Origin of the sequence: Dictyobacter arantiisoli (genome assembly GCF_008326305.1) — a bacterium.
In the GTDB taxonomy this organism is placed as follows: Bacteria; Chloroflexota; Ktedonobacteria; order Ktedonobacterales; family Ktedonobacteraceae; genus Dictyobacter; species Dictyobacter arantiisoli.
The window spans coordinates 1-54,626 of record NZ_BIXY01000047.1; the positions used below are offsets into that span (position 1 = coordinate 1).

At 51.1% G+C, this 54,626-nt stretch carries 35 protein-coding genes and 2 pseudogenes; 24 read left to right on the top strand and 13 right to left on the bottom strand.

Annotation, left to right across the window (positions count from 1 at the left end):
• Nucleotides 1–149 precede the first annotated feature (149 nt).
• Nucleotides 150–815: a site-specific integrase gene (locus F1593_RS15790; RefSeq protein WP_149402529.1), complete on the top strand. Its 666-nt coding sequence runs from the start codon at nt 150–152 to the stop codon at nt 813–815.
• 426 nt (nt 816–1,241) lie between these two features.
• The gene (locus tag F1593_RS15795) at nt 1,242–2,288 is read left to right on the top strand and encodes a sigma-70 family RNA polymerase sigma factor (RefSeq protein WP_149402530.1); all 1,047 of its coding nucleotides are present in this window, start codon (nt 1,242–1,244) and stop codon (nt 2,286–2,288) included.
• A 377-nt stretch (nt 2,289–2,665) separates the two neighbouring features.
• Here the strand turns inward: F1593_RS15795 and F1593_RS15800 are convergent, their stop codons facing one another.
• On the bottom strand, nt 2,666–4,516 hold the full coding sequence (locus F1593_RS15800; RefSeq protein ID WP_149402531.1) for a glycoside hydrolase family 15 protein: 1,851 nt from the start codon (nt 4,514–4,516) through the stop codon (nt 2,666–2,668).
• Nucleotides 4,517–4,952: 436 nt separating this feature from the next.
• Here F1593_RS15800 and F1593_RS28375 point away from each other — a divergent pair, with 436 nt between their 5' ends.
• The 19 genes and pseudogenes from F1593_RS28375 (at nt 4,953) to F1593_RS15890 (ending at nt 39,997) form a co-directional block, all read left to right on the top strand.
• Nucleotides 4,953–5,126, top strand: a complete 174-nt coding sequence (locus F1593_RS28375) for a hypothetical protein (protein WP_172632153.1) — start codon at nt 4,953–4,955, stop codon at nt 5,124–5,126.
• Entirely contained in the window at nt 5,119–6,108 is a 990-nt protein-coding gene (locus F1593_RS15805; protein WP_149402532.1) for an AAA family ATPase, read from the top strand. The genes F1593_RS28375 and F1593_RS15805 overlap by 8 nt, the downstream gene beginning before the upstream one ends.
• Nucleotides 6,089–8,023: a hypothetical protein gene (locus F1593_RS15810; protein ID WP_172632154.1), complete on the top strand. Its 1,935-nt coding sequence runs from the start codon at nt 6,089–6,091 to the stop codon at nt 8,021–8,023. Before F1593_RS15805 ends, F1593_RS15810 begins: the two co-directional genes overlap by 20 nt.
• Nucleotides 8,024–8,025: 2 nt before the next feature.
• The gene (locus F1593_RS15815) at nt 8,026–9,669 is read left to right on the top strand and encodes a hypothetical protein (protein ID WP_149402534.1); all 1,644 of its coding nucleotides are present in this window, start codon (nt 8,026–8,028) and stop codon (nt 9,667–9,669) included.
• Complete coding sequence (locus F1593_RS15820; protein ID WP_149402535.1) at nt 9,654–12,665, top strand: N-6 DNA methylase; 3,012 nt, start codon at nt 9,654–9,656, stop codon at nt 12,663–12,665. Before F1593_RS15815 ends, F1593_RS15820 begins: the two co-directional genes overlap by 16 nt.
• A 404-nt stretch (nt 12,666–13,069) precedes the next feature.
• Nucleotides 13,070–16,555: a DEAD/DEAH box helicase family protein gene (locus F1593_RS15825; RefSeq protein WP_149402536.1), complete on the top strand. Its 3,486-nt coding sequence runs from the start codon at nt 13,070–13,072 to the stop codon at nt 16,553–16,555.
• A gap of 176 nt (nt 16,556–16,731) precedes the next feature.
• Nucleotides 16,732–18,348: a class I SAM-dependent DNA methyltransferase gene (locus F1593_RS15830; protein ID WP_149402537.1), complete on the top strand. Its 1,617-nt coding sequence runs from the start codon at nt 16,732–16,734 to the stop codon at nt 18,346–18,348.
• Nucleotides 18,345–18,695: a hypothetical protein gene (locus tag F1593_RS15835; protein ID WP_149402538.1), complete on the top strand. Its 351-nt coding sequence runs from the start codon at nt 18,345–18,347 to the stop codon at nt 18,693–18,695. Before F1593_RS15830 ends, F1593_RS15835 begins: the two co-directional genes overlap by 4 nt.
• Before the next feature lie 161 nt (nt 18,696–18,856).
• Nucleotides 18,857–18,991, top strand: a pseudogene (locus tag F1593_RS29855) (restriction endonuclease subunit S); the annotation flags it as partial.
• A 105-nt stretch (nt 18,992–19,096) separates the two neighbouring features.
• A complete protein-coding gene (locus tag F1593_RS15845) occupies nt 19,097–19,651 on the top strand; it encodes a restriction endonuclease subunit S (protein ID WP_172632155.1) in 555 nt (184 codons plus the stop codon).
• A 1-nt stretch (nt 19,652) separates the two neighbouring features.
• Nucleotides 19,653–19,913 carry a hypothetical protein gene (locus tag F1593_RS15850; RefSeq protein WP_149402540.1) on the top strand — a complete coding sequence of 87 codons (261 nt, stop codon included), beginning with the start codon at nt 19,653–19,655 and terminating at the stop codon, nt 19,911–19,913.
• Nucleotides 19,914–19,998: 85 nt separating this feature from the next.
• The gene (locus F1593_RS15855; protein WP_149402541.1) at nt 19,999–25,527 is read left to right on the top strand and encodes a RecQ family ATP-dependent DNA helicase; all 5,529 of its coding nucleotides are present in this window, start codon (nt 19,999–20,001) and stop codon (nt 25,525–25,527) included.
• Nucleotides 25,524–27,059, top strand: coding sequence for a hypothetical protein (locus F1593_RS15860; RefSeq protein ID WP_149402542.1), 1,536 nt, complete (start codon nt 25,524–25,526; stop codon nt 27,057–27,059). Before F1593_RS15855 ends, F1593_RS15860 begins: the two co-directional genes overlap by 4 nt.
• A 375-nt stretch (nt 27,060–27,434) precedes the next feature.
• A complete protein-coding gene (locus F1593_RS28985; RefSeq protein WP_216368880.1) occupies nt 27,435–27,980 on the top strand; it encodes a hypothetical protein in 546 nt (181 codons plus the stop codon).
• Between the two features lie 602 nt (nt 27,981–28,582).
• Nucleotides 28,583–30,592: an acyltransferase domain-containing protein gene (locus tag F1593_RS15870; RefSeq protein ID WP_149402544.1), complete on the top strand. Its 2,010-nt coding sequence runs from the start codon at nt 28,583–28,585 to the stop codon at nt 30,590–30,592.
• A gap of 47 nt (nt 30,593–30,639) precedes the next feature.
• The gene (locus F1593_RS15875; protein ID WP_172632156.1) at nt 30,640–33,042 is read left to right on the top strand and encodes an SDR family oxidoreductase; all 2,403 of its coding nucleotides are present in this window, start codon (nt 30,640–30,642) and stop codon (nt 33,040–33,042) included.
• Entirely contained in the window at nt 33,023–36,682 is a 3,660-nt protein-coding gene (locus F1593_RS15880; protein WP_149402546.1) for an SDR family NAD(P)-dependent oxidoreductase, read from the top strand. The genes F1593_RS15875 and F1593_RS15880 overlap by 20 nt, the downstream gene beginning before the upstream one ends.
• A complete protein-coding gene (locus F1593_RS15885; protein WP_149402547.1) occupies nt 36,679–39,123 on the top strand; it encodes an SDR family NAD(P)-dependent oxidoreductase in 2,445 nt (814 codons plus the stop codon). Before F1593_RS15880 ends, F1593_RS15885 begins: the two co-directional genes overlap by 4 nt.
• 475 nt (nt 39,124–39,598) lie before the next feature.
• Complete coding sequence (locus F1593_RS15890; protein ID WP_149402548.1) at nt 39,599–39,997, top strand: hypothetical protein; 399 nt, start codon at nt 39,599–39,601, stop codon at nt 39,995–39,997.
• Nucleotides 39,998–40,050: 53 nt separating this feature from the next.
• On the opposite strand, the gene F1593_RS15895 is transcribed toward F1593_RS15890, so the two are convergent.
• The 3 genes from F1593_RS15895 to F1593_RS30200 form a co-directional block, all read right to left on the bottom strand.
• Nucleotides 40,051–41,421, bottom strand: a complete 1,371-nt coding sequence (locus tag F1593_RS15895; protein ID WP_149402549.1) for a PP2C family protein-serine/threonine phosphatase — start codon at nt 41,419–41,421, stop codon at nt 40,051–40,053.
• Nucleotides 41,422–41,605: 184 nt separating this feature from the next.
• Entirely contained in the window at nt 41,606–41,839 is a 234-nt protein-coding gene (locus F1593_RS15900) for a hypothetical protein (RefSeq protein ID WP_149402550.1), read from the bottom strand.
• A gap of 613 nt (nt 41,840–42,452) precedes the next feature.
• A complete protein-coding gene (locus tag F1593_RS30200) occupies nt 42,453–42,578 on the bottom strand; it encodes a DcsG N-terminal domain-containing protein (RefSeq protein WP_503826827.1) in 126 nt (41 codons plus the stop codon).
• A 171-nt stretch (nt 42,579–42,749) separates the two neighbouring features.
• Between F1593_RS30200 and F1593_RS15905 the strand changes: the two genes are divergently transcribed.
• Entirely contained in the window at nt 42,750–43,754 is a 1,005-nt protein-coding gene (locus F1593_RS15905) for an RNA polymerase subunit sigma-70 (protein ID WP_172632157.1), read from the top strand.
• Between the two features lie 26 nt (nt 43,755–43,780).
• On the opposite strand, the gene F1593_RS15910 is transcribed toward F1593_RS15905, so the two are convergent.
• Nucleotides 43,781–44,791 carry a LysR family transcriptional regulator gene (locus F1593_RS15910; RefSeq protein ID WP_235932598.1) on the bottom strand — a complete coding sequence of 337 codons (1,011 nt, stop codon included), beginning with the start codon at nt 44,789–44,791 and terminating at the stop codon, nt 43,781–43,783.
• 27 nt (nt 44,792–44,818) lie between these two features.
• On the opposite strand from F1593_RS15910, the gene F1593_RS15915 reads away from it, so the two are divergent.
• Nucleotides 44,819–45,625 carry a cyclase family protein gene (locus tag F1593_RS15915; RefSeq protein WP_149402552.1) on the top strand — a complete coding sequence of 269 codons (807 nt, stop codon included), beginning with the start codon at nt 44,819–44,821 and terminating at the stop codon, nt 45,623–45,625.
• Between the two features lie 171 nt (nt 45,626–45,796).
• A pseudogene (locus F1593_RS15920) lies at nt 45,797–46,009 on the top strand (transposase); the annotation flags it as partial.
• Between the two features lie 13 nt (nt 46,010–46,022).
• On the opposite strand, the gene F1593_RS15925 reads toward F1593_RS15920, so the two are convergent.
• From F1593_RS15925 to F1593_RS15960, 8 genes are all read right to left on the bottom strand, one after another.
• On the bottom strand, nt 46,023–46,799 hold the full coding sequence (locus F1593_RS15925) for an SDR family NAD(P)-dependent oxidoreductase (protein WP_149402553.1): 777 nt from the start codon (nt 46,797–46,799) through the stop codon (nt 46,023–46,025).
• 127 nt (nt 46,800–46,926) lie between these two features.
• The gene (locus tag F1593_RS15930) at nt 46,927–47,292 is read right to left on the bottom strand and encodes an alpha/beta fold hydrolase (RefSeq protein ID WP_172632158.1); all 366 of its coding nucleotides are present in this window, start codon (nt 47,290–47,292) and stop codon (nt 46,927–46,929) included.
• A gap of 691 nt (nt 47,293–47,983) precedes the next feature.
• Entirely contained in the window at nt 47,984–48,355 is a 372-nt protein-coding gene (locus tag F1593_RS15935) for a VOC family protein (protein WP_235932599.1), read from the bottom strand.
• 289 nt (nt 48,356–48,644) lie between these two features.
• Nucleotides 48,645–49,091 (bottom strand): DoxX family protein, encoded by a 447-nt coding sequence (locus F1593_RS15940; RefSeq protein WP_235932600.1) that lies wholly within the window; start codon nt 49,089–49,091, stop codon nt 48,645–48,647.
• Between the two features lie 279 nt (nt 49,092–49,370).
• Nucleotides 49,371–49,664 (bottom strand): hypothetical protein, encoded by a 294-nt coding sequence (locus tag F1593_RS15945; protein ID WP_149402555.1) that lies wholly within the window; start codon nt 49,662–49,664, stop codon nt 49,371–49,373.
• A 111-nt stretch (nt 49,665–49,775) separates the two neighbouring features.
• Nucleotides 49,776–50,231: a carboxymuconolactone decarboxylase family protein gene (locus F1593_RS15950; protein WP_149402556.1), complete on the bottom strand. Its 456-nt coding sequence runs from the start codon at nt 50,229–50,231 to the stop codon at nt 49,776–49,778.
• Nucleotides 50,216–50,530: a DUF8691 family protein gene (locus tag F1593_RS29730; protein ID WP_308483054.1), complete on the bottom strand. Its 315-nt coding sequence runs from the start codon at nt 50,528–50,530 to the stop codon at nt 50,216–50,218. Before F1593_RS29730 ends, F1593_RS15950 begins: the two co-directional genes overlap by 16 nt.
• Nucleotides 50,531–50,752: 222 nt before the next feature.
• Nucleotides 50,753–53,995, bottom strand: coding sequence for a winged helix-turn-helix domain-containing protein (locus F1593_RS15960; RefSeq protein WP_149402557.1), 3,243 nt, complete (start codon nt 53,993–53,995; stop codon nt 50,753–50,755).
• Between the last annotated feature and the right edge of the window lie 631 nt (nt 53,996–54,626).

Here is a 54,626-nt window from a genome sequence, read left to right on the forward strand (position 1 = left end):
AAAATCTCCTTTACTACTTTTGCCTTAAATTCTGCCGTGTGTTGTTTTCTTTTTTGCTTTTCCATGAATCAATTTTATCTTACGAGCCAACTTTTTTCTGTCTGAATTTCTAGGGGCATTATACTGCTCCTCGAGCTCAAAGGACTGAGATGAAATACATCACACACGAACAAGCGATGCAGTTGTTGGAAGCAGCCAAAGGATATCGAATTGAAAACATCATTTTACTTGCAGTTTCTTTAGGATTAAGAAGGGGAGAAATCCTCGGTTTACATTGGGATGATATTGATTTTGCCCAGGGTAAACTCTCTATCAGAAGAACAGTTTCGTACATTCCACCTCAAGATGGAGCGCAACATGTGTATCTTGAAACTGATCCAAAGACGGCTACCAGCAAACGCATAATTATTCTCCCAACCTTTATTCAAGAGGCACTGAAAACACATCGGTCATTACAATTACAGGAGCGCTTAAAAGCAGGCAAAGCCTGGGAACAAAATCATCTGGTATTCTGTAGTACTCTGGGAAAACATGTGAAACCATCTTCTCTAAGAAATCAATTTAAATGTGCGCTGGAGAAGGCAAATTTACCAGATATGCGCTTCCATGATTTACGCCATTCGGCAGCCACCATTTTGTTATCAATGGGAGTGAACATCAAGGTGATTCAAGAGCTTCTGGGTCATGCGAATATCAGTATTACGTTGGATATCTATTCACATGTGACACCCGATATGCAACGTGACGCGATGAAAGATCTCGACCGGCAGTATCAAATGGCTCAGAAAGGAGACACACTTCTCACATCTGTCTAGCCGTAAAGCTAGCTACAGCACTGGTTTGTTCAAAAAATTTTGACATCCAATTTGACATCCAATTTACTCGAACAGGGCGGTTTAAGCCGCATCATGACGGGTCGGTATGAAGGCACTTTTGAGCTCAAATGTCCAGAAAAGACATCCTCTCCGCTCCCCTCGTTGAAGCGAAAATGGTAAGACTGGTATAAGACAGGTACATACACGGTCTTTTCTCAGCTGGAAAATACCATAACCTCTCATGGCGTTCCCTGAAAATGGTCCTTTTCCTCCTCTTTCCGTCGGTAGCTCCTTTGATTATGTACTACGGGTACACACAATTTCCTCTTTTGTGACGGAAGGTAGGTAGGAGATGGCAGAAAGATCGAGCACGTATACTCAGTTTCATCAGAGGCCAATAACACCCATATTTTGGAGGATGTCTAGATGAAACAGATGATGGTTATCGACGCAGCAAATACAAAAAATACAGCAGATATGTCCGATGCACAATCCTCTTCTACTACTACGATGCGTATCGAGGCAGATCCAGAGACACTGAGCTTGAATGATTCGTCACGCTTCTATCGCTATGAAATTGGTCAGGTCGATTTGCTTTCTTCTGAAGAGGTGAAGGGACTGGCAGAACGCATTGAGAAGGCCCGCGCCTTTACGGGAAAGCGACAACGCGGCCTGCCACGCCTTCCGCAGACATCCCGAGAAAGTGAATCTTCTTACGAGGTGCGCGAGGTACGCGATGCTTCAGAGGCGAAAAGGCAGTTGATTGAGGCAAATCTTCGTCTGGTGATGCATCTCGCACGCAGGTATAAGGGTTTCGGCGTCGACCTGATGGACCTCGTCCAGGAGGGGAATATTGGGTTGATGCATGCTGTGGAGAAGTTTGATTACAGGAAGGGATATCGCTTTAGTACGTATGCGACCTGGTGGATTCGACAGTATATTACCCGTGCTCTGGTCGAACAGGCCCATATGATCCGCGTTCCTCTCTATAAGGTAGAGGAAATTAAGCGGCTGGGTCGCGTGCGTCGTCGCATTCAACAGGAACAGGGGCAGCAAAACGAGCCGACCCTGGAAGAGTTGGCTCTACAGATGGAGGTGAGCGTTCAGCAGGTAATCTCTCTGCTGTCTACGCATCAGGAGACGGTAAGCCTGGATATGCCACGCAAAGGGGGCGATGATGAAATCACGTTGAGCGATCTTTTGGAAGATGATCCAATGTATTCGCCAGAACGTATCGTCATCTCTGAAACCTTAAAAGAGCATATTCATGATCTACTCAATGCGTTGTCACAGCGTGAGAGACGGGTAATACAGCTACGCTACGGCCTGGATGGGCTGGGTGAACATAGTTTATCGGAGACAGGTAAAAAGTTGGGCCTGAGCCACGAGGCGGTTCGCCAGGTGGAGTTTCGCGCGCTACGCAAACTCGATCCGCCCAGCCGCAACAAACGGCTACAGGACTTTTTGGGGTGATGCCATTGAGCCATTTCGATGATGAGGAGCAGGATCGCGGCTAAGATGGGCCGTATCCAGCAGGCATGTAGCTTCTTTCTATATGCCGTATAGATGACACAGATTGAGCCATACAGGCGCCTGCCAAGCGCTTTCGGCTCAATCATTTTTTTGCCCGCGCCAATTTTTATTTAAGATGCCTGATGAGTAGCTCCACCTGCGACCATTAGTCAGCTGCGTTCCTTGCCAGGGAACTCCACCTTGTACTTATTCAGGCATCTCTCGATGATGAGCACTTTTAGTCTACCATAGACATACAGCAAAGGTGAATGAAGAAAGTATTAAAGATTCTTTCCACAGAATAGTATGCACATCTCGAGGAGAGGATATTACTCTGTCTATCCAAGCAGCTTCCCATTGAGGGCACGATCCAGATTGTAGCAGGCGCTGATCAGGGCAAGATGGGTAAAAGCCTGAGGGAAATTTCCCAGAGCTTCACCGGTGGGACGAAATTCTTCAGCAAAAAGGCCAACATGATTGGCGTAACTTAAGATTTTCTCCAGAGTAAGACGGGCTTCCGATAGACGACCAGCACGTGCCAGGGTCTCAACCAGCCAGAAACTACAAGGAGTAAAAGTTCCCTCTTCTCCTTGTAAACCATCAAAAGCGGCTTTATCCGGAATATAGCGATAGACATGCGAATCGCTGGTCAACTCACTGAGAATGCGATCCACTGTACTCAGCATTTTTGGATCGGTGGGGCCGCAGAATTTGGTTAAGACCATGAGGAGCGAGCTGGCATCAATGGCCTCACTTCCATAATACTGGACGAAACTCTTTTTTTCGGCATTCCAACCATGCTGCATCACATCGCGATAGATAGCAGCACTGGAGTTGGTCCAATCCCCAAAGGGCGCGGGCAGGCCACGATGGCGGGCGATACGCAATGCCCGGTCAAAAGCAACCCAGCTCATCACACGCGAATGGACAAAGTTTTTCGGTCCTCCGCGCACCTCCCAGATACCCTCATCCGGATCATTCCAATGGCGATCCAGCCACTGTAGCAAAACAGAGAGCTGTTCCCAGAGATCATAGGAGATATCCTGATGACGATTAAAGATATACACAGAATCCATCAGTTCACCATAGACATCCAATTGTTTCTGTCGGTATGCGCCGTTGCCGATGCGCACTGGTGAACTCTTACGATATCCTTCGAGATGATCAAGCGTCAGCTCAGGAAGCTCACGCGCACCCATAATGGTATACATAGGTTGCAATGGACCATTAGCATGTATTTCATGGCAAATCTTTTCCAACCAGCTCATAAAGGCTTCAGCTTCATCGGTAAATCCTAGCGTCAACAAACCATACAGGGTAAAAGCCGCATCGCGCAGCCAGGTATAGCGATAGTCCCAGTTGCGTTGTCCACCAATACTTTCCGGGAGACTGGTCGTAGCCGCAGCGACAATCGCGCCAGTCGGGGCATAGGTTAACAGCTTCAAAACCAGGGCCGAGCGCTGGACCATCTCGCGCCAGCGGCCTTGATAGGTACAGTGCGACATCCATGTTTGCCAATACTGCATCGTCTGTTGAAAATCATGCTCGAAGTGCCGTTCATTCATCGGCTCAAGGCGGATATTATTATCGACAGTACATTCCAACGCAAAAAATGCCCGCTGCCCAGTTTGAAGCGTAAAATGCGAACACACCCCTCTTTCTCCATCCTCTTCTAGCGGCTCCCGTGTTGCCAGACCAAGGAATAAATCATGGCTGCGAAAGATCGCGCCCCGCTGATGACAGAGCTGCACCTGATGCTCATCGCGTGCATAGTTGAAAGCCGGGCGACAGATCATTTCAAAAGGTAATGTGCCGCACACCACCTTGACCATACGAATCAAATGATGGAGATGTTTGAATTCCAGGGTTTGGTTGACCGGCATAAAATCAGTCACTTCCGCGACACCAGCTCTGGTAAGAAAGCGCGTTACCAGGATATTTGTTTCAGGATAATAGATCTGACGAGTGCGAATAGGATCATCTGCAGTTGCAGCTAGATCGGGCGCGATACGAAAAAAACCGCCCTTTTGCGCGTCTAATAATGCTCCAAAGACACTGGGAGCATCAAAACGTGGAATACAACACCAATCAATTGAGCCATTTTTGCCCACTAATGCCACCGTATGGAGATCGCCAATAATCCCATAATCTTCAATCGGCTGATAATCGTTCGCTCGCAGTTCTTCCATTATGTTACCCTATCTTAAGAATTCAACACACGCTCATCAACAGTCATAGCACGTATAGAGTAGCGTCGAAAGTAACATGCGATATCCCAAATTTTGAAACGGGCTCTCCGTCATTGCGGGTGAAAGCGGGGTGCAGGGGCGGCAACCCATGACGGAGCGCGAGGTGTCCTCGCAAACTCCCCCTCCTCTCAATCCTCCGGAAGGATAGAGAGCCTTGAAACGTCATGCATCGTGGACACACACGCCTGATAAGGTATAGGAAAAATAGTAACATATAATTAGTAGCTATTCCACAATCTATCTTGTATAATTTTCTGGTGAAGCAAATCAGACAAAAAAGATCCCTTCCATTGTATGTAGGACCATAGCCTACTGCCAGAGTAATCATTTATTGGCGGATAGAAGCATTTATATATTGCTATATATGGAGTTGTAGATGCCATTTGTACAAGATACTGTTCAAAATGAAGTGGGCAAAAATAGTATGCTAAAGATTGAAGTCACAAGTGCTTCGAACACCGATGGCTGGAACGATACGCGCTCCCTGACAGGGCAAGCTGAGGAGGCCATTACAAAGGTGATATTGAAATGGGGAAGCAAGAATGGATAAGAGTAGCGACAACATACTGCGAACCATTCTTCCTTATACTGAAATCGTTGAACAGAGAGAGCTGAAGATGGCATTGGAGCTGGCTTATATTGCTCCACGCATAGGTGGTGTGCTGATCAGTGGACAGCGCGGGACCGCTAAATCGACGACGGTACGCGCCTTCGCGAGCATGATGTATGACAAATTGCCCGTCACTATTCCGATTAATGCCACTGAGGATCGCGTTGTTGGGGGCTGGAAAATTTATAAGCTGATGGAAGAGAGCAAGCTTGAGAAACAAGCAGGATTGATCGAGGAAGCAGATGGTTCAATGCTTTATATCGATGAAGTAAACTTGCTCGATGATCATATTATTAACATTCTCCTCGATGTGACCTCCACAGGGAAACTAATCATACAGCGCGAAGGACGTCAGGACGGCCGGGATGTGCACATGATATTAGTTGGGACGATGAATCCTGAAGAGGGTAATTTACGGCCCCAACTGCTCGATCGTTTTGGCTTGATGGTGCAAATTACATCACTCACCGGTCGTGATACACGACGAGATATCCTCAAGACGGTACTTGCTTTTGATCGGGCGCTCCTGGAGGAAGAGCAAAACGGGACGTCACGTTATTTGGAAAACGCCCATAAAAATGCTCAGGATTACAAAGCGTTCCTCAAAGAGGCAAGAGACAGACTGCCACAGGTGACCATCCCCGAGGAGATTATCGATATTTGCGCGATGCTGACCGAGAAGTTGGAGGTTGTCGGTCATCGAGCTGACTATCTCCTGGCGGTAGCTGCCCAGGCCCATGCCGCACGCGAGAGGCACATGACGACTACCAGAGAGGATGTCCTGAAGGTGGCTGAATTGGTCCTTCGTCATCGTATCGCGAATAGTGATCAGCTCGATAGTGCAGCATGGAATGAGGAACACCGAAAAAGTATAGTAGAGATAGTAGGACAAGTTGAACACATTGAGCACGCTTCAAAATAATCCACTATTGATGGCTCTGGCAAGCGCTGTGCTGAATCCTAACTTGCGTACTCTACTTATTTATGACGCACCTTATGATGGACTACGACAGATTGCCAGTTATCTCGATGCTATTATCAGATCGCTAGAGCATGAGAGGAAGATAGTCACGACCCAGCTCGGTTCGACAGAGCACGATGATACGCTGTGGGGATATATTCCCTTACCCGCAAGGGGTAAAGATGCTCAGCAGCAGATAGAATTTAAGCCACTTCTTTTCTCGCAACAACAAAGCGCAGCGCATCAACAACTCCTGCTGATTCCCAATCTGGCGCAGATAAGTCTGGCGGTTGCCCGCGCTGGCATTATGCTAATGGGAACAAATGTGGCACATCTTGAGCGCAACGAACAGAGCGAGAGATGGCAGCCTCAACAATATTGGATCGCCGCTTGCGCACAGGATGCTATTGGCTCGGTATCCTCACATCTCGTGGATCGTTTTGTGCTGCGCTTACGCTGGAATGATGCATCCTTTGCGACTGATCATCAGACACACATACAGTATCTACAACAGCGCCTGGCCCACAATCCCAGTGCCACAGATTTATCCCCTGCCGACCTCGCGCAAATTCAGGCCGTCGTCAAACTCATCAAAGAAGCACAACAACATCATCCCCAGGCAACGCCAGAAATGATGGAATCTTTACTCGACTATTTCGCGGAGGAGATTCCGGCCGCGCGACTCTTTCATCGCCATGAAATAACTCTGGCGCGCTATGCCGTAACGGTAGCACAAATCGCCGGTGCGGATAGCGTCGATGAACAACATATTGCTGATGCGGCACGGCTCATGGGTATCAGCAAACCGGAACTTGAAGATGACGATACCAGCGAGCCAGCCATCAAGCAAGAGAGTAGCACTCCTGCCAAAAAGCCTGAAGCAACGGGAGAGAACAAATCGAATTCAGCAATTCAGGAGCCAGGAGCAACACAGGCCACACGCGAGAAGAAAGAGCAAGTGAGCGCTGAAGTACAGGAGACAATCATAACACCACTCCTACAAAGTGTGCTTGCGCCGGAAAATCCCTATCTGGAGGAGAGCGCGCCAATACTGCATGAAGAGGATGCTCTTCGGCTTCCATGGCGTCACTCTCCATTGGGTAGAGCTGACCATGGGGAGATTGTTGGGATAGAACAGGGAGCTTCGGTACACGATATCGCGATCATCAGCACGCTACTGCATGCAGCCCTCTTCAGCAAGCAACGGCAGTCTAAGGACGAGGCAACAGAAAATACAACCGGCATACGCATACGCATCACGCCGGAAGATCTCCACCATTATCGGCGCGCCCCCGCTCCCGAACAGATGCTACTACTCCTGCTCGACTATACCAGCCTCAAGCGCTGTAACTGGCAAGAGGCCCTGCTACCATATTTAAGTTGGGCTTATACCAGACGTGCCAGTATCAGCATCGTTAAAGTTGGTGCGCAGGATGCCCATGATGAATTACAAGCCGAAGTTGTCAACACCAGAAACGTGCTAGCTCCGCTGCTTGATCGTACATTAGAGGCAAGCACAGGGAGAGCAACGCCGCTTGCGCATGGTATGCAGCTCGCATTGCAGACAGTACAGCGCAATCTGCAACATGGCAGAAATACAGTCCAACATGTACAGCTAATCGTGATCAGCGATGGACGTGGCAATATCCCATTGCAGGCCAGCATCAACAAGCGTGTAAGCACGCCAGTAACAAGAGAAGGTATCGCAGATGCCTTGAAAATCGCGCAAGAGATACGCGCACTAAAACACATCGAAAGCGTCCTGCTAAATCCCCAACCAACTCACTATGCACACCTGCCCATAGCATTAGCAGACGCGCTTGGGGCGACCATTATGCCGATTCCCCCATACACAGTAGAAATAGAGGTATCATAATAATGCCTATGAACCTCATCCAGAGAATGCTGGCGAATAAGTCTTCACGACATCCAGACCAACGCCCACCAACAGCCCTACAAACAAGAGAGAAAATCTGGTTCGATATGTATGTGACGAAAAATGGCGAGCAGATTAACAACACGATCTGTCGCGAAGGGATTACCTATTGCAAGGTTGATGCGGGAGAAACATATACTCTGGTAGCACTGGGCAGCAACATCCCATCTCATTTTCACACGAACTCCATGGGGCTTGAGTTTACCACAGAGATTAAAGTACGTATACAATGCATCGCCGATACACAGATCCTTATCGAAGAAGAGAGGACAATTACAGGCACAGAGGCAAACAATTACCGACAAGAGTTCGCATTGTCCATAGATGCCATGCTGCCCACCTGCGAACTGGTGCTACGCATGGACGTCGTAGTAGCGAAAGATGCTGTACGCACTATCGGCACAAAAAAGCTATTCATCAAAGGGACATATGAAGTCATTCATCCCCAAATTTTGCACGAATGCCAGATAGCAACCAGGCTCCCTGATAATGTTTCCATACTCTCAATCCTCCCTCACCCTGATCCCGCGTATCAATTTGGCTTTACCGTACAGGGATGGAATTCAGGTCAGAATTTGCCTACCTTACAATACCCAAACCGAAAGCCAGTAAGCATCCAGCAATATCGACAAGAAGGCACTGACTTTATGGACATCCGTGTAAATATACGTAATTTATCTCACTATCTAAAAAACTATGAGCATAAAAAACTGCCCATATGGTTGACATGGTTAGAAAAGTCTTATCACGAAGAGTGCTATCTGATCATTGAAGATGAAAGTGCCCTGGAGATTCCATGGGAAATGCTAGAACTACAGGGCGACTATCGCTATCTGGGAGTGGAGTTCAAGGTAGCACGCTGGATCTCCAGGAGTGTTCAAGCCATACCAATGAATTTAGCGGTGAATACATCTACCCACCAGGGATCAGTCATCAGCTATCTAGATAGTATGTTAAAAGAAGAAGAGACAAAAGCAGAAAGAGCGATCCTTCAGCACTTCCTTCTGGAAGAATGCAGTGATCTCAACAGTCTGAACCAGCGCTTCAAGAAGGATGGCAATTTAACCAATATTGGACTCATCTATATCGGTTCTCACGGTGAGGCTGGCAACAAACTCCATATGGCTAGCCAACAAGTTTTCCCTGCTGGCCGTCTAAAGCTCATGGATGAACATGCTTATCCACGCCCTCTTGCCTTCTTCAATGCCTGTGAATCGGCACGCCTGGGACTCATCGGGACATTTGACAATAACAGTTTTGTAACGACCCTTCTTGAGCGCATTGTCCAGGGTTATATAGGCACATTAGCAGAGGTTGGCAGTAAGCGTGCGTCAGCCATCGCATACAGCTTGCTTTCCACGGCCCAGCGCAATCCTGATCTACCTATCGCAGCCATACTCCAGCAGATACGCAAAGAGGCGGCCCAACGCCTCAGACAAACCTATGAAAACCTATCAGATGATGATCCAAAAGAGAAAGCCGCCGAGCAAGCATTTATCTATACGTTCCTCTATGTATATTATGGCAACCCTTTAGCAAGCTTGCGGTTAACGCCACGCGAGGAAACATCATGCAACAACAATTAGGGCAGAGCACCCAACTTCCAGCCATCAAACTAAACTCCTTGATTAGCTATCCAACAAAGGCACAGGTTGGGAAAAAATATTTGCTGACTATCGATGTGCAGACAGATGAAACAGATGTAGCGTGGCCTTATCCAGAAGAAGAATATGAGATTTCATTGCAACTCAATCTCCGCCCTTTCTTCAGCTATCAATCTCTGGTGGGCCATACGCCAGCTATTATTCTGCATCGCTTTGGCGGAACCTATGGACCGGCAGAGTTCATATTGACTGCGAACACAGAAGAAGTTCCCACTGGCACCATCAAAATAACCTTCAGGAATGCAGCTGGGCTGACAATAGCCTATTTTGAATTGCCATGCGAGATCCGACAAGAGGTTGAGGTAACATCTGAGCAGAAGCGAGTCGCAAGAGTTACCCCCTCCACAGAAAACAGGCCAATCTCACCTGCCTCCCTGACAACAGTAATACCTCCATACATTGAGGAGGTTGAACAGCAGTTGCAGCAAGCCGGATGGACAATCATAGAATATGAGACCTTCAAATCAAGAGCATGGGGACGCAATACGCAAAGTGACCCGGACCCTCTATTCATATCCTTTGTCGCTGTAAAATCACTACCTTTATATCCACATGATTATGTGCTCCTCATTAACGAAGAGATTGTGGGCTTTGTAAAAACGCAGCATCCTAATGAGCCCCTGAATAATGGAGCAAAAACGGTTCCCTCTTCATCATTGGCAGAAACTTTAGGAGAAGAGTGCAAGTATGCCCTTGTTCCATTTGTCTATGATGCGACAGGCTCAAAGATACAAAGTACGAACAAGCTTGAAATCAATCCGCAATGCCGGGAAATCGCTATGTTCCATCGTCCAGAAACCCTGCAAAGATGGATTGATGGTGTCCCAGATATGTTTGCGCTGAGCAATAGCCTCTTCCGCTCACGGATACAAAATCTGCCATCATTAAAGAAGGGCACGTTACGACCCTATCAATTTGAAGCCCTGCAAGCGCTAGAGCAATCATTAGCGCGGCAACATACACGTACACTCGTGCAAATGGATGCAGGTAGCGGTCAAACACATACACTTATCAGCAGTATCTATCGTCTCTTAAAATATGGGAACGCCAAACACATATTGTATATAGTAGATAGTCCATCAGCCGCAGGCTATGCAATGAGTGCATTTGAACAGAGTGTGGTTGAACAGGATGATCAGAATGATGAGCCTGATAGTACAATTACATTCACTGATAGCTTTAATGTACATTATGTACAATCATTCAATCACAGGACAAATTTGAACCCAGATGCACATGTTTATGTTGCCATGTTAGAAGATATTTATCCCCTGCTTACCGACCATCTTAATGCTACGCCTTCCTATGATTGGAACGAAAATGATGGGCCATTGCCCGTCGCCTATAATAACAACCTTCCGATTGAATACTTTGATGCTATATTTCTAGCTGAGAGCGAGTATGTCCAATATAACCGCTGGAAACTCCTCCTCAGCTATTTCGACGCCACGATAATTGGTATGGCAGATCATGTTTCAGAAGAAACACTTGAATTTTTCCAGCACAATCTTGTTTACCCACGGCAGACAAAGGAAGAGGTGCGTCAGCACCTCTCAAGGACCATCAAAAGCATACGCAATCTCCTACGCAGGGATGCGGGCCTGGCAGGCGATACAGATCGGCTCTCACAGCTCACATGGCTGCTCTTCCTCAAAAACCTGGATGACTTCGAAATGACCCAGGAAGAGATGTATGGTCAGAACTACAAGCCCATCCTTGAAGCTCCCTACCGCTGGCGCGACTGGGCGGCATGCGAAAACCTATCTGATCGCCGCACAGGTGATGAACTGCTCACCTTCGTCAATGCCGATCTGACCCACTATCTCAAGTCGCTGAGTGGTGAGAACAATCGGGATATCCGCACGATTGTCAGTACGATCTTCCAGGGTACCTCCAATTGTCTGAAATCTGGCTATGTTTTGTGTGATGTCATCGACAATCTAAACACCATCAACTTTAACTCATTCGATATCGTAGAAGCTATGTCGATCTTCTATGAGACTATGCTCAGAGAGATGCGCGACTCGGCTGGCGACTCCGGCGAGTTCTATACGCCGCGTCCCGTGGTACACTTTATCGTTGACCGTCTCAATCCCCGGTTGGGCGAGCTCATTATGGACCCCGCTTGCGGTACTGCTGGCTTCCTGATCGAAGCCTATACCAGAATGAGCAAACAAGTTAGAACCGCAGAGCAACAGCAACTCCTCTTAGACTCGCTGATCGGGATCGAAAAGAAATCAACACCCTACCTGCTCGCCATCATGAATATGCTGCTACATGGCATCGAAAGCCCCAATGTCATAGAGCGCAACGCCCTCTCCGTCAACGTCAATCAAATTCCTGATGACGAACGGGTTGACATAGTAGCCACCAATCCCCCTTTTGGTGGTGAAGAAGAAGAAGGCATCCTCAACAATTTCCCGGCCGGGATGCGCACTCACGAAACGCCTCTCCTTTTTGTTCAATACATCATGGCTCTGCTCAAACGCCCAGGTGGCCGTGCTGGCATCGTGATGCCCAATGGCTTCCTCTTTCGCAATGGCATTGCCAACAGAGTCAAAGAACAACTACTTACGCAATTCAATCTACATACCATCATACGATTGCCACATGGGGTCTTCGCGCCTTACACCAGCATACCGACAAACATGCTATTTTTTGATGCAGGCGATGATTTCTACCTGGCAAGAACAAGGACAACGACACAAGAAGTCTGGTACTACGAGATATCACCGCCAGAAGGGCGTAAGATTTATACAAAAACCAGGCCGATACAAGATGAGGATTTCCAGGCATGCAGCAAGTGGTGGGATGAGCGCGTCGAGAATGCACATGCCTGGAAGATATCTATCGATGAGATTATAAAGAACAACTACAATTTAGATTTTAAGAATCCATATCCAAGAAGCGAAGTGTAGGTGCGTGCCCGTCGGCATGGGGCCCACAAATGTGGTTGAGGTCCGTTACGGTCAATACCGCTCCAATCACGCGAAGCTTGATGGAGGGCCCTGAACCATGAAATGCTCCCAATTTCAGGTATTCTTCATATACTTATATCCTTTTTAGCTACTGCAATCCATCTTTAGATCTACCCATTTTATATATACAGGATAGTTGTTATTACTTACCATAGATGATATAATAATATTCTGCAAGCTAAGCATCAATGACAGGAACAGAGGAACCATGAATGCAAGCATCGCTATTCAATATACCACACGTCAGCACGTGAGTTTCTTGCACAAAACAACCTACCTAAGATGATTGCTAACTTTATCTACAATTTTTATGCATCATAACACACTATATCTATGGTTTTCGTATGGAAAGGAGTCCGCTTACGAACACACATATCACGGTGGTAACGTCTGAGCCAGATGATGTTACACAGCGTTTGCAGAATGTAATTTGTCGCTGGCGCGTTCAACCTGAAGGATTTTCGCTTGATCAGCTTTATCAGGATTGTAGCGCGATGCTCGGATCAGATACCCACCTCCTTCCTCTGAGAATAATCACGGTTAAAGAACTCGATGCCACGAACCTTGCCCACGCTATGAAACGCAGAAATATCTCCATTAGATTTCGCGTCGGCCCGATTGGACGCTTTGAGTCAGCCTTGATCCCCATGCTGAAGCCCGATGGTACCGGGAAGGGTTTTATCCTGGTCCTGGATGAGGATCTATCACCAGCCGATCAAGTGGCGCTCTTCGGTCACGCCGTCGCACATCTGATAAGAAATCATCGGGATCAAGCAACGGGGCAGAAGCTAACGCTCGATCCCAATAATGATGCAGTGCACATCGATAAGGTGGACGAGTTGCGCTACTTCGATCTCGCACATACTCATGATAGGATCAATCGCAATGTGATCGAAACATGCCCCAGATTGCACCAGCTCTTTGAGACACCTGAAGAGGGTCCCATCGTTCAGGCACAGGTCAGGCAGAAACTTGATGACCTGTTGCGCAAAAAGGGCTGGACAGGATTCTATGTGCGCCAGACACATCTCTATACCGATGGTCGTGTCCTGCCAGATCCAAATGGTCGCACACGCCGTGGCAAGCGGCAGAGTATCGACGCACTGCTGCGCATCGAACTATCCTTACCTACCGCTGCACTCCATGTGCAACGCTCAGACGAAACTGAAGCGACCGCGTTACGCCGTGTTCGTGAGGCGGGGCAGAAATTATCCGTGCCTTTCGGCTATATGGTCACTGAAAAACGCGAGATCCTTGAATACGACTGGACCACGGGCTCCGACGCGGACGTTACGCTACGGGCCGAGCTGCCTGATCGCTCGGAGCTAACAGAACGCTGGTTTAAGGCGCTGCAACTGACCGAGAAGAAGGAACGAGATGCCCTCACGCATACTTTCTATATGCAGGATAAGCAACCGCGCTATTATCAAGAGGCAGCCATCAATCGAGCGATCATTGCAACGATGCAGGCGCGGCGCGGCCTGCGTCCCAAACGTATCCTGCTCACGCTCGCCACCGGCACGGGCAAAACCCAGATCGCCTTCCAGATCCTCTGGAAATTGCGTCAGAGCCACAATACGCGCCGCATCCTCTTCCTGGCAGACCGCAGCTATCTGCTCGATCAGGCCCAGTTCAATGCTTTTGGTCCCTTCACCGATGCTCTGGCTCGTGGCACTGGCAAGATTGATATCGTGCATGATGTACTCTTCGCCTCCTACCAATGGCTTACCACGAACAACGCAGTGACCGGCCAGCCCAACTATCTCGACTATCCCTCCGATTACTTCGATATCATCGTGATTGATGAGTGTCATCGCGGGAGCGCGGATGAAGATTCCAACTGGCGTAAGGTGCTCTTACACTTTTCCGAGGCCATCCAGATTGGTCTGACCGCGACGCCGTTAGCAACCAGGGATGTTCAGACCAACGCCTACTTTGGCGCATCTATCTATACCTATTCACTTAGTCAGGGCATCAATGATGGCTATCTGGCCCCCTATCGCGTACACCGTATCCAGATTGGCAAACAGGTAGCAAAGCCAGCGCCAGAGCAGGATCAAAAGGATAATCCTTCCGCAACACAGGTAACACAGGCAACACAGGCAACACAGAATTTCATCGGGGTTGTGCCTGAAGCACCAGAGCAGGATGGTAAGCCGCAGGAGGAGGTCGCGCCGGAGATTGTGACTGAGACGGCCCAGGCGATGCGCGAATATACCACAGTAATCGCGGACCACCTCGCTAACTATCTGCGTCAGACCGATACACAGGCCAAGACGATTATCTTCTGTGTCGATAATAACCATGCCAACCAGATGCGGCTGGCGCTTGAAACTGCCTGCGCTGATTTCGCTCGCGCCGGGGATATTGTGCGCATTGTCGATGATGATGGCAATGATGGCAAGCTGGATCTCAACAACTTCTGTATTCCCAAAGAGCGTCAGCCGGTCATCGTCACGACCTCACGCCTGCTCAGTACCGGCGTCGATGTGCCAACCTGCAAAAATATCGTGCTGGCACGCGGCGTCGGCTCGATCGTGGAGTTCAAACAGATTATCGGGCGTGGCACTCGCCTCTATACCACAGCGACGCCCGCCAAGAACTGGTTTACGATCCTCGACTATTCCGGGGCGATCAAACACTTCTTTGACCGTGACTTCGATGGTGATCCAGAAGCTATCCAAAATGAACAGCTCATCATCAAAACACCAACGAGCACAGCTGAAAACACAGAACAGGCCGAACCGGGAGAACAGCCAGGCACCGAGACAAAGAGAGAAGCAGACCCATCAGAAAGGGTAGCAGATACGGCTACAGACAGCCCGGCGACGCAGCAGGAGGAAGACAATCATAACACAGTTGTCACCCCAGGCGCTGAAAGTGATGCTGAAGAGCCTGCCAGCCATCCCGGCCAGAATAATACGCCAGAGCAGGAAGCTGGATCTCCCCAGGATAGTCAGCAGGAGAACAGTGGAGCGCCAGCTACGAACACGATTGATGAGCAGACAGAACAAACTGGCGTGGAGGGAACAGGGAAAGGCAATCCGGCAGAAGAAGGAGCGCGTGCTGATGATCTGGCGGCATCCATCCAGGCGAGCAGGAGCGAGGGGCAATCGGCTGTGTCAGAGCGAAAAAAGCCACGACAGGTGAAGGAGCAGCCTTCTGCTAAGTTTACAGGACCGCAGGAAGCGACGGCAGAGCAGGCTGAGACATTAGCAAAGGCCGAAAAGCAGGGGCGGGCACACAGGCTTGGGAAGAAGAGCGATGGGACGGTCTATGAGATCGTAAATGATGTTATCTATGAGCTGGGACCAGATAATCATCTGCGCCTGGGAAGTATGCACGATTTCGCGCAGCAGGCGCTGCGGGGCTATATCTCGACGCCCGAAGACTTTCGCCTGCTCTGGCTCACCAAAGAGGGGCAGAAAGAGATTAAGGAGCAGTTAGAAGGCGAGCTGGTGACGACCGATGCCCTGGCCGCCGCACTCAAGAAGGACGATGTGGATGTACTGGATCTGTTGCTCTATGTTGTCTTCGATATTGAGCCGCTGACACGAGTACAGCGCGTGGAGCGTTTGCGCCAGCGCCATCAGGACTTTTTCCAGCGTTTTGCCCAACCCCCTTTAGCAAGTCAGGTACTCAATGCCATTCTGGATAAATACATCCTTGGGGAAGCGCCCGATGTGAGTAAGCCCGCGCTGCTTAGCCTCCCACCGTTGACCAAACTGGGTATGCCCATGGACCTTTCCAGAGCATTCAGTACAGGACCAGAGAGAAAAAACGTCTCGGAGGTGCTACGCGAACTACGCAGCTTGCTCTATAGCGTTTAAGCACCTGGCAAGCTCGCCCGGCATAGCAGATAACTCCTATATTATGGCTCATATGCTTGAACATTTATCCTGAGCGGATTAACATAGATAGAATGAAATATTCATAGATTACAGGTACGCTGTAGGGGGAGAGGTATACTCTCCCCGCTCGTAGGTAGGAAGAAGGAAATTGTAGCATGGTCGTCACCCACACTCAACACGCCCTCGGAGATGATTTTCCAGTTACTGATACAGATACGCAGGAGGCCACCGTCAACGCGGCCTCGAAACAGAAGCGCCAGACCAAGAAAGCGAAGCTACCGTTGAGCAGTAAACAACAACTCTCGGCTACCATCAAAAGCGTACGCGATCTCCTGCGCAAGGACGCAGGCCTGGCAGGTGATACGGATCGCCTACCGCAGCTCACCTGGCTGCTCTTCCTCAAAAGCCTGGATGACTTCGAAATAGCCCAGGACGAGATGTATGGTGACGACTACACGCCCATCATCGCGGAACCCTACCGCTGGCGTGACTGGGCGGCCTGCGACAACCTATCTGATCGTAAAACCGGCGATGAACTGCTCGCATTCGTGAATAACGACCTGACCAACTATCTCAAAGCGCTGGGCGGCGAGAGTAACCGGGATATCCGCACCATCGTCGGCACCATCTTCCAGGGTACCTATAATCGGCTACGCTCCGGCTATCTCTTGCGCGATGTCGTTAATAAGCTCAGTACTATCAACTTCAACTCCTCCGACGATATCCATGCTATTTCACTCTTCTACGAAACCATGCTGAAAGAGATGCGCGACTCGGCAGGCGATTCCGGCGAGTTCTATACGCCGCGTCCCGTGGTGCGTTTTATCGTTGATCGTCTCAATCCCCAACTGGGCGAGCGCATTATGGACCCCGCCTGCGGAACCGCTGGCTTCCTGATCGAAGCCTATACCAAAATGCGCGAGCAGGTCAAAACCACCGAACATCAGCAAACCCTCTTCGATGCGCTGATCGGGATTGAGAAGAAGCCCATGTCCTATTTACTGGCGATCATGAACCTGCTGCTACACGGCATCGAAAATCCCAATATCAGAGAGCGCAATGCCCTGGCGGTGAACGTCAATCAGATCCCAGATAACGAGTTGGTTGATGTTATAGCCACCAATCCCCCTTTTGGTGGTGAAGAAGAAGATGGCATCATCAAAAACTTCCCGGCCGGGATGCGCACCCACGAAACCGCGCTGCTCTTCTTCCAATACATCATGGCCCTGCTCAAACGTCCTGGTGGCCGCGCAGGCGTCGTGCTCCCCAACGGCTTCCTCTTTGGCAATGGCATCGCCAGCACCGTCAAAGCCAGACTGCTCAAACAATTCAATCTACACACCATCGTTCGCCTACCTGTGGGAACCTTTGCCCCCTACACCAGCATTCCCACCAATATCCTTTTCTTTGACGCCTGTGAAGAGTCAAGCGAGCTAGACCCTAAGCCCTGCACTCAGGAGGTCTGGTACTACGAGATTCCACTGCCAGAGGGACGCAAAAGCTATAGCAAAACAAAACCCATGCAGAATGAAGATTTCCAGGGCTGCATCGATTGGTGGGAGAAGCGCGTCGAGAACGAACACGCCTGGAAAGTCAACGTCGAAGAACTGATAGCCAATGGCTACAACCTGGATATGAAGAATCCCAATGGACAAAAAGAACTTGTACATCTGCCGCCTGAACAATTAGTTGAAAGCATTCTGGAAAAAGAGCAACGGATTGTAGATATTATGGGTGAAATCAAAAGGATGTTGGGAGAAAGTAACAAATGATCACGCAACATTCAATGGTACATCTAGCAGATCTATTAATAAAATCTGAAGAGCAAGCAGAGATTGATCCAGCTAAAACTTACAAATTAGTAACAGTGAAATTATGGGGAAAAGGGGTAGAACTTAGAGGTGAATTTGAAGGAATAGGTTTAACCAATTCCCAATTATTTGTCGTTAAGGAACAACAATTTATTTTATCAAAAATTGATGCGAGAAATGGTGCATTTGGTCTTATCCCAGCATCACTCAATAATGCAGTAGTTAGTTCAGATTTTCCAACTTTTTCACTCAACACATTAAAAATTATACCAGCATATTTAAATTGGCTAAGGCATGGTTCAGAATGAGCTCAGATCAATGTGACAACTTTGAACAACCCACACTGTGAAAAATAAATCCTGAGAGGGCCTCCTGAGCGGCTTCAGGATTTATTTGTGGGTGTTTCCATCGTTCACAACTGTCACATCCATTTGAACCTTGCCTAAGTAAAACTAATGATTTTGTAAATATTTGTGCCCGAGCTAGTGAAGGTTCTACCAACAGAGTTCGTTTAAAGATCGAGCGCTTTCTTGCTACTCAAATCCCCCTCCCCCCACTCGAAGAACAACGCCGCATCGTCGCCCGCATCGAAGAGCTTACGGGCAAGCTTGAAGAGGCTTGGACACTAAGAAACAATACAAATAAAGATAAAAGAAACCTTTTATTAAGCGAATACATAAATATAACCAAAAAGATAGAAATGCACCCTATGGGTGAAATTGCACCGCTTATAAGAAGGCCAGTGGAAGTTGACATAGATAAAGATTACCTCGAACTGGGTATACGTTCTTTTGGCAAAGGCACATTCCACAAAACTCCAACTAAAGGAACTGAATTAGGGGCAAAAAGAATATTTAGAATCAAAGAAAGTGATTTGCTTTTTAATATAGTTTTTGCCTGGGAAGGTGCTATAGCAGTAGCAACATCTAATGATAATGGTAGAGTAGGATCACATAGGTTCTTAACTTGTGTTCCTAAAGGAAACATAGCAACTTCTGAGTTCTTATGCTTTCACTTCTTAACAAAAGCAGGCCTAGAACAAATTCTAGCAGCATCTCCTGGCAGTGCTGGAAGAAACCGAACCTTAGGGATAAAAGCATTAGAGGATATTCGAGTGCCCCTTCCACCTATTGATAAACAAAGGAATTTTACCGCTCTTATCAAGGCTTTAAGTGCCACAAATCAAATCGACGAAGAAGTGGAAAAAGAGTGGGACTCCTTGCTTCCCGCAATTCTTGACAGAGCATTCAAAGGGGAGTTGTAACATGGCTGAACCCAACTATAGAACTATTGCCAATGAAGTCGTTGAGTTGGGCGAGAGTCTGTTTGAGCTGGCTTTGCAGGGGCAGGCTGTACAGCACGCAGACACTACCATAGCTGGGGATGTGGAGCAGCAAGCAGTCGCTTCGGAGCAAGGGTTGGAGCAAGAGCCGGGATACCCGACAGAGGAGATACGCATCGCGGCGGATGAGTTTTTCACGGCGCTGCGTTTATTGTTGGGGGTGCCACAACAGAATAATCGGTAAGGGTTGAGGTGGCCTCGGCCCACTGGCGTAACACACACAATGATCACATAATATCGTTTCAGCGCTTGAGAGAGGGAGTACAGGTATGGATACCAGGACGCGGATTGTAGAGATCGCGACGGAGTTGTTAGGCACGGAACAGGCCGGGATGACTGGCGAGGCGCTGGTGCGACAGGTGGCAAAGAAGCTGGGCCGCAATCTGCCGCCGGTCCATATTATGAAGCTGCTGCAAGAACGGCCCCAGGATTTTGTGGAGGATGATGGTGGGCGCTGGCGCTTACGCCAACGGCAGTCCACCCTCTTCACCGCCGAGGAAACAGTATCAGTACCCACAACCAGCCAGACAGGCACAGCAGACGCGCCAGAACCAGAGCTCAAGCGCGGCAGCTATGTGATCTTTGATCTGGAGGCGACCCAGCAGGATGCACGCTCCCCCTATACAGAGATTATTCAGATTGCGGCTGAACGCTGGCAGGATGGGGTACGCCTGGATACCTGGATGCGCTTCGTCAAGCCTGAAGTGGAGATCCCTGAGCGTATCATCGAGCTGACCAAGATCACACGTGAGGAATTGCGCGACGCCCCCTCGATCCATGAAGTGCTGCCAGCGTTTTTCGCCTATGCTGGCGAGCTACCACTGATCGCGCACAATGGTGCCAGCTACGATGGTCCCTTGATCGAGAGCACCTGCCAGCGCCTCAACATCCCCCTCCCGCCCTCCTTTCTAGTCCTGGATACCCTGCCGCTGGCTCGCACGCTGCTACCAACCGAGGAGGCGCATCGCGTCGGCACGCTCGCCAAACGCTTTGGCTGCGCCCGCGAAGATGCCCATCGCGCCGATGCCGATGTAGAGATGCTCGGCGGCATCGTCAAGGGCCTGGAAGATCTGCTGCATGAGGATGCCAGCGGCTCCGCAGTCTACGAGTTCCTGCTGCGCGCCAATGATCCCTGGACCGCCCTGCTCACCCCACCTGCAGAGCCTCCCAGCACCGCCGAGATCCTCGCCACCTTTGCCAGAAACATCACCCCCCTGATCCCTGAATCCATGCCCGCCAGCCAGAGCCCGCTCGACGCAAGCGCCCTCGATGTCACCTTTACGCAGGCAGAACAATTGGGACGCACACGCCGCCCGGCCCAGATCGAGATGTCCCAACTGGCAATCGGTACGCTACGCGATGGAGGATACGCCATCATCGAAGCAGGCACCGGCACCGGCAAGAGCCAGGGCTATCTGCTTCCCGCCGCCCTCGCAGCCCGCTCCAGTGGACGCCCCATCGCCGTCTCCACCTTCACGCGTATCCTGCAAAGTCAGCTCGTGAAACGCGAACTCCCCTTCATCCAGCAGCTCATCCCCGAAATCACCTCGACCCAGCTCCAGGGGCGCGCCAACTATCTCTCGCTCTCGCGGCTGGCCGAAGAAGTAGAAGACGCCCTCACCGAAAAAAGCCTGACCCCGGCACGCGCCTGGATGCTCGCAACTCTGATCCGCTTCGCCGCCAGCACGATCCACGGCAACCTCGAAGAGCTCGGCATGCTCCCCCAGGCATTGGATAGCTTTCTCAACGCCGAGGGCGCTCCCTTACAGATCATCGCCAGTGTACGCTCCAGCCAGGACGATACGCCCGGCATGGGCGTGCCGCACGATTTCTATCGCCGGGCACGTGAGAACGCCGACCGCGCCAATCTGGTCGTCGTCAATCACGCGCTCCTGCTACGCAATAGTCTCGGCCTCGAAGACGAAGAGGTTCCCTTTGCAAGCACCATCATCTGCGATGAGGCCCATACGCTAGAGGATGCCGCCACCAGGGCCCTGGAACGGCGCGTTGAGGAACGCGTCCTACGCCGTATCCTGCGCGCCATCCACAATCCCCAGCGCGGCGGCTTCGTCAACGACTGCCTGCGCAGACTGCATATGCCTGAGAGCGATCCGACCCTCCAGGCCCTCGGCAAGGCCGTAGACACTGCCCAGGCCGCCCTCGATAACCTCTCCAGACGCCTGCATACCTATGTCACCAGCGTCGCCGTCGTCGCCACTGAAGATATGCGCCGCTACGGTGTACGCGTACGTATCGACAAAAACGCCCTCGCCATGGCAGGTGGGCCCGCCCTGCGCACAGCCTATCAGGCCACCGAAGAGGCCCTCAAACAGCTCCGCACCATCCTGGCAACTTTGATCGAACAACTCGGTGCCAACACAGAGGCATCCCCGGAAGCAAACAAGCAGAACTATGACAGCAAACGCAAGCGCCGCATCCAACGGCTGGCCCGCTCACTTCAGCGCGACCTGGGCGAACACGTCGCCAACTTTCAATGGTTCTGGCGCTTCGACCAGAGCAGCAGCTATGTCTATACCGTCGAACTAGAAAAGCAAGAGATCAGTAGCGAGAGCAAGCCAGCAGAAAAAGAGCGCCCCAGAGCCCCGATTGTGATCAGCGCCGTCCCCATCAACGTTGGCCCACTGCTCTGGACACACCTCTGGTCCCGGCTGGATGCGGCCATCTGCACCTCAGCCACCCTGACCGTCTCCGGGCAGGGCTTTGACTTCTTCCTGCGTCGCGTCGGCTTAGAAGCGGAACGTATTGCCAGCGCCGGTACTGGCAAGCAATTAATTACCCACACGCTGCCCCACGCCTTCAACTATCATGAGAAAGCCTTACTCATGCTACCCAACGATCTGCCCGCCCCCAGGGATAGTGATCTAAAACGCAACTTCCCGGCTGCCGTCGCCGAGCTCTTGCGCCGCTTCATCCCAACCTTTGAAGGTCGCTCGCTGGGACTCTTTACCGCCAACTCGCGGCGCGACTTCGTCTATGAGCATATCGTGGATGAACTCTCAAATAAAGGATATCCCGTCCTGCGCCAGGGTCAGGGCAGTCTCCAATCGCTCATCGACCGCTTCCGCGAAGAAGATCCCACCTCCCTGCTCGGCACTCGCTCACTCTGGGAAGGCGTCGACGTACCAGGACCCTCGCTCTCCTATGTCTTCCTGGAGAAACTCCCTTATCCCAGCCTCGGCGATCCCGTCGAGGCGGCCCGCATGGGAGCCGTCGAGAACGCGGGCGGCAACCCATTCTATGACTATATGCTTCCCAAAATGATCATTATCCTCAAGCAAGGCTTCGGACGCCTGATTCGCTCTAACGAGGACAAAGGGGCCGTGATTCTCCTCGACAAGCGCCTGCGCAACTCGCTCTATCGCCGTGATGTCCTGGCCTCCCTGCCTGATCCCACCATCGGCTACGAATCCGATCTCGACATGTTCCAACAGATCGCCGCCTGGATGGGCCGGACCCTCGATCCATCCGAGCTGCCCGCACCGACCGTGCCCGATGTCCAGCGCGTCTTAAATGAACAGGCGCTATCATCTCCCATCGTCTCCCTCGAAGACTTTGAGTTGACTGCCAGACCGCGCCTGCTCGCCGTCCAAAAAGCCATCTGGAACCAGGACAGCTTCCGAGATGGACAAGAAGCGATTATCCGCGATGTCCTGGCCGGAAAAGATGTCCTGACGCTACTGCCCACGGGAGCAGGCAAGAGCCGTACCTATCAGCTCCCGGCCCTTATTCGTCCCGGCCTGACGCTGGTCATCTCGCCCTTAATCGCGCTGATCCGGGATCAGGTCGAGAAGTTGCGCGAGGTACCCGGCATCACCTGCGTCGCCTCGCTCGTCTCCGGCATGGATGCCGCCAGCCAGGAAGAGGTATTGCGCAACGCGGTAGCCGGTAAGATCAAGCTTCTCTACGTCTCGCCCGAACGTCTGCGCGATCCCCGTTTCCGTGCCTATCTCCCCCAGCTCAGGCTCGTTCAGCTAGTCGTGGATGAGGCCCATTGTATCTCAACCTGGGGACATGACTTCCGCCCCGACTTCCTGGGCATCATGCAGCATCTACCTGCGAGGGACACCAATACAACCTATCCCATCCACGCCCTGACCGCCACAGCCACCGAACAGGTACAGGGTGAGATCATCGCAGGCTTAACCCTGAACGCACCCGGTCATGAACTGGTCACGCATACCGGAGACTTTGTGCGCGACAATCTGATCTTCCGCATGTATCACGTGGAGAAAAAAGAAGAGCGCGACATCATGACCCTGAGCATCGTGCATCAGATTGTCCACAACCAGGAGCGCGGCGGCGCGGGTATCGTCTACGTAGCCACCAGGAAAAACGCCATGCAGCTAGCCCGCCTGCTGCGTGACAACAACGTCGCCGCGCAGGCCTATCACGGAGGCATGGAGACGGCCGAACGACACCAGGTACAGGAACGCTTTATGCAAGGCGACCTGGATGTCGTCGTCGCCACCTCCGCCTTTGGCATGGGCGTCGACAAGGCTGAGATCAGATTTGTCCTGCACTATGATCATCCCGCCAGTCTGGAAGCCTATGCGCAAGAGGCAGGTCGAGCTGGACGCGATGGCAAAGAAGCCTATGCCATCCTGCTCTATCATCGCCAGACCCAGCAAACCGAACGCTTCATCGCCCGCCAGGGCGTCCCTGATCGACTGGTCCTGCAACGCTACCGCAACGCCCTCCTCTCCTTCGACGAAGAGGACTCGCCCATCGTGCGCCTCCCAGATCACACCATCATCTGCAATCCCGACACGCTGGCCGAGCTAGCCAACATTGAAATCACCCAGGCCCGCGTCCTCCTCTACTCCTTTGAAGAGGCCGGACTGATCCAGCGCGACGTTGATAGCACACTGGAAGCCAGCATCATGCTCACCCAACCGCTCGCCAACGTGCTGGCAGGATTATCCACGCCGGAGGATCAAGAGCTTGCGCAACGCCTCTTCACCACACTGGACGCCAGACCCGACTATCAAGTCACCTATCAGGCCACTCGATGCTACCAACAAGCCGGAATCGATCCCCGACGCATTGATCCTCTCCTGGTAGAACTGGCAAGCAAAGACCTCCTCCTGTATCGCGCCTACAAGCGTGGCATCAGCTTCAGGATCGATCAAAGCATTCATAACAACAACCAGCTCATAACCATCGAGAGCAAGTTCGGGCGTCGCTATCAGCGCTTCGAGGAACGCCTCCAGAGCATGCTCGACTACATATGGTTAAAGTCAGGCCAGAACCGTTGCCGCAGCGCTGAACTGATCAATTATCTAACGAACCAGCACGATACGCCCCATTGTGGCAAATGCGACCTGTGCAGTCCCACCCGCGAAGGACTGCCCTGGGACCCCGGACTGCGCCTCTTCACCGAGAAGCTCACCGTCAACACACGGCTGGCAATCCTCGGCGCGGCACGCGATCACAATGGCATCTATGCGCAAGGCACCCTGGAAAGAATCCTGCTGGGTATCCCCTATACCCAATATGCAGGACAAAAGAAACCATTAACCACAGCCGCCCGGAGCTCCGATCACTATGACGAGCTCAAAGGTCACAGGATCACACAAAATCAGCTCCGCCAAACGTTTATAGCATTAATCGAAGGCGGCTATCTGCAACAGCTAGAAAAGCCACTGCGCAATCAAACTAGCGCTAGCGAACGCAAGACCTATCAGGCCATCGCCATCACCCAGAAGGGGCGAGACGCCCTGGCGGGCGGCATAGAACTGCCAGCCGCAACAGAACAAGAACTAGAGGTGCACGCGTGAGTGAATTTTCCCCAGAAGAACAGGCCTTTCTCGATGAGGCCTATCAACGCCTGCGCACCACGCGCACAACCTTTACCGACAAAGAGGCCCTGCAACCCGCCTTTGACGAAGGCTACGATCTCGACATGCTCCACGATCCCCGCTTCGCCAGAGCGGAACTCAAGCAAGGCGACATCCCACCTCATTATCGCCTGGCAGAACACATCCTTGCCAACACCCGCCTCCTCAATGAATTACAGGCAGGAACATGGGATGGCAACAACCTAACCACCAAACTCGCGGAACTCGACACTGAAATAGAGCCAGCTCAGGATGGGGAAAGACAGCAGCATCACATCTTCTATCCACACGATCCCCGTATCTTTCAAAACCGTCAGGGAGCCTGGGAAGCGCACGGAGAACGTCAAATCACAGTGCCCTTAGATCTCACAACAACACTGGATACCCTGCTAGCAGGGCTAAAAAAGCGCTGGTTACAGATCAACACCCCCCTGACCATCAACCGTATCATCGAACTGCTCAGAGACCAGGGCTGGAAACAGAGTGAGCGTCCAAATGCCGCTCGCTATATCCGGGCCTGGCTCTTATCCACCAGCCAATTCCAACGCGTAAACCAGGACTACTGGATACCCCTGGAACTGCTGCCCCCTGAAATCCAACACACCCGCCTACAAGTACAGCCACTGCGCACACCTGATCAACCACAAGAACCAGAGCAAGCAGGAAATATTACTGATCCGACAGGAGAGCAAAGTACACCAACCAGCCAGCGCCCATCATACGCAGAAACATTGATTGTCAAAGGCACCGCAACAAAATCCCATGTCAGTTGGACAACCTATTTGCGAACCAGCAATCTCAATGAAGGCTTCCTGGCTGTTCCCAAAGCCATGCAGGTCATCTATCCGCCTCAGTTTCCCGGAGAGAGCACTCAGGCCGTCATACGTGGCAGATGGTACACCGACAATACCATGCTCTGGATCTGGCTCGACCGCGTCCAGCATCGTCTCTACGGACCCGACCTGCTCGACAAATTCTTCGACCAGGACACCGGCGATAAGCTCCGCATTGAATGGCAGGCAGACGAAATTACATTGCACCTGGCAGGCCATAGCGACGAAATCCAGCAGGAAGAAACGCGCCTGATCGACATAGAAGAACTCAAACAGTTACGCCTGGGCATAGGCGAAAACTACCGTCAAACCATACAAGCAATATTAGCAGCAGCGCCCCAGGGGCTCCTATTTCGTGAGCTAGTCAGGATAGTAAGCGAGCGACAACAGCATCCCGTCTCATCCCGCAGCATACGCGCCCTACTCGCAGCAGGAACATTCCTACATCACCAGGGACGCTGGTACGCAGCACCAAACGACAAAGACAGCGCCCGAGCACTGCGCGCAACCCTGATTGAAACACTGGTACCGCCAGAGCAAAGCACCCACGCCACCCATAGCGAATATGTACACACAAGAGTCAACGCCATCTATCAACGCCTGACAGAAATCACCCAACTACTACGGGACAGCGTTTGACAGCGAGCGTTAGCATCTCAAACGCAAAGTTATTGATAGCCAAATAACAATATAACCAGCACACCAGCAATGCCAAAGCAGAGCCAGCCAGGTATTTGATAGAACAACTTCCTCTCAGGAACATACAGAGCATGGAAAACCGACGCAACAACCAGAGCGTTGCTTTTTAGGCGTGAAAGGCCATAATTGGATTGGACTGTTGGGGAGGTCTTCACGTACGCTCTCGAGGAGAGAGCTACCATGCGGCGTGCGTATTTTTTGAGCTCATCCAGGACTGCTGGGACGAAGTCAGTAGCCTGAGAGAAGATACTATCATATGGTAAAATGCTAACGTTACATGTATCATTAAAACACAGCCATAAAAAGGAGTGCTACATGCATAAGCTGTCCTTGTTTTCAAACAAAAGATGCTCATTTTGCTCTTCACGCCGCATTTTTTTGATAAATGCGGGTATGGTGGGGATTGGGGCGAGTCTCTTGTCAGGGTTTGAGATTACTCATGTGCATGCATCTACAAATACAAGCTCCTTGGATGGAATCATAGAGAACGATAAGAGTGCCCTTGGCTTTTTACGCACTTGCATAGATAAACGTTTTGTGGCTGGCTCACGAATGGCATTTGAGCAAGCAACGCAACTGAAGGGAACTAACTACTGGCACGAGTCCTATGCGGGTGGCTCAGCGCTTCCCCCACCAAATACAATCAGCGAGGATTACTCAGTAGAACATGGCGCGACTATCCTGGGCTGGCAAGCTCATATTAATGGTTGTGGTGGACAACCAGGCGTTAGCGACCAGGAGATTACAGCACGATTAGATAGCGTAATTGCCGAAAAAGTCAAGAAGTATCCAAATTTGCGGCATTTTCGTATTCTTGCATCGCTGAATGGTATAGATATCAAAGAAGTATTTCCATCATAATTTCTCGTTCTTTAAGCAGTATTGTACGCCAGGACAGCCAGCTGTAAGGGTAAGCTGGATCGTCGATGGTCCGGGCGGCAGTGGTCATTGCAAAGCTCCTTCTTTGGATGCTACGAGCAGTTAGCAACACAGCGTCATGCTCGTTCAATGTTCTATAATCGAACAAGCAATCCGATAATAGGTACACTACTCTGTGTACATGATCTATGAGAGAATGTCAAGGTTATCCAGGCGCAACACGAGAGAATCAAGGAAGCAATTCGAAATCCAACAAATCGTCTATATATGTACATTCATTGATATATAGAGCTCCCTCAAGCAGTAGTTATATTTTACCTCAAATACATTGCCACGCCATAAATACCTGATAGTGCTTACATAAATACAATAGCCTTTTATGGTTACGCACTTCTTTTTAGAGAAAAAATGTGAGTAAAATAAATATATATAAATATCAACCCATTGTACCTCTATATATTTAACCTTCTTTTAATGTGAAGAACACCCTGGCAAATTCGATATCACGCACCTGTCAGAATTTTTTCACAAATGAATACAGGAGTAGTGGTATTCAGTCCTGGCTCGATAAAGGAGTATAACTGATGAACAGTCATCATGTGGCAGTTCTTTTTCCTGGACAAGGTGCCTTTTATAAGGACGTACTGAGCACTTCCTATGACAAGTATCCGCAAGTTGCAAGTGTCTTTGTAGATATTGATGCAATAACCATTCGTGAACTCGGCATCACCATATCTGACGTCCTTTTCGGCTCTGAACAAGCAGAGATAGAAGATTTGCTGACGCAATCATCCTCTGTATTACAGATGGCAATCTATGGTATAGATGTGGCTGTATACAAAATCCTGGAAGCTCATGGGCTTAATCCAGAGGTATTGATTGGGCATAGTTTTGGCGAAATCGCGGCCCTGGTCAGTGCGGGAGCCTTTTCTGTGATGGAAGGGGCACAAATTGTTTGTCAGCGAGTGAAAGCCTTAGAGCGCCTGGCATCTTCCAGTGGATATATGGCAGCCCTACAGATAGACGCCTCGCGCACGCAGAAGTTATTGGAGTTGATAGGAGATCACAATCTGGCCTTAGCGGTGGAAAATCATCAGGAGCAGACAGTCGTCTCTGGTACCAACAAACTGATGGACAGAGTCAAAGATATCGCAGCAATCTTGCATATCCCATTTATAAAAATCAATTCGCCATATCCCTTTCACAGCCGTCTGCTCCAGCCGGTGGTAGCTGAATTCGCCGCCAACATTCGCCACCTGACGCAGCGACCATTGCAGGTCCCAGTATTTTCACCAATTTTACAGCGCTACTATAAAGATGATGACATGTTGACTGAATATCTGGCTCAACATCTTATTTTACCAGTGAAGTTTCTAAGTTCAATTCAATATCTTTATAGCGAAGGCATTCAGGTATTTGTCGAAAGTGGAGCCAGGGGTACGCTGGGTAAACTTGTCAAGGAAATCATCAACACCGATCAGGTAAGCACTGTGACCTGCCTTGATCCAAAATTAGATGATCTCCAGTCATTGGATCACGCTCTCACTATTCTCGATAGCCAGGGTCTGGTAACTAAAGTGCTCCCCACGCCCGGTGGTCAGGGGCTGCTACAGAAAATGACAAACTTTAATCTGGCTGATTTCCTACCTGAGGCTGATCCAGAACTGTTTAATGCTTTCTGGAGTGAGCAGAGGAACCAACTGTTTTCACATGTTCTTTTACATATCAAGCAAGAGTTCGAAACCTTTCAACAGAAGCGGAATGGCTCGACGTTGCCATTGAGAACACAACCCGAAATCGTGATTACCGAGCAACTCGCGCATAGCCAGAAAAGCGAGCCACTGATGGACGCTGCTGCTTCCCCCCAGCACCAGCCCCAGACAGTAAGCGACCAGCAATCCTTCAGTCGCGCAACGCTATTTCAAGAGCTACGTACGATATATGCCAACGCACTGGAATATCCTGAAGAGGTCTTTAGCGATGAAGTCTCCCTGGAAGCTGACCTGGGCATTGACTCTCTTAAACAAACAGAATTGCTCACACGTATTGGTGAGCACTATCATTTACCGCCACGTCCAGCCAATTTCCGCTTGAGCCAGTATGACACCATGGGCAAAGTTGTTGACTATACCTTCTCGCTGCTTCAACAAGGGATTAAACATTCCAGAACTGTACTCATGAGCTCTTTCTTGCCGCCCAGAACACAGGCAGACATTCCCAGCACTGAAACACACATACGTAGACAGAAAAGCGAGCCACTGATGGACGCTGCTGCTTCCCCCCAGCACCAGCCCCAGACAGTAAGCGACCAGCAATCCTTCAGTCGCGCAACGCTGTTTCAAGAGCTACGTACGATATATGCCAACGCGCTGGAATATCCTGAAGAGGTCTTTAGCGATGAAGTCTCCCTGGAAGCTGACCTGGGCATTGACTCTCTTAAACAAACAGAATTGCTCACACGTATTGGTGAGCACTATCATTTACCGCCACGTCCAGCCAATTTCCGCTTGAGCCAGTATGACACCATGGGCAAAGTTGTTGACTATGTGTGGAACGCCCTCAAGCAAACAACCATGGTGAAAGCTTCTCGGTAGATAACATTCACACGTGCTTAGATACCTACTTGATAGAAAGAATACTCGTGAACAATTTTGAAGGGAAACTGGTTCTTGTAACCGGTGGAGCTAAAGGTATTGGCAAAATTATTGCCAGAGAGTTTGCTGTCCAGGGAGCCCATATTCTGCTCAATTTTTTCCATTCGCTTGAAGCTGCGAAACAGACAAAAGCAGAGTTAGAGCAGATGGGCGCGCAAGTGGATCTGTTGCGGGCCTCGGTCGCTAAGAAAATCCAGCTTGAGCGAATGTTTCAAGAGATCAAAGACACCTATGGTTACCTGGATGTGCTTGTAAATAATGCCGCCGATGGTGCGTTGTTTCCAACAAATGACATTGCAGAAGAACATCTTGATCGAGCGTTCAATAGCATGTTGAAAGGGAGCCTCTGGTGCTCCCAGTTAGCGGCGCCTCTGATGGAAAAGCGTGGTGGTGGAGCGATTGTCAATATGTCCTCCATTGGTTCTCCGATGGTTATCGCAAACTACCTGGCATGTGGCCCGATCAAAGCAAGTGTTGAAGCCCTGACACGCTATCTGGCAGTTGAGTTTGCACCGCTTAATATTCGTGTCAATACGGCATCAGGTGGACTTATTGACAGTCCAGTCATAGAGCACTTTCCACGTACGCAAGAATTACAACAAGTTGTCAAAGACGCGACACCGCTTGGGCGCCTGGGACAACCCGAAGACCTTGCCAGGGTCGTTTCGTTCCTGGCCTCAGATCAATCTCGCTGGGTAACTGGACAAGTTATTCTGGCTGACGGTGGATTATCCCTTGGTAGCGTGTTACTGGCTCCTCCATCTCAAACGGTCAGGGAAATACCAGTGCAGGCGCAGAAAACACAACCTGCCGAAGTGACAGCGGATCAAGCCATAACTGCTACAACATCTTCTCATAAAACAGTCCCGCTATCTTTATCAGATCAACCTGAAACGAGAGAAAATTTCAAGGCCGCGACAGAGAGAACGTCAATCGCAGCTCAGGAATACGTGAACGTGAATAGTGCTCCAGGTAGCCATAGCGAGCAACCTGATACTGACGATGATGATATCGTAGTAGTAGGTATGGGTGTGACCGTTGCAGGAGCGAATAACCCGGAAGAGTTCTGGCGTGTAATGGTAGATGGGCCAGAGCTCTTTAGCAAAGCGGCTAACAATCGCTGGGATAATAGTCTCTTTTATTCAGCTGACCCGGCTGCTGAAGACAAAACTTACCAGGATGCCTTTGCATTTATCACAAATCTTTCTTCCAGGTCAGCATTGGAACAAGATACGCAACAATCCAATGATGAATTGACAACGCTGTGGCTACGCCATGCTTTGCAACAGGCACTAGAGAACGTCAAAACACAAGAAAATGACACATACTCATTCGTAATCGGGTATACGGCTGATGGTAATCAACATCTCGATGAAGCCTCTGTGATCGCGGGTGCCACCTACCGTTTAGGTGAACAACTCAAGCAGTTACCTGGTTCTAGCGCTGAAAAACAAAGCTTGTTTGAAGAGATCAAAGCAACGTTAGAGCAGCGCTATAGACACGGCATGACCGAAGTCACACGCTTTTTACCACATAATGTAGGTTACAATGCGATGCATGGTATCTTACCTGCAGATACCGAACTGCAGATAGTAGATACAGCCTGTTCTTCATCGCTCTATGCGATGGATATTGGCATCAAAGGGCTTTTAATGGGGAAACAAGACATCGCAGTGTGTGGTGGTGCGTTTGCTCTTACACCACGTAATTCCATTCTATTTGCCAAATTGCATGGTTTATCGGTGGGTGGTCAGGGTCGATCTTTAGATAAGAACAGCGATGGGGTGCTTTTTGCTGACGGAGCGGGTGTGGTCGTGCTGAAGAAGAAAAAAAAGGCGCTTGAAGACGGTGATCACATATTTGCGGTACTAAAGGCGCTTGGGTCATCCTCAGATGGGAAAGGGAAAGCCATTTATGCTCCTAACTCAGCGGGGCAGGCACTGGCTATTGAGCGCGCGATCAACCAACCACAAACGCATGTTGAGAATATCGACTGGATCGTCGCACATGCCACTGGAACAACAGCGGGAGATCTAGCCGAGTTTACCACGCTGCGTGAGACAATCATCCCTGATCATCCAATCTATGTTACCTCAAATAAATCCTTGATCGGACACACAGGCTGGGCGGCCGGGGTCATCTCACTAATCGAAGTGATCCTGGGACTGGAGAAAGAACTTATTCCTCCCCAGTATAAATTTACGGCCCCCCCTGACAGTTTCCAAATTGAAACGACGCAATTAAGGATTCCTACCACTGCTGTACCCTGGCCCGCGCAAGCAGATCGCGTGCGCGCAGCAACTGTCTCAAGTTTTGGTTTTGGTGGTACTAACGCCCATCTCGTTGTTGAAGAATATAGAGAGGAAGCACATGCTTCACGAAAAGCATAAAAAAGATTATAAAGAACAGATTGTGATTGTAGGGTGGTCAACGCATATTCCAGGCCTGGCTTCTCGTGAAATTTTGCTCGACTGGATAGATGGGAAACGTCAAGGGCCGGAGCAATCCTTTGGCGACTATTATCCACAGCCACCTTTCGAGAAAGTGCGCATGCCTTCCAGTACCATACGTACGATTGATAGATGCCAGTTGATGATATTGGAATGTGCTCATAGTCTGCGGCAGCAGATCAACAACTTCTGGGATGCGAGTCGCCGTCAAACAGGAGTTTTTGTTGGACATATGGGCATCACGCGCAATGCCGTACTCTATAATAACCGCGTCTATCTGGACGATATCAAACGTACCTTGTACAGCAATCCAAAGCTTTCCGATTCAGCACTGATGGCAACCTTATTTGAACAGTTCGAGCAAGAAGTCAAGCGACTGGTGCCAGCAGCCAATGAGGACTCAAATCCTGGCGAGATGCCGAATATTATTCCAGCCAGGGTCGCCAATTATTTTGATCTCAAGGGACCCAATATGACTCTGGATACGGGGTTCTCTTCAATGCTCTCAGCCTTTGAGGTAGCCTGTCGCTACTTGCAGGCGCAAGAATTAGAACTTGCACTCGTTGGAGGCATTAATGGCAATAGTACTCCAGAAATGCGCTATTTATTACACACATTGACTGGTCCAACCAATCCGATGCCTGCCGAAGGAGCCTTTCTGTTTGCGCTAACGACCCAAACGCTGGCGCAAAAAGCAGACCTGCCCATTCTTGGTTATGTAAACGATTGTACCATCAGTGCTCATGCCTCAACTGACCCATCATCGGTGTTATGCGGCAGCGCCTCGACCAATACATATAATTATCTGGGAGCAGAAGGGGCGCTCGCGATCGTACAAGCATTGCATAAAGGTGCAAATGAGAAGATAACCATTACCTGCCACAATGCAATAGATATGCCCATCGTTAATCTCACACTCACTGTGCCTGGTACAAATACATCCCATGGCGAGACAATCCCGCTCCCTCCTCGGTTCTTACAGGACCAGGAATATGAACCAGGTAAAACATTACAAATACAGCGCTATATTCATGAGATGGAAGAGTTACCTATAGAGCAGATACGTCCTTCCATGGCGTTCCTGCCCGAACGCTGCATACTATTGACTGATCAGCCCGCCCTGCTAGAACAACTTACCAATATTCCGACGGATATGACGGTGTTATCGACCCGGCCGTTAGCCACTCCATCCCGCAACTGGTTCTACTTACCGGACGTGACGCCAAAAGCAGTGCAACAATATATCAGCCAGCAGGGAACATTTACGCATGTGCGTGTGCTCACCGACCTGAATCTTTCCGCGCCCACACCAGCATGCCTGGCGGCATTACCCACCGCACTGGTTGCCTTGCATGATCTGACATTTCTGGTATTGCAGCAGTGCTACGAAGCGCTGAAAGAAGAGCAGAGTTCATGTATCGCGCTCTTTCTTAATGCGCTACCTGATAAGACTCCTCATCCATTTACTGGTCTCTTCGGTGGTCTGATTAAAAGTATCTATCATGAATTGCCTGGTTGTCTGATGTATGGATTGTTTACCGATACAATCCATATGCATAAAGGCATACAGCAAGCCGAGCAAGAGAGTACCGCAAGACGCTTTTTACCGATTATTTTCTACCAGGGGAGAAGCCGAAAAACCACGCGTTTAAAGGATGCAATGATCAACCTGCCAGAGCAGACGCCAGCCCGATTAAAGAGTGACTCGGTCATTGTTGCGGTCGCAGGGGCGCGGGGCATCACAGCGGAACTACTCAAAGCTGTCGCGCAATACTTTCAGCCCCGGCTCTATTTAATCGGAAGTAATCCCATTGACCTGCACTCAGCGGAAATATTCGCAGGAAGCGATCCTGAGTTTGCGAAACAGCGATCGACCTATATTCGTCAGCAACAGGCAAGCAAGTCTGGCAAAAACGTATCTATGATCAATAAAGAGTTCCAGCTCTTGCTGAACGCGAGAATTGCACAGAGTAATATCACAGCCATGAGTGATTTTAGCGGAGCAGGAAAGGTACACTATCTGAGCTGTGATGTGACTGATCAGGATAAATTGACGGCTGTGATGAACCAGATCATACAGGCAGAAGGCCATATTGATCTGCTGATTAATGCTGCTGGTCTGAATAGCTCAGCAAGCATTGAAATGAAGAACTTTGACGAATTTCGCAAGATCCGCGACGTCAAGATGCGCGGCTATCTCAATCTCAAGCACGCGCTACGTGATTGTCCACCACGGATGTGGTGTAACTTTGGTTCCTTACTGGGAGTTATGGGTCAGCCTGGAGAAGCGGACTACGCGGCAGGGAATTCCTTCTTGAGCAGTGCCGCTACTTACAGCCATCAGGTACTCAATGCTGACGAATTCACAATTGACTGGACGTTCTGGAAATCAATCGGCCTGGCAGCCAATCCCTTAACCAGGGCTTACCTGGAAAATTTTGAAGGGTATACCGCCCTGACAAATGAGGAGGGCATTCATCACTTTATTCGCGAAGTGAATCAGCCAGCGCATGATCCTGCGCTTCTGCTTATGGGGGCCGCAGAAAAGCGGACGATCGAGGGCTATTTCCCCGGTTTCTTTAGCCAGCAGAACGAGCGGCAAAAGTCCAGCAGTTTCTATCTTGATAAAGTGTTAATGGTCCAGCCAGACGAAATGGTATTCGAGCATGTCTTCGATCTGACGAAAGAAGACTATTTAAACCATCATCGAGTGGATGGTCATGCCACGCTGCCCGGTACCTTCGTGACAGAGATCGCGGCAGAAGCGGCGGCACAATTAGTTCCTGATTGGCATGTAGTCGGCTTTGAAGATGCCATGTTCGGCTCTTTTCTGCGTGTCCCTCAGGAGAAAGCAGTGGCAAAAAAAATACACGCTCGCGTCATTGATCGCTCTGCTGAGCAGATAATTGTCCTGGTACGCATTACCACCGATATCATGGCACCCAATGGCATGATGCTCACAAAAGATAAGCTCCATTTCCAAATCAAAGTTATCTTCAGCCAGCATTTTGCAGGACCTTTTTATTGGGAAGCATGGAATTCGGCTGGCGAACAGGCTGTACCAGACCCTTATCATTTCCCAACATCGCCTGTGCATCTTACGGGTATGTTTGTTGCGACGACAAACACACGTTTACATCCTATGGGAAAAAGGGCAACCTATTCCCTGGCACTACCTGCTGATCATCCAGTATTTTCTCATTTCAGAGTTCCCTGTATTCTGCTGGATGGACTCGCCCGTTCAGGTGTTCTCAATCTGATAGATGAGAACTATCTGCCCCTGGCAATCCCAACAAGGATTCGACGCATTGACCTCTATGAAGAAGTTAATGATTGCCAGCTTTCAGGGCCAGATATCCCTATAGATCTCTATGCCACACCCAGAGCATCAACCACAGAACATTTCGCAGACACGAATCGGCTGGTGGCTGTTCGTCGAGCTGATGGCAAAGTTATCGCGCAGATCAAGGATATAGCGATGGCCCCTGCCGGCTATATACATCGGATCTCAGGTGAGTTCATATTACCTGATCAACTCATCCAATACACGAGCAACAATATGCGAGGAGGGCAAGTATGATCACCGACCAACGATTACCGCAGCCCTCTATTGCATATCCTGCTGACGATTCCGTCTATCCAGCGACAAGATTTATTTGGGATCCCACGCCTACGCCATTGCAGTCGTTGGAAATCTCGCCACAGATACGTGACAAGAAGATCGTGATCATCGGCGGAACCGATCAGGCCGCCAAGCGCATTGCGCAGTTGCTAGAAACCCATGGCGCAACGATCTATCGCTACCAGCATGATGGACTTGAGGACGAACAAGCCGGGGAAGCATTCAGACAGAGGGTCGGTATGATCGATGGGATCATTGATCTCAATATCGAAGAGCCATTTCAGCTTGCGAAGCATTCCGCGTGGGAAACGTCTTTCAAACACTCAGTTAGCCTGCTGAAAACCTATCATGAAGATTGGTTGGCGGAAACGGATAGCACACGCCTGTTCTATCTCGTGGTAACGGCGATGGGTGGCCTGATGGGTCGCGGTGTAACAGAGCTTTCTCAGCCATTGGGGGGCCTCTGGGCTGGTTTAGCAAAAACGTTGTGCGTGGAAATTCCCAATTGCAATATCAGAATTCTCGACCTTTCATCTCACGATTTCCCGCAATTGGCATCTATCATTGCCAGTGAATTATATAAATGGGGTTTATTCGAGATTGGCTATCAGAATGGTATACGGTATACCCTTGTTGCGCGTAAAGAAGAGGTTGCGCGGCCTGATCTGAACATCGATGCGCAGGATCTTTTGCTGATTTCAGGCGGTGGACGAGGGATTGGTTTTGCTCTTGCCAAAGCGCTAGCCAGGAATTTCGGCTGCCGGGTCATCATCACCGGGCGCGATCCACTCCCCTCAGGCGATGAAAAATGGGTGCAGATGGACGCTGTAACCTTTAAAAATTACCAGCAAAGTTGCTTGAAAAACCTTGTACCTGGTACGACTATCGCTGTAGCTCGACGCGACATAGAACAGCTTAAGCGGCGCAGGGAACTTTATCAGCATCTTAAGGCGGTGCAGGAAGAAGGATTAGATATCGTCTATGAAGTATGTGATATTTCCTCTTTGCCGCAAGTTCAAGCTCTCCTGGCAAAGATTGGACCACGGCTGAGTGGTGTGATTCACAATGCAGGCGTACAGACCCCAACCAGACTCCCGGCAAAATCAATGCAGGCATTTATCAATACGATCCAGACAAAAGTCAACGGGTTTCTCAATCTCCTTCAAGCACTTAATGGGAAAGAGCTCAAGTTTTTTAATAACGTGGGTTCTATGACCGGGCGTATGGCAGGTGCCATTGGACAACTGGATTACAGTGCTGCCAACGAAGGATTAGCTCGACTGGGATTGTGGGCGGCCCATTTCCAGCAGATCAATGCCCCATTGAAAACAATCTGCTGGCCAACCTGGGAACACCTGGGGCTGATTATCAACTACCAGGGTGCCACCAGATATATGGCTGCAATGAACGTAGAGGAGGGACTCTACCACTGGCAACGCGAATTACTTACATCTGGTTCTGGAGAGATTACGATTGTCTGTCCTCTCAGGCAGATACTCAACCTCAACCCGATTATAGCAAAGGGGTATAGCCCTCTGCTCGAACTGCCCTACATGGAACATTACTATGCCCAGGGCTTCTATCTAGGCGAACTACGCCAGTTCATACCGTACCGCTATCTCCTGACACAGCATCACATCGATGCCAGGATAACAGCCGCATTCTCCGAATTTAAAGTCGCTGCGACCCCTGCCCTACCGATTAGCCTCTTACTTGAGTATGCCTTATCTGCTGGTGAGCGGATTGTTCCTGATGGTATGTCAAATCTGAATTTACAAGAGATCCATACGCTTACGGTAAATGTTCAAGCCCTCAAACAGGATCCAGATGGTACGTTTGCGTTTGAAAGAGAAGTGCTCGGCGACTGGCAAGCGGACAAATGGGTCGTGGACGTAAAGCTCACAAAGATCGGAACTCCTGGTAGAGAAGCTCTGGCACAATTACAACTGGTGTATGCTCCGGAGAAGCCGCAGCCGGAAACCGCACCAACAATAGATGCTGCGTCGTGGCCCGATGTCGTATTAGATTCAGCCGATGACCTCACCTGGATGGGGTTCGTATTCAAACGGGCTCGTTGGAAACGGGGCACCGATCAGCTACTTGTCGGGGAGCTACTTGTTGGGGAGGTAGAATCCTATCATCCTGCCGACCTGTGGGTACTACCAGTCCCACCCACAAGCCAGTTACCGCTTAGCCAATTTGAAAACATCGTGAGAGCAGTCATAGCACAGCGATCAGCTACAACAGCGATCACAACCTTAACAATTGAGTGCCTCAAACTGTACGATTCGGCAGCGGCAGTCGGGCCTATTATAGGTAACACACAAGAGAATAGCTGGTATGTCATGGATCAAGCGTGGGAGCGCACCCTATTGTACCTGCAAAACCTTAAAGTATAGTCATGTCAAAACACTAGCAATCCCCCGACTGCAAAGGACAATACTACTCTGTCAAGCTTCATTTGAAGGGCAGGGGTGCAGGGGCAGAGGGCGAAGCCTTCTGCCGGGGTGTGGGGTGTCCCCACATACTTCTTTTCCCCTTTTTGCATGCCGCCTGCGGCGGCGCGAGGAAAAAGAAAAAAGGCAGGGGACACCCCTGCCACCCCGGCAAGGGGCTTGCCGCCCCATAGGTACGAACGTAAGCGGGATTGTTAAGGGTGCAACCCTTAACCTGGGGTTCGGGGCTGTGCCCCGATCTCTCACCTCCCTCTCGCCGCCGCGCGCGGCGGCGAAGAAAAGAAGAAAAAGGGGTATTTGGGGACGCCCCACACCCCGGCAAAGGGCTGGCCGCCCTTTGCAATCCCGCTTGAAAAGCCTTACGTTCGCACCTATGGGCTTGCCGCCCCTTGCAACCCCGCTTGAGGAGCGGATTGAAGTGGATCGAATGCCTGTTCGAAAAATTGATGTTCGATCAGATGAAGAAGCGCAAGAAGTAGAAAATTATAGTCCTCCTATCGTAAGCGAAATGATGCAAATGCATGGTTTTCTCAGCTGGACAACGATGACGATTGGAAATCGCTTCTATACAGTTACTGCCTGGAAAACGCCGGAGAATGTCAGTCAGTTGATGAAGAGTAAGGCACATCGTGAGGCAATGAAGCGCTTCTACAAGACCGATTTCACGGCTGGAGGAATGACAGGCGTATGGGTGCCACACCATCTCGGTGATATTTGGATCCAATGCCCGGCATGTAAACGTAAGGCCATGTACAAAGAACATGGAGGCAATTGCAGTTGTGGGCAAACACTCCCAGAACCTCCACCTTATTGGTAAGCTGAGCTTGATCAATGGCTTATGTTTCATGGCTATATGGATAAAAGAAGTACTTACACTTGCACAATGACCACACTGATATTGTCAGCGCCTCCTCCTCGTAAGGCCGTTTGAACCAGCCGTTCGCTTAAAAGATGGGGATTATCGGTTGCGCGTACAATACGTTCAATGACGGGATCGCGTATCATTTCCCAGAGGCCATCAGAGCAGAGGAGCAGGCGATCATGCGGCTGAAGATCAAGGATAAAGGAGTCAATTTTTAGATCGGTTCCCTGTCCAAGGCTGCGATATATTTTGCTGCGCTCAGGATGGGTGTAGATCTCATCGGGTGTAATTTGTCCAAAGGCGACCAGTGAGGCGACTAATGAATGATCATGAGTGATCTGAATCAAGCCAGCACTCTCACGGAAAAGATAGGTGCGACTATCCCCAACATTGATAATATAGGCTTTACAATCAATGATAAGGGCCGCCGTCAGGGTAGTTCCCATATCACTGCCTTCTTCCTGACCTCGTTGATAGATGGCAAGATTAGCCCACTCAGCGCCTCCAATCAACATGTCCAGGAAGAATTCGTCGCTCATCTCTTTGCCCATAATAATATTTTGTAGCACGGTATGTGACATACTTTGCATGGCGAGCTGGCTGGCTTCCAATCCATTATCGTGTCCCCCCATACCATCGGCAACGACAAATAATCCATACGGCAAGAGCTGACCCTGATAGGTATACGTCCCTTGCAGGACAGCGATACTGTCCTCATTAGGAAAGTGGCGCCGGGCCAGTCCAGTATGCCAGCCGACACCTACCTGAAGCGGTAAGACACGGGGATTGTGAGCATGCAATGGGATAGTGAAACGTGGCGTGTTCTGCTGCTGGGTACTATCAGTATCTGCGGCAGGCGCGGGTCGGGTCGGCACCTCGGCGACATCAAAATCCTGCCCACGCGCCGGGCGTTGTGGGAGACGCAGGCGCGGCGCAGTCATATCAGATGTGGAAAACGCATCTCTATTGATCATAGCAGAAGCATGCTCTACAGAAAGAAAAGGTATACTCGTACCAGTTGCAGAGGTTGAGACAGCCATAGATATTTGCTGTGAAGGGAGCCATGTGGCAGCGATACGTTTGATTTGCTGCGTCAAAGATTGTCGCTGGCGCTGATGTCGATAGACACACAAGCCAACCCATCCTAAAAGATACCACACGAAGCCCCAAAAGAGTGACAGGCCGAGCTGGAATGGGAAGGCAAACAGTCCAGAATTCGCAGGCATACGCACAAGCATCTGGACAAAGATCAACCAGGATCGAGGAGGCAGACCGCCATCGATGATAAAGATACATACAACCATACATCCAAATCCGCTCCAGATCAGATAGCGGAACCAACGATAGGTGTCATACAGAGCGAAGAATCCTATGAACATGCCACTATCCTCGAGTATGCTCAAAGCGCCACAATTCACAAACGCATTACAATCGCTGACCAGAACCCATAGGTATTATCAGACTGAGGCAGGGAAAGACCGGGATGTCAGTTATACTCGTTAACAATCCTCGCACTATCCTATCAGACGCTGGTTGGATATGTGAAAGATCCTCAATTGCGAGCTACTCCTGTGGTAATACCTGCTCCATCGTATCAATGTAGATCTGGCAGACCATCATCGTCGCCGTATTATCACCCAGATGGTGTGCCAGGTGATCCTGACAGGTCCCGATACGCGACATACTGGCATGGATAAAATCATGACGGGCGCGCCCGGAGGCCAATCCAGTTAAACCACGACGCATCGCAACTAATTCAAATTCAATTTGTTGACGTAACAAAGCAATTTCGCTCATGAGCAAGCAACCTCCTGATAAAAAGCAAACAACAGGATAATACCGAAAGACAAATATTTCGCAAAAGGCAAAGGTCATACAACAGGGCAAACAGAGTGCAAATGAAAGCAGATAAACGTATTACAAAACCCACAATACATTGAACGTATTCTCAGTATAAGCTCACCAGATTTTGATCATATCCCATATTGCTTTGCAATGCGAAAATGAAAACAGACAAAAAGTATCCACAGAGGGATCACCGGAGCACCAATACGCTCTCCATAGAAAGCCAATAAAATGATATCCAGTCATAAGAACATCTTCAGGAAAGGAAAATGTGTTTGTCTCTGGTGGACAAATTCGCGATGAATGCTTGTCTCACCCAGAGCGCCCAGGCAATGTGAGCCCTGCATGCCGGGACTGGAACAATAAAGAAAGAGGATATATAATCCACCAGCGAAAAGACAGAGTATTCCTTTTGTAGAAGAAAAGGCAATACTGTCTTATACGTCTTATACCAGGGTCTTCTCATTCCGCTTCCTCAACAAAAGTGTGTTGAGCTCAGGAAAATCCGCCAGAGTTCGCTCGAAGCTGTCTCTATACGTAGAAATTCATGGTAATGGCTGTCAAATTAATTAAAGACAGTACGCTGATGATGATAATCCCACGTCGAACGAATGATGCTCATCGCCGGTAGAGACCAGTTCACCGAGGGATCATTCCAGACAAAGGGATCATTCCAGACAAAAGGACATATTTATCTCTTCATATCTCGATGTGCTTGATTTCACCACGATGCTCCATTTTTAGCCATCTATGATGAGTTATTGTTCCATTCCCTCATCATAGAATGCCTGAAATGATCGCATTTCTAGCACATCTCAGGTATACTATCTTGAGAGAGAAAGAGAGAGAGACTGTAATAGAAATGTCAACCCAAACCGTCCTGGTGCTCGCTGCTCAAGCGGGTAATCAGAAGGCGTTCGAGGCCCTGGTGGGCGCATATCGGCGTGAACTGCTCGTGCATTGTTATCGGATGTTGGGCTCGCTCTCCGACGCCGAAGATCTGGTGCAAGAGACCCTGCTGCAAGCATGGGAGAAACGTGCGACGCTCACCAGCCCGGAGTCTTACCGTGCCTGGCTGTACCGCATCGCCACCAATCGGTGCCTCAATCGGCTCACGCGCGCTCCTCGACGGTTCTTGCCATCAGAAACCCATCCACCGAGCGATCCCAGCAGCCCTGCGCCGCCACGACTGCGGGAGCCAATCTGGCTGGAGCCGTTTCCCGATGATCTGCTTGCCGATCCTGGGGCCAATCCCGAAGACCGCGCGGAGAGGAGCGAACGAATCACCCTGGCCTTTCTGATGGCACTCCAGCACTTAACGCCAGTGCAACGGGCAATTCTGCTCTTACGTGAGGTGCTGGAGTGGCAGGCCTCCGAAGTCGCCGAATGGCTTCACCTCTCGGTTCCCGCCGTCAATTCCGCCTTGCAGCGTGCTCGACGGGCTTTGCGCCAGCGCAACGTTAGAGACGAGGCGCAGATGGTTCTGCCTCGCCCCCAGTTACAAGAGCTTCTTGACCGCTATGTGGCCCTCTGGGAACAAGCGGACATCCCTGGTCTCGTGGCGCTGCTGCGAGAGGATGCCTGGTTCACCATGCCGCCGCTTCCCGTCTGGTATCAGGGACGAGCGGCTATCGCCACATTGTTCCAGACGAGCCTGTTTCCTCCCGGCCGACAATGGCATCTGCTTCCAACGTGCGCCAATGGCAGTCCAGCGTTCGGGCTCTATCGGCGAGAGGCTGGGGCAGACGACTCTCAGCTTGTTGGTCTGCTGGTTCTGGGTATGGAGGGCGAGCAGATTGGCAGTCTTGTCGCGTTCCTGGATGTGGCCAGTTTCACGTCCTTTGGCCTCCCGCCCACCTTCGTTTGATCTGTTATTAAGAGGAGCAACCAGATTCATTGAACCTCTCCTTTATTTTCCTGGAAGGAGGGGTCTCTGAGTCTCTCTCTCACAAGAGAGAGAAAAGCTTTCAGCGCTGGGGATTGCCACTTCTCTCTATGCCAGATCAGTTGTGTCACCACTTCAAACCCAGCTTCGCTCCACGGAAGTGCAACAAGCCGACCTTGAGTCACTTCCATCTGCACAGCCACCTCTGGCAAGACGGTAATCCCCATGCCGAGCATGACACATTGCTTAATCGCTTCGACACTGTTCAACTCCAGATTGGTCGTCGGATAGACTCCTGCTGCTGCCAGAGCCCGCTTAAAGAGATTTCGGTAACTGCACCCCACCTCCGTCAACAGGACTGGTTCACCTTCTAAATCAGCAGGGGTGACCAATGGACGTTGTGCTAACGGGTGTTCGGGAGGCGCGACAACCAGCAATGGTTCTCGAAGTAACGGTTCCACGACCAGCCCGGTTGCCCGCAGTGGTTCTTCCAGCAAGAAGGCCACATCCACTCTTCCTTCCAAAACACTCCGCCGTAATTCAGGAACGGGAAGGGGACGAAAATGCACCTGAATATGGGGAAAAGCTGCACGGAATTGATGCAAGACCGGTGGAAGTCGATAGGTGCAGAGGGTTTCTGGCGCACTGAGCGTTACAGCTCCTGTTGGCTCGGAACGCGCGGAAAGTGCGGCGTGTGCTTCTTCTGCAAGACTCAGCAATTTCTCGGCATAGACGAGCAATCGTTGTCCCTCGTCCGTAAGAATTACCCGTTTATTGAGCCGATCAAATAACAACACCCCGAGCTCGGCTTCAAGCTCTTGAATTTGGGCTGAGACGCTGGATTGAACATACCCAAGCAAGGCAGCCGTTTGGGTAAAGTTGAGCGTGGTGGCTAGTGTTCGAAAGGTCGTAAGGTGGCGCAATTCCATAGACATCCTTCCATCGAAACAGGCGATGATGAGCATCGGTTTTGTTCGTTGGACACGATTATACGTTACCCCTACAATAGATGCAACCATGTTATGCTACTTGAAAGGATCACTGGTATGGAAAAACAACAGCTCTTTGACATCACCTCGAATCTGCGTGTCTATGATCTCGAACAGCCACGTTATTTTGGAGCACCTATTCTGCCTGCCCATGCTCCAGGGTTTGTCTACACCTTACATCGTCGTCATGAATCAGGTTTGGGAGAGGCTCGCACAGGTGCGTCCGGCTTCATCTATACGGCAGAGCACTCTGGCACCCACATTGATGCGCTCTGCCATCAGGCAGAGGAACTCTCTTTGTATGGTGGACAGAAAGTAACCGCCCAGGTGCAGACCTCTGCCGGTTTTACACAGTTAGGTGTGGAGACCATCTCACCTATGATCAGTCGGGGCGTGTTACTTGATGTCGCTGGATACCGTGGTAGTGATTGGATCGAGGCTGACCAACCAATCACTCGCAAGGATCTCGAAGCTGTCAGTCAGGATCAGAAAGTGACTCTGAACTCGGGAGATGTCGTCCTGGTACGAACGGGCAATGGAGCGCGTTGGAACGATCCAGCAGCCTATCTGTCCAGCGGAGGCGTCAGTGCTGATGCTTCCCAATGGCTCGCCGACCAACAGGTCAAGGCAGTTGGTGCCGATCATACGGCCTGGGATACCGTTGGTGTCGTTGACCCCGATCTGCATGTTTCCTTTCCAGGACATCTCATTCTCCTGGTTCGTCATGGCATCTACATCATCGAAAATCTCTTGCTGGAAGATCTGGCCAGAGATCGCGTGTACGAATTCCTTTTTGTCTGTCTGCCACTCAAAATGCGCGGGGTGACTGGCTCACCGATACGCCCCATAGCGCTCGTTCCATAGACACCAAACGGCATAGAACCCCTCCCCAGGTCACCTGAGGCTCGCATCCTCAAGAACGGATGCCCATCACTGGATGCAACAAGGGATATAAACGAAGAAGAAACCCGGAAACGAAAACGGCAGAGGACACCGAATAACCGTACAACGACAGGATATCGGGTCAGCGATGAACTGTGGGCAGTGCTCCAGCCACTGCTCCCTGTGTCTATCAATGCGCATCGCTTTGGTGGCGGGCGACCGCGTGTGCCCGATCGAGACTGTGCCGACGCGATTTTCTACGTTCTGCGAACCGGGTGTCAATGGCAAGCTCTCGACCAGGCCGAGTTGTGTGCCCATTCAACGGCCCACGATTTGATGAGGAGAGCAGGATCAACCGGGTTATTCGGATAGGCTCTTACTACTTGAGCAGTTCTTGCCCTCGTTGATCGTAGATATTGACAATCTCACCGGTACTCTCTCCCCGGAGTAGATTGACGACGAGACGCGCAGGTTGAGATGGCTCAAGCAATGTGCCCTGCTCATAAAAGCCCTTGAAGCGGTCATGGATTTGCTGCCCGGCTTGTTCTATTGGTAAACCACGAATATGCACCTGTATCGCTGTATCAACAGCACCCGGGCGAACAGCATTCACATTCACGCCTGTCCCTTGTAGTTCAGCCGCACTATTGCGAGTGAGCATCTCAAGCCCTGCTTTGCTTGTCGAGTACGCACCGCTGTTCTCCATCCCTGTTCCAGTCGCTGCCCCTGTCGAAATGTTGACGATACGTCCCCAACCGCGTTCAAGCATCATCGGGAGACAGGCACGCATCCAACGAAACGCTGCGATGAGATTGATGTCGATAGCTTGCGCCCATACATCAGGATCAACCGCTTGGATGGAGCCGATTGGCTCGACGACCCCTGCATTATTGACCAGAATAGCAATCGGACCAAGCTCTTTCGTGATGGCCGCGAATGCATGAGCTATTGCTTTGCCATCCGAGAGGTCACTACTGATTGCAAAGCTCCGCTGCCCTGTTGCTTGTATCTCGGTGGCGACCAGTTCGATCTCTCCCTGAGTACGCGCTAGCACGGCAACATGACAACCCGTTTGCGCCAATGTAAGCGCGATGGCACGCCCAATACCACGTCCGCCACCAGTTACCAATGCAACTTTTCCCTGCAACTCGTTCATGATACAATCCCTTCGTTATCGCTCGAAAGCGAGCGTCGTCCTTTCTTCCGGCATCATCTTGATATAACCTGGAAGAACGGAACTCCTCCTACAATTCTGGTAGAGCTTTGTGCCTTACCTTCTCTTATTACTGGTAGAGACCCACCTCTGCCAACTGGATGATTTCAGCGGCGACCGCAGATGGCGTCTCCAGTGGAGGGCAGTGTCCAGCCGCTGGTACCCGTACCAATCTGGCATGGGGAATGCGGTTCGCAAGCTGGACAGCCGTCTCCATGGGAATAGCGGCGTCATCCTCTCCGTGGATCACGACGGTCGGAACGCCAAGCTGTGCGGCGACCTGAGTATTGTTTGGCCTTCCAGTCACCGCTCGCCCGACCGCTGGCATCTCCTTTAAAGCATAGTTTGACACAGCCTTCGTCCATTCGCCCAGAAACGTTGGATGCGCTTGCAGAAACGCCTTTCCGATCAGCAGCCCGCCGACCTGACCAGCCAAAATGGTGTCCTTTCCTATGCAAACTCGATGTGCGAGAGGGGTCAATCCCCTTTCACCTCTAGGACACACAAGTGATCCCAAACTCATCGCAAATGATCAGCAAATTTGGGGAAGAGGGTGGTGGCCGCGTCGATGAGCGCAAAAAGGTGAGATAGGTTTTTTTTGCATATCCCCCCGAAATGGTGCACTCAGCTTCCCCCAGGCATCTCCTTCATCCATTCCGAGATGGTGGGATGGTGGGCTAAGGCTTCGACGATCGCTTCTATATTGATGGGCTCTGACGCTTTGGTAAACTCATACCGCCCCTAGAAATTGATATGTTGCCAGGCCACTGAAGAGATATGGGCGAGGTGCGGATTTAACTTTTTCTCCATGTGTTGTTGCCTGCTTAGCGAAAAAATGTCGGGACCCCTCCATGACCCAGCACCTGGTCCGCTTCGGGATCTATCACATAGATCATACTCGCCGCCCCAAACCGCTGACCTATCAGGTGTCCTTTGATCCAGAAAAAGCTCAGGAGGAGAAAGAAGAGGCCAACCGTTCAGTGCGACGCCGCTCATGGTCTGGGTTCGCACCGAGCTATCCGTCTTGCGTTCCCTCATCGATGCTCACCAACTTGTCTGGTGAACATCGGTGAGGCAGTGGAAGTGGTCGGCAGCGGCGTGAGGGCCGCCAGCCGAGACAGCGGCAACTAAGCCTGAACCACCAGCCAGCGGTTGCCATCGGGATCACTGATCTCAAACCACTTGACGCCAGAGCCTGGGCCATACAGATCATCCTTCACTTCGTTGACCTTTGCCCCCTTTGCTTTGAGCTCGTTGTACGCCGCTTCAAGATCCGAAGTCGCAAGATAGAGCTTCATCGTCCCAGGCTGCATGTTTTCATGCATGGTGGTCAGATTGAGCGAGGCACCTCCTCCGGGAAGTTCAAGAGAGACCCAGTGCTGATCGCCCTGTCCGAAGTCTTTGGTCACACGGAAGCCTAACTGCTCCGCATAGAATGCTTTGGCCTTTGCCATCTCGGTGACCGCTATCGTCAACATCGAAATTTTCTCGTTTGCCATGGTTATCATCTGCCTTTCACGTATCGTAACAGAACGTGTTCTGTGTTCTTCTTATCGGACTGGAGCCAGCGCGTTTTCGCTAGCGTACCGTCGCATTTTCGTCCTTCGCATCTCTGACGAAACAGCGTGCAGAAATGTGACCGGCTCCTTGAAGTCTGCGAGCCAGATGAGAGATCATCCAGAGGATTACCCCAGGAGGGGTATTAGGCCCGCTGGAGAAATGTCCGAGCGCTTTGGCATGAGAGAGGTTGAGGATCAGGCAGCACATGCTGACCCGCCACCTGCCTGTTTATGCGCGTTTCAGGATACTGCCGAAACTATCGGTTAGCTTCCCAAGGGTGCGGCTTTGTGGTCGAAGCGCCCAGGAGGCGACCACGAGCAGAAGCACTGAACCGGTATAGATGAGGTGGAATTTGCTATCGCCAACAATGGCGTGGGAGAGAAACGCGCCAGTCATGTTGAAGAACATGCCAGCATATGCCCATTCCTTGAGCCGAGGAAAACGCGGCACGACGATAGCTATAACCCCAAGAATCTTCCATGTCCCGATGATATTCAAAAGGAAGAGTGGGTATCCAAGGACCGTGTGCGTTTCCACCGTTCCAAACTGCTGTGTCAACTCTCCCATAGCGCCTGCGAGCATCACAAACACAAGAGCCACCGTGACCGTCCAATACGCTATCGCTTTTCCTTTTGCTGATCTGAGAGAAACGTTCATTGATACTGTCTGTTCCACGTTGTTTTTCTCCTCCTGATATGAGAGTGTGTAGTTGTCTCTGGAATGCTATGTACAGAATTTCACACATGGATGCGAGTCTGATCCTGGGACTGAAACCAGTTGAAGGCATCAACGCGCGGAGCGGTTTTATGAGAGCCTGTACGAAGCGTTTTCTTTTGTGGGAAGCCAGCCTGTTCATGCTTCGATGAAACTGAACCTTCTCTGCTTCCATTTGCTGCGTTTTCGTCCTCACTCTTCTGACGTAATCTGGCCAGAGGATGTGACCGGGGGAGAGCATTACCCTAAGGCAAAAATCTCCACCGTGTATTCATCACCAAGAGAGAGATAGGGGTGGCTCTGCACCAGGCGAAATGCCTCTGCCCTCTCTTCCGCTTGAATGATGGAATAGCCATTGAGGGGAGTCGCACTCTCATCTGCCGAACCATCCCCATGCAGAGTGTACCCCTGTTTCATTGGCGATCCCACATCAAGCAGATGTTCCCCCAACCCAGTAAACCATTGTGGCCACCCGTCGTGTGATGCATCTGGCGATGTGGCTGGCCCTTTATAGAGCAAAAGAAATTTGTTCATGGTCTTCTCCCTTTCTTGCATGATCTCTATGTATCAGCATATTCGGCTGGTCAGCCGACGTACACTCAGGTGTTGCGAGGATGTACGCCGACTGATCTGCTTCCCATCACCTTACCAACCCTGGCCCGCCATCTGCCTAGTTGTGGCGTTCAGGCGATTGAAGAGGTTGGTGGTAGCGATCATGAGAATGACCGCTGCCAGCCCTTTCTCATCGTAATGGCGGGCGGCCTCCTCCCAAATCTCGTCTGAGACCGGGTCAGTCTGATCAGCGAGACGTGTAGCGGCCTCGGTGAGCGCGAGCGCGGCGCGCTCAGCATCGGTGAAGTACGGCGTCTCCCTCCAGGCGGCCACGGCAAAGAGCCGCTCGTCTGTTTCACCCTCTTTCTTCGCGCTGCGTGCGCCAGAGTCCACACAGTAGCTACAGCCATTGATCTGACTCGCGCGCAGGTGTACCAGTCCGAGCGTCTTGCGCGGCACTCCGCCCTTGTATGCGGCTTTCAACAGAGCTTGTATGCCCTCATTGGCATCGGGAAGGATCATTACGGGATTGCTCATTCGTGCTTGCATGGTAAATTGTTCTCCTCCAGGTTGTTCAGTTCTGTCGGCTTCGATGAAGTTGTGTCGGGATGGTTCGCATCCCCTATTCGATATTCTTGCGTTTCGGCGGCCTTATGGGCCTCAAGGGAGAGCAAGATCAAACCCAGACGGCTGATCTTGAGCAGCACCCCGAAGAGGGCCGCCTGATCGGGCAAGGGACCAGTAAGCAGCGTCGTTCCATCTGGCTCATACGCTATCTGGAGTCCTGCCAACCAGTCCTGCCAAAAGGGATCAAGGTGTCCTTTGATCCGAATCTGATAGTTCATCATCAGGCTCTTCTCCCTTTGTGGTTCTCTCCACACACAAAGGATAGCTCAGAACTGGGGCGGAGACAGTCGTCAAAAGTCTACCTCAAGGAGAATATTGCGAGGAGCAAGCAAGAGGTGTTGGGGGTCTCTGTTGGGAATGAAAAAGAATTACAACCTGGTGTTAAATAGCAGAGAAAAATTTGCGATTTTTCTCTGCTATTCAACACCAGGTTGTAAGGGATCTTAGAGCAGGGCGGCGGCACGAGCCAGGGCGATCGCCTGGGTGCGGCTCTCTGCTCCCAGCTTCGCGAGCAGGCTGCTGACATGCTTTTTGACAGTGGAAAGCTGGATGATGAGCGTGTTGGCGATCTGCTGGTTGGAGGCACCCTCGGCCAACAGGCACAGGATCTCCTGCTCGCGCCTGGTCAGCGGCTCGACAAGCGTTGGTGAAGGAGAAGCAGCGCGCTCTGGAACAGGCACAGCTTGAGGCGGTTGGACCAGAGGAAAATGAGGCGCGCTCTTTCGTCCCTCCTCTTGCGCGTAAGCTGCCAGCAAGCGCAATATGTAGGGGTGAAAACTGGCCACAGCCGCGCTAGCTGGTTCATCTTCCCCTGGCTGCGCGGCCAGCAAGGCTTCCAGCGCCTGGCGCATCGGTCTCCCCTCATCCAGATAGACGCGCAGATGGCCCTCTGGCTCTGTAAGCGCAAAGAGGCGGGCCGCGAGGTGCGCCGCCTGCACCCTTTTGCCCACGTGATGCAGGGCGACCAGTTGCAAGGCCAGATACTCGATCACCGTATCAACAGTGCCTTCCTGGTCAAAGTGCTGGTTGAAGCGCGCGAGCATCTCAACCGCTTGCTCGTATTGCTGCCGGGTCACGAGAACTCGCACCAGCATCAGCAGCTCCCAGCGGCGTAAGGGATTCCAGGCGGCGGGCGAGAAAGTGGTTTGTGCCGCCCACGCTGCGGCCTCCGTCAAATTGCCCTGAGCCAGCCATAACTTGACCCGCAGAACCGTGATCCAGGGAGCATGATAGGCCAGCCCACCTTGCTCAAGCAGGATTTCAAGCCTGTGCAGGCTATTTTCTACCTCCACAAGGTCGCCTCTTGCCAGCCCAAGCTGAGCTGAGAAAATCTCGGTGACAGCCAGCAGTTGCATGTGTTGCCAGTCCTGCGCAAGACGCCGCAAACGTTGGAGCCAGCCGGGGGCCTCTTCCAGCCGATTCCAGGCGTAGGAGATTACGAACAGGCAATAATAGAGATAGCCTTCCCAGGGAGTATGCGCGCCAATCTGTTCAGCCAGGGCCAGGGCCTCCAGGCATTCCTGCTGAGCCTGGTGTAACTGGATGGCATAGGTCGAGCGAATTTGAGCCGACCAGCTTAAGACGCGGGTCGCCATCAAGAGATCTCTTTCCTCCAACAACTGCTGCTTGGCCGCGCTTAAGCGGGGCAGCAGGGGAACACCGTATTCCTGATACATGGTGGTCAGCCAGAAGGTGAGGTAGAGCGGGATGATGTTGCAGTGTGTATCCTCATCTGGCGGCAGCGCATCAAGTTCACGAATGAGATCCCGTAATCGCCCGGCATCGTTCTGTCTGAGGATGCCTCTGAGTTCGATCAAGGCCCGCAACTGGAATAGGCGTTGCTCGATCCACACCGCCTCGCTTACGGAGAGCAGGCGGTGTTGTTGTTCAGACCGCAGCCGGGTGTCCAGGGAAGGAAGGAGTGCTTCAAGGCGCGTGAAGGTCCGCTCGACCTGAGCGACCATGCCAGCATAGATGGCCTGGCTGCTCAAATTCACCGCGTCGAAGAAGCGAAATGCGGCCCCCAGAGCCAGAAACAGGTGCTCACGCAGGACAGCATCGGGCAGGGAGAAGATCCAGCTATGAAGCGTCTTTGCTTCTCCACGAGACCAGAGCGACCCCGCCGCCTGCTCCATCAAAGAGGCGGCATACACGTGGTCAGAGGCAGCCAGCGCGTGGGTAATGGCCTCGCGCCACTCACTGCGAGCCTCATAGAATCTGGCGGCCCGCAGGTGCAGGAGCGGCACCAGTTGGGGATGGCTGGCATGCAGACGAGCGAGCAAGGCCTCTCGAAAGAGATCATGATAGCGGTACCACCGCCGCTGCTCATCCAGTGGGACGAGAAAGAGGTTGGCCTGCTCCAGCCCCTGCAACCGCTCCTGGCTCTCAGGCTCACCCGGAGCTTCGGTGAGAGCCTGGCAGAGAGCTGCATTCATGCGAGGGACAATGGCTGTCTGCAACAAAAAGTTCTGGAGAGACTCAGGCAGCGGCGCGAGGATATCCTGTTGCACATAATCCAGCAAATACCGATGGGTACCCGCAAAGTCCTTCACAAAAGCAGCGTGATCTGGCCGCTTACGCAGAGAGAGCGCGGCCAGGTGCAGCCCGGCGATCCAGCCTTCCGTTCGCTGGGAGAGGGTGGCTACATCGTCTTCCGAGAGCGGCAAACCCATGGCCTCGCACAAGAAATGGGTCGCCTCTGGTTTGCTAAAGCGCAAATCCTGATCGCGGATCTCCAACAACTGCCCACGCACGCGAAAGCGGGAGAGCGGAAGATCAGGGTCAGTGCGGCTGAGCAGGACCAAGTGCAGGGTAGCGGGCGCGTGATCGAGGAGAAAGAGCAGAGAATCAGCTATGGCTTGGTCAGCGATCACATGGTAGTCATCCAGCACCAGGATGATATCTTGCGTGTTCCGCTCAAACTCACGCAGCAGCGCGATCAGAATGGTTGAGAGTGGGAGGGACTGGGGCGAGTGCAGCAGCACGAGTGCCGTCTCTCCCAGGGCGGGGCGACAGCGGCGCAGTGCCGCAATGACCAGATCCCAGAAGCGAATCGGATCATCGTCCAGCTCCTCAAGGGAGAGCCAGGCGACCTCCTGCTCGGCTCCTCGTATACGCCCTGAACTTTCCTGCGCCTTTTTTGAGGCTGCCCACGCTGAGAGTAGAGTAGTCTTGCCACTGCCTGCCGAAGCAGAGACAAGGGTTAACGGGTAAGAGCCGACGGCATCAAGGTCAGTGAGCAGGCGCGAGCGTTCCACCAGAGAGCCTGGCAGGCGGGGTGCAGAGAGTTTGCTGGAGAGAAACAGCCCCCGCAAATCGAGTGACGGCGCGACTGGCTCGGCGGCCAAAGGTGCCGGGGGTTCCAGATCGCTTACCAGGGCCTTCGCCTCTTGCTCTAAGCGAGCTAACGTCACCTGGTTCGCTAGCCCTAGATAGCGCTTCCGGGTGCGTTTCCCCTGCTTATGATAGGCGTACCAGTAGCCGCTTCCACGAGACCGAGCTTCTTTGAGGACTGAGAGCCGTCCAGCCTGCCCTGCAAAAGCAAAGGATGTATGTGTCTCCAACCAGCGAACGAACGCGGGGTCGTCTCCTGGGTGAAAGTATTGCCCAGGTTTTCCCTGGGTGTAGAGTTCATAGTGCTGGGGTTCGTCTGACCAGACGAGCGTGTACTGTGATGGTTTGGGCATAGTATCCTTCCTGTGGGGTGTTGTTGGGAACCATCTCGTTGATACCCAACAGCAGGCAGTATACCACAGAACCAGGGAAGCGAGCAAAGAGGCGGCGGGAGGCCCGCGCATCCCCAAACAGAGAAACACAGACTGTTGCGGAAATACTTCCGACAGTATCGGAAACACTTCCGCAAGATAGCAGAGCTACTTCCGATATCTCAAATGGGACTCCCAAGGCTCACCAGGCGGGCTCTACGTTGGAATGATATTGATCTCAAAACAAAGACATTGAAAGTTCATCGTTCTGTTGCATACATCAAAATAGATGGCAAAACACTTTTCACGAATCAGAACCGAAAACAGCCACGAGTCGTCGTACAGTTACCCTTCCTTCATTCGTAGTTGATGCACTTAAAGAACATAGAATCAAACAAAAAGAGTTGCGTCTGAAAGCAGGTGAGAAATGGCAAGAGAATAACCTTGTGTTTTGTATACTCCGTGGTAATTTCTATGGGATTTCATGCTTAGGCATGGTTCAAAGTGAGCGTGAACCAATGTGACAATTGACGAACAAATTGACAAAAAGAATCCCTGAGAGTTAAGGTGAAATTGACAAAAACAACACCGTTCTCAGGGAGGAAACATGATC

What these genes read in the sequence shown, in the direction of transcription:
- F1593_RS15790 (WP_149402529.1), top strand. Translation starts at nt 150, where the DNA reads ATGAAATACATCACACACGAACAAGCGATGCAGTTGTTGGAAGCAGCC.
- F1593_RS15795 (WP_149402530.1), top strand. Translation starts at nt 1,242, where the DNA reads ATGAAACAGATGATGGTTATCGACGCAGCAAATACAAAAAATACAGCA.
- F1593_RS15800 (WP_149402531.1), bottom strand. Translation starts at nt 4,516, where the DNA reads ATGGAAGAACTGCGAGCGAACGATTATCAGCCGATTGAAGATTATGGG.
- F1593_RS28375 (WP_172632153.1), top strand. Translation starts at nt 4,953, where the DNA reads ATGCCATTTGTACAAGATACTGTTCAAAATGAAGTGGGCAAAAATAGT.
- F1593_RS15805 (WP_149402532.1), top strand. Translation starts at nt 5,119, where the DNA reads ATGGATAAGAGTAGCGACAACATACTGCGAACCATTCTTCCTTATACT.
- F1593_RS15815 (WP_149402534.1), top strand. Translation starts at nt 8,026, where the DNA reads ATGCCTATGAACCTCATCCAGAGAATGCTGGCGAATAAGTCTTCACGA.
- F1593_RS15820 (WP_149402535.1), top strand. Translation starts at nt 9,654, where the DNA reads ATGCAACAACAATTAGGGCAGAGCACCCAACTTCCAGCCATCAAACTA.
- F1593_RS15825 (WP_149402536.1), top strand. Translation starts at nt 13,070, where the DNA reads ATGGAAAGGAGTCCGCTTACGAACACACATATCACGGTGGTAACGTCT.
- F1593_RS15830 (WP_149402537.1), top strand. Translation starts at nt 16,732, where the DNA reads ATGGTCGTCACCCACACTCAACACGCCCTCGGAGATGATTTTCCAGTT.
- F1593_RS15835 (WP_149402538.1), top strand. Translation starts at nt 18,345, where the DNA reads ATGATCACGCAACATTCAATGGTACATCTAGCAGATCTATTAATAAAA.
- F1593_RS15845 (WP_172632155.1), top strand. Translation starts at nt 19,097, where the DNA reads ATGGGTGAAATTGCACCGCTTATAAGAAGGCCAGTGGAAGTTGACATA.
- F1593_RS15850 (WP_149402540.1), top strand. Translation starts at nt 19,653, where the DNA reads ATGGCTGAACCCAACTATAGAACTATTGCCAATGAAGTCGTTGAGTTG.
- F1593_RS15855 (WP_149402541.1), top strand. Translation starts at nt 19,999, where the DNA reads ATGGATACCAGGACGCGGATTGTAGAGATCGCGACGGAGTTGTTAGGC.
- F1593_RS28985 (WP_216368880.1), top strand. Translation starts at nt 27,435, where the DNA reads ATGCATAAGCTGTCCTTGTTTTCAAACAAAAGATGCTCATTTTGCTCT.
- F1593_RS15870 (WP_149402544.1), top strand. Translation starts at nt 28,583, where the DNA reads ATGAACAGTCATCATGTGGCAGTTCTTTTTCCTGGACAAGGTGCCTTT.
- F1593_RS15880 (WP_149402546.1), top strand. Translation starts at nt 33,023, where the DNA reads ATGCTTCACGAAAAGCATAAAAAAGATTATAAAGAACAGATTGTGATT.
- F1593_RS15885 (WP_149402547.1), top strand. Translation starts at nt 36,679, where the DNA reads ATGATCACCGACCAACGATTACCGCAGCCCTCTATTGCATATCCTGCT.
- F1593_RS15895 (WP_149402549.1), bottom strand. Translation starts at nt 41,421, where the DNA reads ATGTTCATAGGATTCTTCGCTCTGTATGACACCTATCGTTGGTTCCGC.
- F1593_RS15900 (WP_149402550.1), bottom strand. Translation starts at nt 41,839, where the DNA reads ATGAGCGAAATTGCTTTGTTACGTCAACAAATTGAATTTGAATTAGTT.
- F1593_RS15905 (WP_172632157.1), top strand. Translation starts at nt 42,750, where the DNA reads ATGTCAACCCAAACCGTCCTGGTGCTCGCTGCTCAAGCGGGTAATCAG.
- F1593_RS15910 (WP_235932598.1), bottom strand. Translation starts at nt 44,791, where the DNA reads ATGGTTGCATCTATTGTAGGGGTAACGTATAATCGTGTCCAACGAACA.
- F1593_RS15915 (WP_149402552.1), top strand. Translation starts at nt 44,819, where the DNA reads ATGGAAAAACAACAGCTCTTTGACATCACCTCGAATCTGCGTGTCTAT.
- F1593_RS15925 (WP_149402553.1), bottom strand. Translation starts at nt 46,799, where the DNA reads ATGAACGAGTTGCAGGGAAAAGTTGCATTGGTAACTGGTGGCGGACGT.
- F1593_RS15935 (WP_235932599.1), bottom strand. Translation starts at nt 48,355, where the DNA reads ATGGCAAACGAGAAAATTTCGATGTTGACGATAGCGGTCACCGAGATG.
- F1593_RS15945 (WP_149402555.1), bottom strand. Translation starts at nt 49,664, where the DNA reads ATGAACAAATTTCTTTTGCTCTATAAAGGGCCAGCCACATCGCCAGAT.
- F1593_RS15950 (WP_149402556.1), bottom strand. Translation starts at nt 50,231, where the DNA reads ATGCAAGCACGAATGAGCAATCCCGTAATGATCCTTCCCGATGCCAAT.
- F1593_RS29730 (WP_308483054.1), bottom strand. Translation starts at nt 50,530, where the DNA reads ATGATGAACTATCAGATTCGGATCAAAGGACACCTTGATCCCTTTTGG.
- F1593_RS15960 (WP_149402557.1), bottom strand. Translation starts at nt 53,995, where the DNA reads ATGCCCAAACCATCACAGTACACGCTCGTCTGGTCAGACGAACCCCAG.